Genomic DNA, 57,671 nt, shown 5'->3' on the forward strand with positions numbered 1-57,671 from the left:
TTTTTATTTATTTATATTTGTTTTTATCATTATCTTTATCTCACAATACCCATTCTATAATGTTAATTTTTTGTATTGACTACAACCCAGTAATCTCCCGTTTAAACTTGCATACTAACGATGTTTGGGTATAGAATGCGCCCCAAATTAGCGACTAATTGGTTCTTATGATCTGGGTTGATTACGCCATTATTGGCATCATTGCATTGTCTACCATCATCGGTTTAATACGCGGCTTTGTAAAAGAAGCAATGTCATTAGCGGTATGGGCTGGCGCCTTTATCATCTCTAGCTTATTTTACCAATATTTAGCTTCCTTCCTAACAACCATTTCTGAACCCCTTTTAAGAAATGCTGCGGCCATAGCCATATTATTCTTTGCGACGCTACTGTTAGGCGGTTTACTAAACTACATTTTAGGTGAACTTGTACATCGTACTGGTTTATCGGGTACCGACCGTGTCTTTGGCATAGTGTTTGGTGCTCTACGAGGCGTGTTGGTCGTGAGCGCGTTACTCTTCTTTCTTGATGCTTTTACTGGTGCACCCAATACGCACTGGTGGGGCAATTCTATTTTGATTCCAGAATTTGGCTTTGTTGTTGAATGGTTCTTTTCGTACCTAGAAAACAACTCGAGCTTTTTAAATTCAGTAAACCGTTAATCGGCGAGGATAAATTACATGTGTGGTATCGTTGGAATAGTCGGAACATCCCCTGTTAATCAGGCGATTTATGATGGCTTAACTGTTTTGCAGCACCGTGGTCAAGATGCCGCGGGTATCATTACCATTGAGAATAATACGTTTAGCTTACGCAAAGCAAATGGCTTAGTGAAAGATGCCTTTCACACTCGTCATATGAAACGACTACAAGGTACAATTGGTCTTGGCCATGTGCGCTATCCTACAGCAGGATCTTCAAGCTCATCTGAAGCACAGCCTTTTTATGTTAACTCACCGTTTGGTATAGCACTTGCCCATAATGGCAACCTTACTAATGCAGAAGCTTTAAAAGAGCAGTTATTCTCAGAAGCACGTCGTCACGTTAATACAACATCAGACTCTGAAATTTTACTTAATATCATGGCACATGAATTAAGCAAATCTGATAAGTTGCATTTAGACCCTGAAGATATTTTTACTGCGGTAACCGAAGTAAACAATAAAGTAAGCGGTGGTTATGCAACTATTGCTATGATTATCGGCCACGGCATTGTTGCTTTTCGCGACCCTAATGGTATTCGCCCACTTGTATTTGGTAAACGCGAAACCGAAAAAGGTACTGAGTACATGTTTGCCTCAGAAAGCGTTGCGTTGAAACCGGACGGTTTTGAGTTTGTACGTGATGTAGCCCCTGGTGAAGCTATATATGTTACAGAAGAAGGTGAATTCCATTCACTTAGTTGTGCTGATAAGGCATCTTACTCGCCGTGTATTTTTGAATTTGTTTATTTTGCTCGACCTGACTCAACAATAGACCGTATGTCTGTGTACGCAACACGCGTAAACATGGGGACTAAACTAGGCGAAAAAATTGCACGTGAATGGGCTGACAAAGATATTGATGTAGTTATCCCAATCCCAGAAACTTCATGTGATGTAGCACTGGAAATCGCACGTGTACTTGATTTACCGTATCGCCAAGGTTTTGTTAAAAACCGTTATATTGGTCGTACATTTATCATGCCTGGCCAAGAGATGCGTAAAAAATCAGTGCGTCAAAAGCTAAACGCAATTGATCGCGAGTTTAAAGGTAAAAACGTATTATTGGTTGATGACTCAATTGTTCGTGGTACAACATCAGCACAAATTGTTGAAATGGCCCGAGAGTCTGGCGCTAAAAACGTTTACTTTGCATCAGCGGCACCTGAAATACGCTTCCCTAATGTGTACGGTATTGATATGCCTTCAGCCGCTGAGCTTATTGCTCACGGACGTGAAGTAGAAGATATTAATGCAAGTATTGGTTCTGACGGTTTAATCTTTCAATCGTTAAAAGATTTAATTGCTGCGGTTAGCCAAGAAAATCCTGAAATTACTAAGTTTGAAACTTCAGTATTTGATGGCCAATATATTACTGGCGATATTGATCAAAACTATTTAAATCGTATTGATAAGCTACGTAACGATTCAGCAAAAAGCACCCGAGAAAGTGCGATGTCTTCAGGTTTAGAAATACACAACCAAGACGAAAACGAAGCTGATTAATGATTAGTTAATAAAAAGTCGTTACACAAAAAAAAGGAGCTAATTAGCTCCTTTTTTGCGAAGGAAAGAAAGGGAACATTTCTATCAAACATGACTCTTTTTTTAGGTGAAATTTATTAAGTAAACATTGGGCTAACAATCCCATTAGTCCAAAGCATAGCTGTTACAGCTAAAATAATAACCAGTAATATTAATCCACACGTTACTACCGAGCTGGCGTAAATAAAGCCGCGCTCTTCTGGGATATGCATAAGTATTGGTACGCCGGTATAGAGTAAATAAACCGAGTAAGCCAGTGCAATAATTCCAATACACACTACAAACCAAAGTACAGGCCAAAAAGCGGCGAGTGCCGACATAAACACTGGTGTTGCAGTATATGCTGCAAGTTCAAGTGTTTGTGTAAATGTAGGTTTAGAGCCAAATGTAACCGCCATCCAATGGGCTAAATACGCCAATGCAAAAACACCCGCTATTAAAGCAAAATACATTGCACCTGCAATTAGCAGTGCACTATCGTGCGTTAAAAATACGGGATTGCCTGCACCTATACTCCATCCTAAATAAACAGATGAGTAGTAGCCCATTATTGAAGGAAATAAAGCAATCAGTAAAATATGCGACAAACTATAGGTTAAACTTTCATGGCGATTATCTATTGTTTGCCATTCTTCAAGTGGGTGAGCATAAATGCCCCAGAGGTGATTTAGTATCATAGTACTTACTCCATAAAAGGAACGTATTATTGTTTTGGTTGGTTTATTTTTATACAGTCTATGTACAGTTATGGTTCACTTATTTTGCAAAGTCAAGTTAACTCGTTATTAACATTTAGACGCAGATAAGGGCTTTGATTTATCCCAAGCAAAATTTCGTGTTAAAATAACGGTCTATCAAATTTATTTAGTAATGAGCAGTCAACGTGCCACATAGCCAACTTTTAGAGCCGATTAATAACTTTTTATTGTGTACCACCCCAGAGCAATGGGTGGAGCAAGCAATTAAAAAAGAAAACTTATCAGTCATTTTAATAGATCACTTAATTTGTGAATTAAAAGCAGCTCAAAGTGCGATGTTTTTAATACGTAAATACGCTGTAGATAAAGAGGGTAGTGATGCATTACTCGAGTGGCTAAAGCCATTTGAAACGCTTATTTACAAACGAGAAGGGAATTGGCGCGATCTGGCTGCTAAAAATAAGCTCACTAAATCAATAATTCCTAAATCGAGTTCTCCATACGGGCAAGGTCTAATCGATAAAATGGTTTTGCTGATAAAAGAAGAGCTGCATCACTTTTATCAAGTGCTCGAAATTATGGACGAGTACGGTGTTGAGTATCGAAGTATTACACCATGTCGTTACGCAAAAGGCATGCTCCGTCATGTTAAAACGTTCGAGCCCGATGCATTAGTCGATAAGCTAATAGTAGGCGCTTATATTGAGGCGCGTTCGTGTGAGCGTTTTGCAAAGCTTGCACCGCATGTTGACAAACGTTTAGGTGATTTTTATATTTCGTTGTTACGTTCAGAAGCGCGTCATTACCAAGATTATTTAACTTTAGCGCAAGAAATTGCTGATTTTGATATTACCGAACGCGTAAACTTTTTTGGTGAAAAAGAAAAAGAGCTAATTTCTACAACCGATACTGATTTTAAATTTCACAGCGGTGTTCCAATAGCGCAAAGCTAATTTTCTTTTAAGAAATTAATATACTCTGCTATTTTCTGATTGCTGAAATTATGTTTTTTCATAATTTTAGCAATGCATCCATTTTTAGTTATTATATCAATTCCTCTATTAAATTTTTGTAAGTATTCTTTGGCTCTATAATTTGATTTAGAGACAACTAAATATAGTTTATGAGAAGCAAGATCTGGCGATAAGTACTCAATATTATTATCATCTGAATCTTCGGTTTTAGTGTGTTCAAGCCAATAATTTCCAACCTCTTTAGTACCCGCGACTAAATCAATACGCCCTTGTTGTAGTAAATATAAGCTTGTAGGAAGGCTTTTAGTGGACGTTATTGCCAGCTCCCTATTTCTAGCAAACTCTTGGCTTACAACGGCATTGTCTTCTGTGCCAATACTATAAGGTGTTAATGATTGAACTGTACCATCGAAATTAATAACACTCTCTTTTCGTTTGAAAACTCCTGAGTGAGCAACTGCAAGTGGACGAGAGTAGTAAAAAACTTCATTTCTTTTTAATGAATAAAAAGCACCTAAAATAGCGGTTTTTCTGTTTTTTTCTAATAGCTTTAGGGCGCGGTCCCAGGTCGTAAACTCGGCTTCGCTATTAATACCTTGCGTTTTAAGAGCTGATTCGGCTATTTCATATAGCCAGCCATTACTAGGTAGGTTTTCGCTAAAATAGGGAGGGTAGTTTTCTGTAACAATTTGCCATGTTTGCTTGCTAAATACTTGTGTAGGAATGGCAATTACTACGATGAAAATTAACAGCTTAATCATTCAACCTCTCACTATTATTCATATATATAGATAAATAATAGTCAGAATTTTAAATTATGCGAAAGGCGTGCTAATTAATTCTTGTGATTGAGGGGTAACGACTAAATAAGAGCCTTGGGTATACCAGTCACCTAGCACTGTGCGAGTAAGTGTTTGTTCATTAACTTTATACGTATGAACATTAGGGCGATGAGTATGACCATGAATCATATTCGTAACGTTATGTTTGGCAAAGGTAGCAAGTACAGCCTCATCGACAACGTCTAAAATTTCGATAGGTTTATCAGCTTGGCTTAACTTACTTTTTTCGCGGGCATTACGCGCTATTTTTTTACGATACCAAAGCGGCATTGCAAGCATCAATTTTGGCCACCACCAACCACGGCTCTTTTTACGAAAGTTTTGATATTCAGTGTCTTGAGTGCACATTTCGTCGCCATGTAAAATAACGGTAGGCGTGCCATATAAATCAATGACTGTTTGTTCATCGAGTAATGTCATTGCGGCCATGTCGGCATATTGCTTGCGCATAATGAAATCACGATTGCCATGTATAAAATAAACAGGTGTGCCACCATCATTAACGGCGCTTAAATGTTTTGCTACATCGGCACTCAGTGCAGTAATGTAGTCATCTCCAACCCATACTTCAAAAAAATCACCCAAAATATAAAGTGCATCTACATCTTTATTTAATATATGTGTATTTAAAAAGTCAAAAAATGCAGCGCTAATGTCGGGGCGGTTTTCGCTTAGGTGTAAATCTGCAATAAAGTAAGTTTGGCGAGTCATAGGTCAGTCTATTCTAGTTTTAAAAAAACGGGCATATACTAATAGTATACACCCGCTTATATACTCACATAATATGAGTAAACGTTATTAGTTAACAGTAACGCTTTCGATAATCACATCTTCAAGAGGTACGTCTTGGTGAAAACCAGTACTACCTGTTGCAACTGCTTTAATCTTATTTACTACGTCCATGCCTTCTACTACTTCAGCAAAAACACAATAACCCCAACCTTGCGACGTTTCGCTGCTGTGGTTTAAAAAGTCGTTGTTGTTCACGTTAATAAAAAACTGTGCTGTAGCTGAATGAGGATCAGGTGTACGTGCCATAGCTAAAGTGCCTACTTTATTAGACAGGCCATTATTAGCTTCATTCTGAATTGGGTCGTTTACTTCTTTTTGTTCCATACCTGGAACAAAACCACCGCCTTGAACCATAAAACCATCGATTACGCGATGAAAGATAGTGCCGTTGAAAAAATCAGCATTTGCATACTCTAAAAAGTTTTTAACTGTGTTTGGAGCTTCTTGCTCAAACATTTTAATGGTGATGTCACCAAAATTAGTGTGTAGAACAACCATGTGTTTTCCTATATCCGGTTTAAATATTGGCGCTATTTTATCGTAGTTGGCTAAGATTAACAAAGTAGATGTTTGGTTTGTTATAAAGCGCTAGAGCAGGGGCTTTTCAAGTGGTAACATAACTGTTCAAGTAAATAGTCAAGGACTCAAAGTAAATGGTAAATATATACAACACACTCACGCGACAAAAAGAGCAATTTAAACCTATGGTCGAAGGAAAAATCGACATGTATGTGTGTGGTATCACCATTTATGATTACTGCCATATTGGACACGCTCGTACTTTTGTAGGTTTTGACGTTATTGTGCGCTACTTACGCCATATTGGTTACGATTTGAAATATGTACGTAACATTACAGATATCGACGATAAAATAATTAAACGTGCAAACGAAAATGGTGAGTCAATAAACGACTTAACTGTGCGCATGACTAAAGCGATGCATGAAGATTTTGATAGCCTAAATATGTTACGCCCAGATATTGAACCAACAGTTACAAGCCATATGGATGAAATTATCGTTATGGTTAAGCGCTTGATTGAAAAAGGCCATGCTTATGTTGCAGCTGATGGCGATGTATTATTTGATGTATCAACGTTTGAGCAATACGGTGCACTTTCTCAGCAAGATTTGACTATGTTGCAATCAGGCTCTCGCGTTGAAGTAGCGCAAGATAAAGACGATCCACTTGATTTTGTGTTATGGAAAAAAGCAAAAGCAGGTGAACCATCATGGTCATCACCTTGGGGTGAAGGGCGTCCGGGTTGGCATATTGAATGTTCGGCAATGAGCTCAAAGCACTTAGGTGAGCATTTTGATATTCACGGTGGGGGGTCTGATTTACAGTTTCCACATCATGAAAACGAAATTGCCCAATCGTGCTGTGCAAACAACGGCAAGTATGTAAATACATGGATACATACTGGCATGGTTCAAGTAAACAAAGAAAAAATGTCTAAGTCGTTAGATAACTTCTTTACAGTGCGTGAAGTTTTAAAAGCATACGATCCTGAATCTGTTCGTTACTTTTTAATTTCAGGTCATTACCGCAGCCAACTAAATTACTCACAAGAAAATTTAGACCAAGCGCGTTCATCACTTGAGCGCATTTATACAGCGCTTCGTGATGTCGAACCGGTAGAGTGCGATTTAGAAGGTAATGAGTTTGTTGCTAAATTTAGAAAAGCAATGAATGACGACTTTAATACACCAGAAGCACTACCTGTGTTGTTCGAACTTGCTAAAGAATTAAACCGCGTAAAAGAAAGTGACGCAGTTCAAGCTGGGCAACTTGCGTTTATATTACGCAGTATTGGTAACGTTTTAGGTGTTGCTCAACAAGCACCGGAAGCCTTTTTACAAGGCGGGCAAGATGACGACGAAGTTGCGACAATTGAAGCATTAATTGTAAAACGTAATGAAGCACGTGCGAGTAAAAACTGGGCTGCTGCTGATGAAGCACGTGATGCGCTTAATGCGTTAGGTGTAATACTTGAAGATTCAGCCGGTAAAACAACGTGGCGTAAAGCGTAAGCGTTTAAAGTAATTCACGTTCAACTAAAAAAGGGTTGCCAAATGGCAACCCTTTTTTGATTTTTTAACAGCTTAGCTGTGATATTTCTCACACGCTTCAAGTGTGTTTTCAATTAAGCTCGCGACCGTCATCGGGCCAACGCCACCTGGTACAGGTGTAATAAAATGCGCTTTTTGTTCAGCCACACTGTATTGAACATCACCAACTAATTTACCCGTGTCTAAACGGTTAATGCCTACATCGATGACTATAGCGCCTTCTTTTATCCAATCTCCAGGTATAAATTCAGGTTTACCTACAGCCACAACTAATAAGTCAGCGCGGCGAACATGCGTTTCTAAGTCTTGAGTAAACTTATGGCATACTGTGGTAGTACAACCCGCTAATAAAAGCTCTAGCGACATTGGACGACCAACAATATTTGACGCGCCAACGACAACTGCATGCATCCCTTTATAACGTACACCCGTTGAATCAAGTAATGTAATAATACCTTTAGGGGTACATGGGCGAAGGGCAGGCATACGCTGTGCTAATCGACCAATGTTATATGGATGAAATCCATCAACATCTTTATGTGGGGTAATGCGTTCTAAAATCTTTTCAGCATCAAGACCTTTTGGCAGTGGTAACTGCACTAAAATTCCATCAACTTCGGCATCATTATTTAGCTCGTCAATTAAATCTAAAAGAGTTTGCTCTTGCGTGTCTGCTGGTAAATCAAATGATTTGGAGATAAAACCTACTTCTTCACAGGCTTTACGTTTTGAACCAACATAAACTTGGCTTGCTGGATCAAGTCCTACAAGTACTACTGCAAGTCCTGGTGCACGTAAACCATTTGCTACACGTTCACTTACGCGTTCTGCTACAGCGCTACGTACTTGTTTTGCGATTGCCTTACCATCAATGATGTTTGCCGTCATGGGTGACCTTTAATTGGGGTTAATTAACTAGATACCGATACTCTAAAAACGAATGCATAATAAAATAGGGGTAAAAATGCTAATAAAGAAAACATACTCTTTATTTAACTCGTTTTATAATGTGCCTACTATTTTCGCAGAAAAGCATAGCAGCGCCAAGTTGCTTTTAATGTATATAACATTTGAGTTATTAAATAGTTTAAATTTCAGCCTACTATTGTAATATTTAACCATTGTGCACTAAAAATGAGCACTTGATTGGTTTTATTAAAAAAACGTTTGACCTAACCCCGTCAAATCACTATTATGCACCCCGTTGTCAACGAGGTCACTCGCTAACAATAATAAGTTTCGGCGATTAGCGCAGTTTGGTAGCGCACTTGGTTTGGGTCCAAGGGGTCGCAGGTTCAAATCCTGCATCGCCGACCATTTTTATAATTTATTATAATCGAATAGCTTATTGGTAAACTATGAAGTTTTCGATGCGCCCATAGCTCAGCTGGATAGAGCAACGCCCTTCTAAGGCGTGGGTCGAAGGTTCGAATCCTTCTGGGTGCACCATTTGAAAACATGTAAATATAGCGGTGATTGTAGCTCAGTTGGTAGAGCCCCGGATTGTGATTCCGGTTGTCGTGGGTTCGAGCCCCATCAGTCACCCCATTTACAACGAATATCGGCGATTAGCGCAGTTTGGTAGCGCACTTGGTTTGGGTCCAAGGGGTCGCAGGTTCAAATCCTGCATCGCCGACCATTTTCTTAAAATGGTCTTAAACTCTCAGTTTAAGTGTTCAGTATGAAAAAAGAAGTTAACTCTTCAATGTCGGCGATTAGCGCAGTTTGGTAGCGCACTTGGTTTGGGTCCAAGGGGTCGCAGGTTCAAATCCTGCATCGCCGACCATTTTCTTATCTAATAAGAATAATAAGTAAATTCCTCTAAGTTATAAATCTAAATCTGTTAGCCTATAATTCTATTAAATAATTTCTACTTTAATCCATTCAATGCATAGTTAGCCTGTTTTTTATTCAGTTAGTCTCTATAGTCCCTTATCTAGTCCAAATAATTGCCCCCTATACTCGACTATCATAAATATTAGGTTATAATGCCGCGTCTATTGTTTAACATAGTGCCCGAAGGGCAAAGCAGCAATGGTATCTCATGGTAGCGACGGATGCTTTTAAGTGTGAAAAACCGCTTAAACTTTATCAAGACTCATGCAGATCACTTTGTTTGTAAAGGAAGGCGAACAGTCGCCAAAATTGAATATTGAGGTAAATCATGCAAGTTTCTGTTGAGACGACCCAAGGCCTTGAGCGCCGTATAACTATCACCGTTCCTTCAGAGAACGTTGAGACCGAAGTAAAAAAACGCCTACAACAACTGTCAAAAACACAGCGTATAGATGGTTTCCGTGCTGGTAAAGTTCCAGTATCTGTAATTAACAAGCGTTTTGGCCCTGCAGTTCGTCAAGAAGTTGCTGGCGAAGTAATGCAACGTAATTACATTGAAGCAATCGTTTCTGAAAAAATCAATCCAGCTGGCGCGCCTACATTCGCACCTAAATCACTTGAAGCAGGTAAAGATTTAGAATTCTCAGCAACGTTTGAAGTTTACCCTGAAGTTGAAGTTCAAGGTTTAGATAAAATTACTGTTGAGAAACCAGCGGTAACAGTGACTGACGAAGATTTAGCTAACATGCTAGAAACACTTCGTAAGCAACACGCAGCTTGGGCTGATGTTGATGCAGCTGCTGGCGAAAACGACCGTGTAACAGTTGATTTCGTAGGTACTATCGACGGTGAAGTATTTGAAGGCGGCAAAGCTGAAGACTTCCCATTAGAACTCGGCCAAGGTCGTATGATCCCAGGTTTTGAAGATAACATCGTAGGTAAAAAAGCAGGCGAAGAAGTAGTTGCTGATGTAACTTTCCCTGATGATTACCACGCTGAAAACTTAAAAGGTAAAGCGGCTCAATTCACTATCACAGTGAAAAAAGTTGAAGCGCAAGAATTACCAGAATTAAGCGAAGAGTTTGCAACTAAATTCGGTGTTACCGAAGGCGGCGTAGACGCGCTTAAAGAAGAAGTTAAAAAGAACATGACACGTGAGCTAGACCAAGCGGTTAAAGCAAGCGTTAAAGACCAAGCAATCAAAGGTCTTTTAGCTAACAACGAAATCGAAGTGCCTAAAGCACTTGTTGATCAAGAAGTTGATGCTCTACGTCAGCAAGCAGCTCAACGTTTTGGCGGCGACGCTCAAAACATGCCAGAGCTTCCAGCTGAATTGTTCCACGAGCAAGCTGTAACGCGTGTTAAAACTGGCCTTTTATTAGGTGAAGTGATTAAAGCTAACGAGATTAAAGTTGATGACGCTAAAGTTGAAGCATTAATCGCAACGGTAGCTTCTGCATACGAAGATCCAACTGAAGTAGTAGAATACTACAAAGGTAATGATCAACTTATGCAGCAAATGCGTAATGTAGCAATGGAAGAGCAAGCTGTTGAAGCTATTTTAGCTAAAGCAGTTGTTACTGATGTTGAAAAAGCATTTGATGACATCATGAATCCACAGCAAGGTGCTTAATAAGTCATTGACTTAAGCTCTCGCTAACGATTAAATGGCTCGTGCTACTCTGTTTATACAGCGTGCCCGGGCCATTTTAGTTTTTGGCTCTAAATTTGCGAAAAACGATAACTATGCTTCCTTATAATAAGGATAAGTATAAGCGCATAAGGAATTAAATAAGTATGAATACTGGTATTACAGATCCCCTAAATGCATTGGTCCCAATGGTTGTTGAACAAACACCGAAAGGCGAGCGCTCGTATGATATTTATTCGAGATTATTAAAAGAGCGTATTATCTTTTTAACAGGTCAAGTTGAAGACAACATGGCAAATCTGATTTTAGCGCAAATGCTATTTTTAGAATCAGAAAATCCTGATAAAGATATCTTTTTATACATCAACTCACCAGGTGGTTCAGTAACTGCGGGTATGGCTATTTACGACACAATGAACTTCATCAAACCAGATGTAAGTACAATATGTGTAGGTCAAGCTGCAAGCATGGGTGCTTTTTTACTTACTGCTGGCGCTAAAGGTAAGCGTTTTTGCCTACCAAACTCACGTGTGATGATTCACCAACCATTAGGTGGTTTCCAAGGTCAAGCATCTGACTTTGAAATACATGCTAAAGAAATTCTGTCTATTAAAGATAAGCTTAACCGCTTAATGGCTGAGCATACAGGCCAACCATTAGATATTATCTCTAAAGACACAGATCGTGATAACTTTATGAGTGCCACGCAAGCTGTAGATTACGGCTTGGTAGACTCTGTGTTTACAAATCGCGACAAAAAGTAAGCGCTTGGCGAGCAGGATTGCCTGTTTGCCACTTTGAGTTACTATGCGAAAACCAATAAATTTTGGTATAGTTAAAGCGTATTGAAATAGCCGCCAACAGTTTTGGTGGCCAACGTAATAAAATGAGGTAGCTGAATGTCTGACACTCCTACAGACGGCGACAAAAGTAATAAATTGTTATACTGCTCTTTTTGTGGCAAAAGCCAACATGAAGTGCGTAAATTAATTGCAGGCCCTTCAGTATACGTTTGTGATGAATGTGTAGAGTTGTGTAACGATATTATCAGGGAAGAGATCAAAGACATTGCTCCTAAGCATGATACGTCTGACAAACTACCTGTACCAAAAGAAATTCGTAAACACTTAGACGATTATGTTATTGGTCAAGATCATGCTAAAAAAGTATTGTCTGTTGCCGTTTATAACCATTATAAACGCCTACGTAACCAATCGACTAAGCAAGACATTGAATTAAGTAAAAGTAATATTTTGCTTATCGGCCCAACAGGTAGTGGTAAAACATTACTTGCAGAAACATTAGCGCGTCTACTTGATGTGCCGTTTACTATGGCCGATGCCACTACATTAACCGAAGCAGGTTATGTAGGTGAAGATGTTGAAAACATCATTCAAAAGCTTTTACAAAAGTGCGATTACGATGTTGAAAAAGCACAGCGCGGTATTGTCTACATTGATGAAATTGACAAAATTTCTCGTAAATCAGATAACCCGTCAATTACACGTGATGTATCGGGTGAGGGCGTTCAACAGGCGCTACTTAAACTGATTGAAGGCACCGTTGCTTCTGTTCCACCGCAAGGTGGTCGTAAACATCCACAACAAGAGTTTTTACAAGTAGATACATCTAAAATCTTGTTTATTTGTGGTGGTGCATTTTCAGGCCTAGATAAAGTAATTGAGCAACGTAGCCATAAAAATACCGGTATCGGTTTTGGCGTTAGCGTAAAAGAATCTGCGGCGAGTCGTTCTTTAAGTGAAACATTTAAAGACGTAGAACCAGAAGATTTAGTTAAATACGGCTTAATTCCTGAGTTTATAGGTCGTTTGCCAGTAGTTGCTACGTTAACAGAACTTGACGAAGCTGCTCTTGTGCAAATATTGAGTGAACCTAAAAACGCGATTACTAAACAGTTCTCAGTATTGTTTGGTATGGAAGACGTTGAACTTGAGTTTCGCGATGATGCCTTAGCTGCAATTGCCCACAAAGCAATGGAGCGTAAAACAGGTGCACGTGGTCTTCGTTCAATCGTTGAAGGTGTGTTACTTGATACTATGTACGAACTTCCTTCAATGGATGACGTAAGCAAAGTGGTTATTGATGAAACCGTTATTAAAGGTGAGTCAGACCCAATCTTGATTTATGAAAATAATAAACAAGATAAAGCTGCATCAGAATAGTTTTTAAGCTATTTGAATGAAAAAAGGAGCCTTAGGCTCCTTTTTTTATAATTAATTTAATCGAGTATGGGAAAATTGTTGAACTTTAATTAGGTTATCCCCATATACTTGAGTAATCTTTAAAATAAATGAAGTGCGAAGAGAAACTATAATGACGCTTGAGAGAACCGACCGAGTCGAAATCCCAGTCCTTGCACTGCGCGATGTTGTGGTATACCCGCACATGGTGATCCCGCTTTTTGTTGGCCGTGAAAAATCAATAAAATGCCTAGAAGCGGCAATGGACAAAGACAAACAAATTTTCTTGGTTGCACAAAAAGATGCAACTGTAGATGAACCAGAGCAAGATGATATTTATCGTATCGGTACTATTGCCACTGTACTTCAGTTATTAAAATTACCAGACGGTACAGTTAAAGTTTTAGTTGAAGGTACACAGCGCGCACAAATTGAAGAATTTGTAGATAACGATGACTTTTTTGTTGCTAATGCTCAATTTATTGAATCTGATTTGGTAGACGAGAAAGAACAAGATATTTTTATTCGTAGCGCAATTAGCCAGTTTGAAGGCTATGTAAAGCTAAACAAAAAAATTCCACCTGAAGTACTAACTTCAGTTTCAGGTATTGATGAGCCAGCACGCCTTGCCGATACAATGGCAGCCCATATGCCGCTTAAAGTACCTGAAAAGCAAAAAGTGCTAGAAATTTCAAGCGTTACAGAACGTCTTGAATATTTAATGGCATTAATGGAAGGCGAAATAGACTTACTGCAAGTTGAGAAGAAAATTCGTACCCGCGTTAAAAAGCAGATGGAAAAGTCTCAGCGCGAGTATTACCTCAATGAGCAAATGAAAGCCATTCAAAAAGAGCTGGGTGAGCTTGACGATGTACCTGACGAATTTGAAGCACTTAAAAAACGCATCGAAGAATCGGGTATGCCAGCAGAGGCACAAGACAAAGCGACGACAGAGCTTAATAAGCTTAAGATGATGTCGCCAATGTCTGCAGAAGCGACTGTAGTGCGTTCATACATTGACACATTAATTAATGTGCCATGGAAAAAACGCTCTAAAGTGAAAAAAGACTTAGCGGGCGCGCAAAAAATTCTTGATAGCGATCACCACGGCTTAGATAAAGTAAAAGAACGCATTATTGAGTATCTCGCAGTACAACAGCGTACTAATAAGCTTAAAGGGCCAATTTTATGTTTAGTTGGGCCACCAGGTGTTGGTAAAACATCACTTGGTCAATCTATTGCGCGTTCAACTGGTCGTAAGTATGTTCGTATGGCGCTTGGCGGCGTACGTGATGAAGCTGAGATCCGTGGTCATCGTCGTACATACATTGGTTCAATGCCAGGTAAGCTAATTCAAAACATGACAAAAGTGGGCGTTAAAAATCCATTATTTTTGTTAGATGAAATCGATAAAATGTCATCAGACATGCGTGGCGACCCAGCATCAGCACTATTAGAAGTGCTTGATCCTGAGCAAAATAGCCACTTTGCCGATCATTACCTTGAAGTAGATTACGATTTATCTGATGTCATGTTTGTCGCAACATCAAACAGCTTTAACATTCCGGGCCCATTACTGGACCGTATGGAAGTTATTCGCTTATCGGGTTACACCGAAGATGAAAAGCTAAACATTGCAAAAGAGCACTTAATTACTAAACAAGTAAAACGTAACGGCTTAAAAGAGTCTGAAATAGTTATCGAAGATAGTGCAATTATTGGCATTATTCGTTACTACACACGTGAAGCGGGTGTACGTAACCTAGAGCGCGAAATTTCAAAACTATGCCGTAAAGCAGTTAAAAATATCTTACTTGAAAAAGACACTAAAACAGTGACTATCAATCAAGATAACCTAGAAGACTTTTTAGGTGTGCAACGCTTTGATTATGGTAAAGCTGAAGATGGCGACCGTATTGGTCAAGTTACAGGTTTAGCATGGACAGAAGTTGGCGGTGATTTGCTAACAATCGAATGTGCGGCTGTACCAGGTAAAGGTAAACTTACTTATACCGGTTCACTGGGCGATGTGATGCAAGAGTCGATTCAAGCGGCAATGACGGTAGTACGTAATCGCGCAGATACATTTCGTATTAATAGCGACTTTTACGAAAAACGTGATATTCACGTACACGTACCTGAGGGCGCAACACCAAAAGATGGTCCTAGTGCGGGCGCAGCAATGGTAACAGGTCTTGTATCTAGCTTAACGGGTAACCCTGTACGAGCAGATGTTGCAATGACCGGTGAAATTACGCTACGTGGTGAAGTACTTCCTATTGGTGGCTTAAAAGAGAAATTATTGGCGGCGCATCGTGGTGGAATTAAAACAGTAATCATTCCAAAAATTAACGAACGTGACTTAAAAGAAATTCCAGAGAACGTGCTGGCAGGTCTTGATATTCACCCAGTTACTTGGATTGACGAGGTGTTAAAGCTTGCTTTAGTGCATCCTGTTGAGAGTTTTTCGGTCGAAACACCTAAAAACCAAGAAAAAAGCTAAAAAAAGTGCTTTTTAGGGCTTTTCAAATCTAAACGGTATGATAAGTTAAGCACTGGTTTTCAAGCCTAGCCCTTATGGGGCGTAGGCTTAAGAAAAATATAATCATGTGAGCATTAAAATTTTGCTCTACAATTTTCAAAAAAGTGATGTTAGTTTAAAAAACCATCGCTCTTGATAATAACAATGAAAGAGGATGATATTGTGAATAAATCTCAATTAATCGATCAAATCGCAGCTGATGCTGACATTTCTAAAGCGGCTGCAGGTCGTGCACTAGATTCATTCATCGAATCTGTATCTGGCGCGCTAAAAGAAGGCGACTCAGTTGCACTTGTTGGTTTTGGTACTTTCTCAGTACGTGACCGTGCTGCACGTTCAGGCCGTAACCCGCAAACTGGTGAAACAATCCAAATTGCTGCTGCAACTATTCCTGCTTTTAAAGCCGGTAAAGCGCTTAAAGACGCAGTAAACTAATCACTGTTTTAAACACATTAGTTATGGCGAGTGTAAAGTTACTGATTCACCACAACAGATGAATTAAGTAACTTTACCGCTAGTTACTTCAAGTGAAAAAGCGTATCTGGTAAGATACGCTTTTTTTACATGTGACAAGGTAAAATACCTTGATCAAAAAGAGATAAACAAATGCTTGAGAAAATCAGAGAAGGTTCGCAAGGACCTGTAGCCAAAATAATTTTAGGCGCGGTGATTTTATCTTTTGCCTTAGCAGGGATCGGTAGTTACTTAGGTCAAACCACAGAACAACCCGTTGCTGAAGTAAATGGAATTAAAATTAGTCAAACCGATTTTAACCGTGCTTACCAAAATGAACGTAGCCGTTTAGAGCAACAATTTGGTGAATACTTTACACAAATTGCCGCTGATCCAAATTACATGGCGCAAATTCGCCAAGGTGTAGTTGACCGCTTAGTACAACAAGAATTGCAATCACAGCTAGCGGCTGATTTAGGCCTTCGCGTAAGCGACGAAAGTGTACGTAAAACAATTTTAGAGCTACCGTACTTTCAAATTGGTGAAAAGTTTAATAACGATCGTTACTTACAAGTAATTCGTCAAATGAACTTTCAACCAGATGCTTTTCGTGAATACTTACGTAAAGATATGACACGTAGTCAGGTTGTATCAGCTGTTGCAGGTACAGACTTTGCCCTAGAGAGCGAGCTCAAAAGCGCAATTGCTCTACAGCAGCAAACTCGTAGTATTGACTACTTAGTCATTAATAAAGAAGCGCTTGCCGCGGACGTAGAGGTATCAGAGCAAGAAGTGTCTGACTACTACGAGCTAAACGCATCACAATTTTTATCTCCAGAGCTTATTTCAGTAAGTTATATTGAGCTTAAAGCAGCAGATATTAATGTTGAATCGGTAACCGAGGATGACGTTAAAGCGTATTACGAGCAAAACAAAGCGCAGTACATAGAACCTGAAAAACGTCGCGTATCACATATCTTAATTGATAACAGTGAAGACGATGATGCAGCAAAAGAAAAAGCCAATGCACTTCATGCACAACTAGAGCAAGGTGCAGACTTTGCTGAGTTAGCAGAATCATCATCTGACGATATCGTTAGTGGCGAAATGGGCGGCGACCTTGAATGGATTGAACGTGACGTAATGGACCCTGCATTTGAAGATGCGACTTTCGCACTGCAAAACAAAGGTGACATTTCTGAGGTTGTTGCTTCTGAGTTTGGTTATCACATAATTAAACTTACAGACATTCAACCACAACAAGTTAAAGCGTATGACGATGTTAAAGCTGACTTACGTGCTGAATTAGAACAAGCTGAAAAAGTAGATGCATTTTACGAAAAGCAAACAGAAATGGGCGCACTTGCATTTGAAATTTCAGACCGCTTAGACGACGCTGCAGAAGTTGCTGAAGTTGAAGTTAAATCTACACCTCTTTTAGCACTTAATGCTCTACCAGAGCCTTTAAACAGTCCTGCAGTTGTAACAGCACTAACATCAGTTGATTTACTTGAAGATAAAGTAAACTCTGAAGTTATTGAGCTTGGTGAGGAGCATGCAATTATTGTTCGTATTAACGAGCATAAACCTGCTGCTACTAAACCGCTAGATGAAGTAAGCGAGCAAATTAAAGCGCGTTTAGTTAATGAAAAATCATCGGAGCTTGCTAAAGAAAAAGCGCGTAGCTTATTTGCAGAAGTACAAGCAGGTAAGAGCTTAAATGATGTAGCAAACGAGCAAAGCTTGACGGTTCGTCAAGAAGCGCAATTAACACGTCAAAGCTACACTGTTTCACCTGCTATTGTGACTCAAGCATTTAAAATGGCTCATCCAGCAGATTCTGCGGTAGTTGAGCTTGTTAATTTAAATAATGGTGATGCAGCAATTGTTGCGCTTAAGTCGGTAACAGATGCACAAGTTGCAGCTAATATTGACCCTCAAGCAAAACAAAGCATTACTATGGCGCAAGCTAATAAAAACTACATGGTATTTATTGAAGCGCTTAAAGCAAATGCTGAACTTAACTTACCAACGGCTACACAAACTGTTGAATAATTAATTTTAGCTCATAAAGAAAGGCGCTTTTAAAGCGCCTTTTTTATTGTCTTAAATAAAGTTGGTATATTACCAATTCGCTTAATTAAGTATTATTGCGGATTGGTATTAATTACCTCTGGCAATAAACTCAATCCGATTGCCGCTAGGCTCTCTTATCATCATATGTTGGGTTGGACCTTTACCTAAGTTTTCTGGTGCAAACTCTATAGTAATATTATTTTGCATTTCTAAGTGTGTATGTAGCTCGCTTAACTTTTTGATACTTTCTACACTGAGTGCTAAATGGTGTAAGCCCACATTTTCTGCTCGATTAAACTCCACACGTTTTTCATCATTTTTTACGCGCCATAATGTAATGGTTATTTTATTGTTTGATAAAAAATAAGCGGGGTAGGTTGGATCACTTCCTAGCGTTTTAAAACCAAGTACATCAGTAAAAAATGCTTTGGATGCATTTAAGTTTGATACGGTTAAACCTAAATGATCAACGCCACCAACCCAACTTTTAGAGGTAGAGTTTTCGTCAGCTATTGAGGTTGTTGATAGCAGTAGTAACGCTAATGATGAAATGCCTGTGAGTAATGTTTTTTTTAGCATAGATCCTCTTTATGGTTTTAGTTGTTAAATTACGCATTTAACAAAGACCTTCATAAAGGAGATTACATTACACGCTAGGCTGCGTTTAGCAGCTAAGTAATCGCTGCGTTATTTTTGATTGGGGGTTTTGAAAAACATCTTCAGTAGGGCCATATTCAACCACTTCGCCTTTATCGAGTACAACCACAAAATCACTGATGTGGCGCACTAGGCTTAAATGGTGGGTGATCATTACATATGTTAGGCCTGTGTCGCGCTGCAGCTTAAGTAATAAATTCACTATTTGAGCGCGTATAGAAGGGTCTAAAGACGAAACGGCTTCATCAAGCACAATCACCTTAGGATCTAAAATTAATGCACGAGAAAATGCAACACGCTGTAGTTGCCCCACACTAAACATATGCGGGTAGTAGTGTTTATGATCGATTAACAAACCCACCTTTGAAAGCGTTGCATCAATCTTTTCAGTGCGTTCACTAGCATCAAGCTCAGTATTATATTGCAGGCAATCATCAAGCATTTCGCCAATGGTTAATCCCGGGTTGAGCGATGCAGCTGAATCTTGAAAAATCATACGAATATGGCGACATTGATTATCGCGTACGCCATTATCTTCGATAATATTATTCTCGAGCAAAATTTGCCCGCTATCAGCAGTATCAGCTCCAGAAAGTAGTTTTGCTAATGTACTTTTACCTGCACCTGTTTCACCAATTATGGCAATACTTTCGCCTTTACCGACACAAAACGAAATATTTTTAAGTACTTCAAACTTTTTACGTGAAAAAAGCCCAGCTCGCACATTGAATGTTTTTGATAGTGCTTGTACTTTTAGTAGCGGCTGCATTATTTCATGTCCTTAATTAACGGAAAATGGCACGCATAACTATGACCATGATGCTTAGTAAGGGTGGGAGTTACCACGCAGGCTTTTTGTGCTTGCGGACAACGCGGCCCTAGGCGGCAGCCAATAGGCAAATGTTGCAGAGTAGGGATAGTCCCTTTAAGTGCATAAAAAGGTTCTTTATGCGCTAAACCTTGTTCGTAGTCTGGCAAGCTTTTTAGTAATGCTTGCGTGTATGGATGGCGAGGCTGTTTAAATATTTCATGGGTTGGGCCTGCTTCAACCATTTGCCCGCAATATAAAACATGAATGCCATGCGACCAATGTGCAATCTCTTCAAGTTCATGAGAGATCATCAAAATAGACATGTTTTTAAGTTGGTTTAAGCTTTTTAGTAGTCTAAATACTTGTGCGCGAGTTGTGCTCTCAAGTGCTGTAGTTGGCTCATCAGCGATTAATAACTTAGGCGTGCGAGCAATGGCCATCGCAATCATTACTTTTTGACATACGCCCTCTGAGAGCTCATGAGGGTAACTACTTAGTACCGCTTCGTGGTTTTTAATGCCCACCTTATGAATAAGCGCTTTTACTCTGTCTTTTCTCTCGCGGTTGCGCTTTAAAAAGAAACCTTTAGTTGCGATCTCTGGGAGTGTTTCGGCAATTTGGTCAAATATTTTAGCGGTTGGGTCAAGGCAGCGACTTGGATCTTGATAGATCATCGCTATATCTTGGCTTACTATTTTACGGCGTTTCTCTGGACTTAAACGCATTAAGTCTACGCCGCGCCAATGAATACGGTCGGCAGTAATGTCCCAGCGTTCGTTCAATACACCAATAATCGCTTTTGCTATTAGGCTTTTACCAGAGCCAGACTCGCCCACAAGCGCATGTACTTCGCCTTCTTTTAAGCTAAAACTCACTCTGTCTACGGCTCTAATTACAGTTTCAGAGGTACGTAGTTCAATTGTTAAGTTACGAACATCGAGTAATTGCATTTAATCAGCCTTACGTGCTTTTAGCACTTGTCGCAGGCCATCGCCTACTAAATTAGTAGATAACACGGCTAAAAATAACAGTATACCAGGTAGCGCTACAGTCCACGGTGCTAAATAAATGAGGCCTAGGTTTTCGGCTAATATTGCGCCCCATTCGGTCGTCGGTGGCTGAGCCCCTAATTTTAAAAATCCCAGTGCTGAAATATCTAATATAGCGGTAGAAAGCGCCATCGTGAATATAACCACAATATGCTCATAAATATTAGGAAAAATACCACGCGATATAATATGCCAATTAGACGCACCATCTAGTCTAAACGCAGTAATGTAATCTTTACTTAATTCATCAACAATCAGGTTACGCACTGAGTGAATAAACTGCGGCAGTAATGCTAAAATAATTGCCCATACCGTATTCATTAAACCCGGGCCGAGTATGGCGATTATTATTATTGCCAGTAACAAAGAAGGAATAGAAAGCGTTATATCAAGTAAGTGATTTAAAAAGCTTGAACGCAGCCCTTTACTAATCCCTGCAAAAGTACCCACTAACACACCAAAAATAGTCGTGATTAGGGCGGCTACAACAGAGAGGCCAAACGTATACGTAGCACCATTCATTAAGCGTGAGAGTACATCACGGCCTAAATCATCGGTACCTAAAAGAAAGCGTACATCGCCCATTTCTCGCCACGATGGCGGAATAAGCAGTGCATCAGTGTGTTGTTGGTTTACACCATACGGGGCTAAAAAAGGAGCGGTGGCGGCTAATAGTGCAAACGCCATAAATATCCATAAACCAACCAAAGCAGGGTGGTTATTTTTAAACTTTCGCCAAAATCGCGCCAGTGGCGATTTATTCGACTCTTCAGAAAATAAATTAAACTTTGCCATGGGCCTGATTCCGCGAGAGTGGATCGAATAAAGTGTAAGTAAGCTCAGCTGTAATAGAAGCTAAAATAACAAATAAAGACACTGCCATTAACCCGCCTTGAATTGCAGGAAAGTCACGCTGATAAATACTATCGATTAACCATCGGCCAATACCCGGCCACGAAAAAATAACTTCGGTAATCATCGCAAGCGTTATTAGCGTACTAAATTGCAAACCAATTTGCTTAATTACCGGCAGTAATGCATTACGCAGTGCATGGTGCATGATAAGTTGGCGGCGGTTAAGGCCTTTTGCCCTAGCTGTTTTAATAAAGTTTTGATCCATTACTTTAAGCATAGACTCGCGAGTAAAGCGCACTAATACAGTGGTTGGATACATAGCCAGTACAATAGTCGGAAGTGTTAAATGGCGCAGCGCATCAACAAAGGCCATTCCTTTATATGGAAAGCCAGCCAGTGCAATATCAATTAAAATAAAACCAGTACTGGCGGGTATTTCGTAAAGGAGCCCCATTCTTCCCGACATAGGAAACCAGCCAAGCTTTAATGAAAAAACCATTATTAATAACAATGCGAGCCAAAATACAGGCATTGAATAACCCACCATAGTGGTAGAGTTTATAAGCTTGTCGGGCCAACGTTTATGATAGCCAGAGCCTAAAATGCCAGTCGGTACACCAATAACAACCGATACTATTAATGCGTACACGCTTAGCTCTAAAGTAGCCGGTAGCAAATCAACAATATGGCTAAACACACTATTGCCAGAGGCAAACGAAAGCCCCCAATCACCCTGAAATATTCGCCCTAAAAAGGCAATGTATTGCATAAAGTAATTGCTGTTATATAAATATTTGTCTTCAAGCTCACTATGCTGTGCAAAGTTACTACTTGGTATGCCACTTAAATTACTTAGCGGGTCACCGGGAAATAAATACGCCAGTGAAAACGTAAATACGCTGAGCATCAGTATCATAAAAAAGAATAAACCAAGGCGACGTAAAATATAATCTAAGATCATTATTTTTTCCTCGCATTGGCAAGCGAAATAGCACCAAACGGGCCAAGTGTTATACCTTCCACATCGGCGCTACTCGCTTGAAAGCGCAGGCCATGAGCAATAGGTAACAACGGCAGCTCTTGAATAATTAAGCTTTGTGCGTCTTCGTAGTATTTTTTACGTTTGTTTAAATCAGTGGTGTCTAGCGCTTGAGTGAGCAATAAGTCAAATTGGGGATTACACCAGTTTGCTGGGTTTTTACCACTAAAAGTAGCGGTGCAACTTAGCAGTGGGCTAAAAAAGTTATCAGGGTCGGGTGTATCTGCGGCCCAACCAAGTAATACACTGTCGTGCCTGTGCTCGCCAATACGTTGAATAAACGTGTTCCACTCATATTCTACAATGCTTACATTAACGCCCACTTTGCGTAAATCACTTTGCATAAGCTCAGCCATTTTACGCGCGTTAGGGTTATAAATACGACTCACCGGCATAGCCCATATCGTCATATCAAAGCCATCAGGTAAGCCTGCTTCAATTAGTAACTTTTTAGCAAGTTCTGGATCAAACGTAGGTATATCTTCTTGTGGTTCAAACGCCCAAGAGGTTGGCGGCAAAATAGATTGTGCGCGAGTACCATTACCGTAATAAACCGCCTGCATTATTTTATCTACATCTATTGCATGCGCGAGTGCTCGGCGTACGCGCAAGTCGTCAAACGGGGCACGTTCTGTATTAAACGCCCAATAACCTATGTTTAAGTTCGTTTCTTTTTCAACGTTTATATCATCACGTTGCGCTAAAATACTCAATTGCGCACTACTTGGATGAGCCGTTACATCGCACTCTTTAGTCAGCATTTTTGCTATACGCGTAGTGCCGTTAGGGGTTATGTCGTAAACCAATTGTTCAAGTGCAACGTCGTGCTTCCAATAAAGTGGATTACGGTAAAAGCGTACAAGGTGATCTCGGCGGTATTCTTTATAAATATAGGGACCAGTGCCAATAGGGTACTGATCAAATAAGTTTTCTTCGTTTTTTTTCTTAAGTTCCATGGCGTATTCTTCTGAAAGCACCACGGCAAAGTCAGTGGCCATATTAGCTAAAAAGCTGCTTTCAGGATTAAACAGTTCAAAACGCACTTGGTAGTCAGACACGCGCACAATTTTACGAATGAGTTGATCAATCCCCACACTTTGAAAATACGGGTAATTGGCATCGCCCACAAAGTGATATGGATTGTATACATCGAATAATCGGCTAAAGGTGAATATAACGTCGTCGGCGTTAAAATCCCGCGATGGGGTAAAATAAGAAGTTGTATGAAACTTTACATCTTTACGCAAGGTAAAGGTAACCGATTTACCATCTTTACTAATTTTCCAATCGGTTGCTAACTCACTTTGAAATTCTGCCGTAACAGGGTCAATGCTAATTAAACGGTCGTATAATTGGTTAGCAATTATATCAATAGTTGAACCGGTGGTCGTGACTTGCGGATTAAACGACACAGGGTTAGCTTCAGCGCAATAAACTAAGCCTTGGTTTTTTTCTTCTATGATTTCTTCTTTGCTATCAAGGCAACCAACTAAAGTGGTGGCAAGCAAAACAAGTAATAATTTATGCACCCGCATAACCTCTGACTATTGTTGATCCAACAAGTTGTATTTTTTAAGATAACCACGTAATTGATGATACGTTAAACCAAGTACTTCTGCAGTTTTCTTTTGATTAAATTGGCTATGTTCGAGCGCTTTATTAATCATGTTTATTTCAAAGTCGTTTGAGCGCTCTTTTAAGCTGCACGGAAATTGAATATCGACGGCTATATTACTGCTTACTTGAGCAATCGGCGGCGCAACAACAATAGGCTCGGCATTAACAGTTTGAGCCGCTATAGGTGCTTTAATGCGCGCTTTTGGTCTAAATGGGCTATCGAATGGGTCTAAAATAATCTGGTGAACGGGGATATGTTCACTACCGTGGCGATACAAACTGCGTTCAACCACATTTTTAAGTTCACGAATATTACCAGGCCAATCATAACTAAGCAGTGTTTCTGTTGCGCTTCGGGTAAAACCGCTAAACAGTTCCCACTCTAAATCGCGCGCCATATTCATCGCAAACTGCTCAGCAAGAAGCATAATATCGTCTTGGCGTTCGCGCAGTGGCGGCAGGGTAATTACATCAAAGGCAAGGCGATCGAGTAAGTCACTTCTAAATTCACCTTGCTCAGCTAAATAAGGAAGATCTTCGTTTGTAGCACACACTAAGCGTGTATCTACTTTTACAGTTTGTTTGCCGCCAACACGTTCAAACTCACCGTATTCTATAACTCGCAGCAGTTTTTCTTGTACCATAGCTGAGGTATTAGCTAATTCATCTAAAAACAGTGTGCCGCTGTTAGCGCGTTCAAAACGACCTTCGTGGCGTTTGCTTGCCCCCGTAAAAGCACCGCTTTCGTGGCCAAACAATTCACTTTCGAGTAAGTTTTCGTTAAGCGCTGCACAGTTAAGTTTTACGTAGTTTTGATCCCAACGCTTAGATAAAAAGTGTAAGCGTGCTGCTATTAGCTCTTTACCTGTGCCGCGTTCACCAATAATAAGTACCGGTTTATCTAAATTAGCCAGTTGCGATACCTGATCTAATACAGACAGAAAGCTATCTGATTGGCCGAGTAAATTATCCTGTTGGCGATATTGGCTCATATTTCCTAACTCTTGGTCATTTTTACTAACAGTTAGTGTATTTCATAAGTAGGGATAACTAAAGAAATTTGTATATTTAGTTTAACGTAATGAAAATAAAGTGTATTTTAACTTTTAAAAAGTTGGCAAGCATATTGATACTAGTTATAGCAGACTAACTAAGTTTTAATTACAGAGGTAAATGTTATGGGAATTTTTTCACGTTTTGCAGATATTGTTAATTCTAATATCAACGCCATTTTAGATAAAGCAGAAGACCCAGAAAAAATGGTTCGTCTGATTATTCAAGAAATGGAAGACACGCTTGTTGAAGTACGCTCTACATCAGCTAAAACATTGGCTGAGAAAAAAGAAATTGTACGCCGCTTAGATACGCTTAAAGCACAAGTAAGCGATTGGCAAGATAAAGCCGAACTGGCTTTAAGTAAAGACCGAGACGATTTAGCGCGTTCAGCCCTACTTGAAAAGCAAAAGTCGGCAGATGCCGTTGCTTCAGTCGCTAGTGAACTTGAACATGTAGAGTCTCATATTGAGAAACTACAGCAAGAAGTAACGACACTACAAGAAAAGCTAGCAGATGCGAAATCTCGTCAAAAGGCAATTATACTTCGCCAACGTTCGGCTGAGTCGCGCCTTGAAGTGAAAAAGACACTTGATAGCTCAAAAGTAGAAGACGCACTTAATCGCTTTGAACGTTACGAAACTAAAATTGATGGACTAGAATCTCAAATTGAGTCTTACGATTTAGGTAAAAAGACGTTAGCGGACGAAATTGCTAATCTACAAAAAAATGAAAAGATAGATGATGAGCTAGCCGAACTTAAAAAGAAGTTAGCTGATAAATAATTTATAAAGGGGCACTCAAAGTGCCCCACTGCTTAAAAACATCAAAACGGATTGTCAGGAGAGGATTATGTTTGATTCAGACGTAATAATTGTACCATTTGTTATATTTATGATTTTTGTTGCCCCGCTGTGGTTAATTTTACATTACCGTAGCAAAAAACAAGTAAGCCAAGGTTTAAGTGAACACGAACATCGCCAGTTACTTGAGCTTGCACATAAAGCCGAAAAAATGGCAGACAGGGTTGAAACACTTGAAGCATTACTTGATCAAGAGTCACCACAATGGAGACGCAAAGTATGAGTGCCAAACGCGAATTATTAAGAGACCCACAACGCGGTAAAATAGCCGGAGTATGTGCGGGATTAAGTGACTACTTTAATATGGAGTTATGGTTAGTTCGCATTATATTTGTTAGTGCGGTACTGCTAACGGGTGGCCCATTATTTGTGGTAGCGTATATTGCAGCCTGGTTCATTTTAGATAAAAAAGAGCCCGCAACAGTGCAAACTAAAAGCTCAACTAAAACTGACGATCCGCTAGAAGTAAAATTTAAAGTATGGCAAAAGGGCGAACCACCGCGCCGCGCATTGCAAGATTTAAAAGAGCGTTTAACGCGTGTAGATACTCGCCTTCAAGATATGGAGCGCCATGTAACTTCAAGCGAGTTTACGGTGAGCCGTGAAATTAACAAACTTTAAAGGATTTAATAGCACCTTATTTGCAGCGTGATAAATTACGGCAAATTAGGTGCAAGACACTTTATGAGCCAATCATTTGCAAAAAAGACCTTTAAAAGTATTAAAGGCAAAGCACAAAAAGCCCTTCATCGCAGTTTAGACCAACACGTAAAGCTTGCCGTAACTGGCCTAAGTGGTAGTGGTAAAACAGCCTTTATTACCGCGCTTGTTAAACACTTAACAACCCAAGCGGACGATAAAAACTTACCTTTTTTTGATGTAATGCGCGAGCACCGCCATGTGGCCACTAAAGTTGTGCCGCAAGAGGCGTTAAAAGTCCCTACGTTTAATTATACGCGCGCGCTAAATTCATTATTACCAAGCGATGGGATGCCTACATGGCCTGCATCAACCGAGCGGATTAATACGCTGCGCTTGGCAATAAAGTATCAAAGTAATGCAGGGCTGCGCGGCCACTTTTCGCCGCAATCAACGCTTTATTTAGATATTATTGACTACCCGGGTGAATGGCTCCTTGATTTACCTATGCTTGAGCAAAGCTATGCTCAATGGTGCGAGCAGCAATATCCGTTATTAACTCAGCCTTCGCGCGCAAACACATCAAGTGATTTTTTAATGGCCGTTGAGCAACTTGACTTAAACGCTCCCGTTGATGAAAACGCACTTGCCCATATTGCTCAGCTTTATCAAAGCATGTTAGTCGGGCTTAAAAAAGACACCAAACTTGCCATGTTACAACCTGGGCGCATGCTAATGCCTGGCGACTTACAAGGCGCGCCATTGTTATTGTTTTTTCCGGTATCGGGTAAAGTAAATAGTGACGATGTCGTTGCGGGTTCTAATTTAGCGCATTTAATTAAGCGCTTTAACGCCTATATAAAAGAAGTTGTAAAACCATTTTATAATGAGCACTTTAGGCACTTTGATCGCCAAATCGTACTTGTAGATGTACTTAGTGCGCTAAACGAAGGGCACGAAACACTCCAAGAGCAAAGCAGTGTAATAAACCAATTACTCGCACACTTTAATTACGGTGAGTCGGGCTTTTTTAAACGTTTATTTAAGCCCAACATAGACAAAATATTATTTGCAGCTAATAAATCAGATCATATAAGTGCTAAGCACCATAAAGATTTAGCACTGCTACTTGATTCGCTCGTGCATGAGCAAAGTAATCATTTAAAGTTTGATGGTGTAAAAATAGAAACCATGGCCATGTCTTCAATTACAGCAACGCAACCGCGCCAAATTACCGACAAAGGCCAAACGCTTGACTGTATTTACGGCAAACCATTACACGAGCCTGATTGGCTTACGTATTTACCGCCGCAACCTCCCTCGCGGATGCTTAATAAAAATGAGTGGCCAGCACAGGGATTTGAATTTTTATCGTTTTCTCCAATGCCGAGCCCCGATAAACAACTCAAACATATTCGATTAGATCATGTCATGCAGTACCTGCTAGGAGACAAATTAACATGAGTGAGTCAAACCAACCATTTCAAGCAGGGCGTCGCATAGATACGCAAAGCATTGAGCAAAACGAACCCGTTTTAGCACCTGCAAAAATTATTCAGCACGGACAAAGTGATTACGAAGAACTTGAAGATGAAGCACTAGAGCCAGAAATAGATCTAGAACCTGTGTACAAAAAGTCAAAGTGGCAAACGCTTAAAGGTGTTTTTGCTATTAGTTTTATAGTGCTGGTGCTTTTAGAGTTTGCATACTCGTTATTATTTGCTTTCGAGCAGTCAATTATTTTAGGCAGTGTTTATTTAACCGCGGTTGTAAGTGGCGTGCTGCTAATAGGGCGCTTATTGTGGCGAGAGTACCGAATGCTGCGCAGTTTAAAGCGTAACCAATTGCACCGAGTTGAAGCCGACAGGCTTTTAAACAGCGAGCAAGTAGGCGGTGCATTACCTTGGCTTGAAAAGCTTAATAAACACCAGGAGCTTGATAACTTTGAAACCTTTAAAAACCAAGTAGCGACGCATCACAGTGACAAAGAAATAATGACGCTGTACGCCAATAGTTTATTAATAACCCAAGACACCAAAGCTAAAAAGCTTATAAATCGTTTTGCGACTGAATCTGCACTGCTAGTTGCCCTAAGCCCACTGGCGCTGGTGGATATGATGGCTGTGCTTTGGCGCGGAACTAAGTTAATAGAACAAATTGGTAAAATTTATGGCATTGGTTTTGGCTACGCGAGCCGTATAAAGCTGTACCGTATGCTGATAAAACAAGTAATGTTTGTAGGCAGTGCTGAGCTTGTATCTGACCTTGCTGCAACTGCACTGAGTGCTGAGCTTTTAGGTAAGCTTTCGGGGCGGGCAGCGCAAGGGGTCAGTGCCGGTATTTTTACAGCGCGTATTGGTTACAAAGCAATGGAGCTTAGTCGCCCATTACCACGGCTTGAAAACAAACGCAGCTTACTAAAAGGCACTGTGCAAAGCATCGCAGGTAAAATTATGAGCCGTAAAAAGGCTGAACCAACACACTAGGGTCTGTTGAACTTTCTAGGTTAAATTTGCAGCAGTCTGTTTGGTATTTAGGCAAGGCAGAGCCTATGTAGTGTGGTTATTCCCCATAAATGGGTGATAACGTAGCATTAATGCTAAACAGGCGCTGCCCGTTGGGTTCTTTCTAGGGACGATAAACTCTTTGTTGCCTACATGGATGTAGGTAAGGGGCGTGAGCAGGACGCGGAAGCTTTGCTCGATTTTTACTTAGCCCACTAGGTTACAAACCTCGCGCCGCGATTTAATCGCCCCTAGATTGAACAAATTTCAATCCGCAAAGGTCAACACGCCCTGGTGGCAATATTTGTGTACAAACGTGCGCTGCACGGTTTTTACACAAATAGCCATCTGAGCATCCGGCATGCTTGCTGTTTGTAAGCGCATACGTTTTGATTGTTGAATCGCAAAAACATAATAATCAAAAAATGAGCCTACAATGAGCAAGCATCATATAAACACCCAGTGTATTCACGGACCACAAAAAGCAAACGACCCGCACGGCGCACTCACTTCTCCTTTGTATCAAACCTCTACCTTTCATTTTGAAAATGCCGCACAAGGTGCTGCGCGTTTTGCAGGCGACGAACCTGGCTATATTTATACGCGTTTAGGAAACCCCACAACCACAGAGCTTGAGCAAAAAGTTGCTCAACTAGAGAGTTGTGAAGCAGCTGCTGCAACCGCAACAGGTATGGGGGCTGTATCTGCCTCAGTACTGAGCTTTTTATCGCAGGGAGATCATCTTGTTGCCTCAAGTGCTTTGTATGGTTGTACCTTTGCGTTTTTCTCGCATATGTTGCCGCGCTGGGGAATCGAAGTCACTTTTGTTGATATGACCAACGAGGACGAACTACGCGCTGCCATCAAACCTAATTCAAAAATGATATTTGTAGAAACGCCAATCAACCCCACTATGGCGGTTATTGATTTGGCACTTATTGGCGCAGTTGCTAAAGAGCACAATTTAATTAGTGTGGTCGACAACACCTTTTTAACACCGCTACTGCAATCGCCTAAAAAATACGGTATCGACATTATAATGCACAGTGCGACCAAGTACTTAAACGGCCACGGAGACGTAGTTGCCGGTATTGTATGTGGATCGCTTGAGCACATAACACACATTAAAATGACCGTACTAAAAGACATTGGTGCAACCATAAGCCCGCACGACGCATGGCTAATTAATCGAGGTCTAAAAACACTCGCCATTAGAATAGAGCGCCATTGTCAAAGCGCACAAACGATAGCCGAATATCTAGAAGCGCACCCACAAGTAAGCACCGTATATTACCCGGGGCTTAAATCGCACCCAGGTTATAAGTTTATTGGTAACCAAATGAAAGCCGCTGGTGGTGTTATTGCGTTTGAAATAAAAGGCACGCTACAAGATGGCGCACAATTTATTGATAGTATGAAACTTTGTACACTTGCAGTAAGCCTAGGCGACGCTGAAACACTGATTCAGCATCCTGCATCTATGACTCACTCGCCTTATACGCCAGAGGAGCGAGCCGCCGCTGGAATAAGTGATGGGCTGATCAGACTCTCGGTTGGGCTTGAAGATGTTAACGACATTATTAGTGATTTAAACCAAGCTTTTACTAAAATTGGTTAGGTGTAATTAATTATATACACATAAAAACAAGCTACAGGCCTTTGTTTAAAGGTCTGTATTTTTATTGTGCCACTAGTGTAATTTTAACTTTACGATTGTGGTGATCGCGCCAAATACTGATGTTAGCCTATCTATTAAACTTTTCTTCACTTTTGCATAGTATGGGGTCATTCGATATTCAATAGGTTTGAGTATCACACTGACACCGATTTAGGGCTCACACCCAAGAAGGTACTTATGGCTAAAGCAAGTAAATACACATCCAAAACACCAGACGAAAATGGTGTTATACACTGGAGTGATGAAGAAAATAAAATTTGGTCTGAGCTTGTAGCGCGCCAACTTGCATGCATTGAAGGCAAAGCCTGCAACGAGTACATGCAAGGGTTAAAAAAGATTAACCTGCCGCACGATCGTATTCCGCAGTTAAGCGAACTAAATGAAGTGTTACTAGCCACTACCGGTTGGCAAGTTGCACCAGTACCTGCGCTTATCGACTTTGATGAGTTTTTTAGATTACTGGCAAACAAGCAGTTTCCGGTAGCTACATTTATTCGTAGCCGCGAAGAATTTGACTACCTACAAGAGCCAGATATTTTTCATGAAATATTTGGCCACTGCGCCATGCTAACTAATCCTGACTTTGCCGAGTTTACACACAAGTACGGGCAATTAGGTTACGCAGCGCAGAAAAAGGACCGTGTATACCTTGCGCGTATATACTGGTTTACAGTCGAATTTGGTTTAATGCAAACCGAAGACGGTCTGCGTATTTACGGCGGCGGCATTTTATCAAGCCCAGGTGAAACTCAGTACGTATACTCAAATACGCCAGAAATCAGCCCAATGAATGTGCTTGATGTACTGCGTACGCCGTACCGTATTGATATTATGCAACCACAGTACTACACCATAAATTCGATTCATGATCTGTTTGATATATCGCAAATGGATATTATGACTTTGGTTGAGCGAGCTAAAGAGCTTGGTTTGCACGACCCAAAATTTCCACCAAAAGAAAAATTAGCCAGTTAAATATTAATGCTAAAAAAGCTAAAAGTAAGGATTTAGAATGTCTTCATTAAGTGCACAAAAATGCGAAGCCTGTCATGTAGATGCGCCAAAAGTATCTGACGAAGAGTTAGCGCAATTAATTACTAAAATCCCAGACTGGGTACCAGAAGTACGCGACGGCATTATGCAGCTAGAGCGTGTTTATAAATTTAAAAACTTCAAACAGGCTATCGCGTTTACTAACAAAGTAGGCGACATGGCAGAAGACGAAGGCCATCACCCCGGTTTATTAACCGAGTGGGGCAAAGTAACGGTTACATGGTGGAGCCATTCAATTAAAGGCCTACACAAAAACGATTTTATTTGCGCAGCTAAAACAGACGACGTATTTAACGCGCTGTAAACCACACTAATTGAGCAAACCAACAAAAGCACTTATTTTATAAGTGCTTTTTTGGTTTTGGAGTGGTTATTAGCGTAGGTTGGGTAGAGTGAAACGAAACCCAACGAATCTTTAATGAACTTATTTACCTCGGTGCTTTTTTACCACCAATACTTTCTTTCGACCTAGATTAAAAAATTCCTTTTTTATTTATACGTTTATATTTTTAGTGATATTTTAGAGTTAATAACGAGCTTCAGAGTGAAAATTTAATGATAAAGGTGATCAAGGATGACAAGATTTCTGACTTTAGAGATCTAGTAAATTCCAATTCAAGTTTTGTTTATAAGTCTTATAATAACAAAAATGATAAAAATCAATGGAATATAATTTGTTCTTGTATGGATTGGATCACTGTATCGATTAGGTATTTACAATATCCTCCAGGATTAGAGGAAAATATTGATATGCGTGTTATGCAGATGTTTTCTTTAATTTCTGCGATAGATCTTGTTTCAGAATCAATAACCCAACTACACCGAGTGTTTATAAACCCAAAGACTTTACCTTTCTCTGGTGAAAAAGAATGTTTTACAAATCGTTTATTTGACGAGGATGATAACAGTTATTTCAAATCGATAAGAGCCTCATTTGGCGCGCATCCAGTAAACTTAAATCATACAGATTGTAAAAGATTTGCTAGTTGGCCTTACGATAACCACATGGAGAATGGTGAACTTACTGTTAATTTATATAGTAATAAAGTGGGTGAGAGTGATTTAGTTATGGTTCTTAACTCTAACGAGCTGTTTTGCTTTCTTCTTAGGAGGTATGACTATCTAGATGTTTTATCTCAAGCAATAACAAAATTATTTAACGATTTTAAGCTGAATTTAACTAGGCAACCTATAGAGGCTAAATCATCCAATTTAGAACAGTTATATATTTTAAAAAACGAGTCTGAGATAAGGTTAAACAATGATTATTATAATGATGTTATTGATAATTTAATTATGGTTTACGAAGCAGAACCTTTAGAGACAAATCTAGAAATTAAAGCTACCAATTATAGAAAGTCACTAGAGCCATTAATTGATGAAATAAAAATAAACCTTCAATTAATGAATATTATAGATTTAGATAATGATGGGCTTCTTGAACCCAAGTCAGATCTCAGTCGAAAGCTAAGTTATGAGTTAGGGAAGTTTTACAGTTGGCTGCATGAGAATCGCTATGATCCATTAGCTAATTATTACTTAAAAAGATTTAATAAAGAAACAGACTACATGTATGACTTTAAGATAGAAGATCCAGTTAATACGTTATTTATTAAGACAAAAGTAATGCTACTTGATTGAGAGTTTATTGCCATAAACAAAAAAGCCCTAAGCCAAAGGGCTTAGAGCTTTCTATATACAATTAAAGTTTAGCTAAAACACTTAACTTCAAAGTATCGTTGGGTTTCGTTTCACTCAACCCAACCTACGTGTCACTCATCAATTGAGCGTAGTAGGGCGTTGATGCCTACTTTTTCACGTGTTTGCTTATCTACTTTTTTCACGATAATTGCAGCGTAAAGGCTGTGAGTACCATCTTTTGACGGTAGTGCGCCTGGTACAACTACTGCACCTGCTGGTACGCGGCCGTAGTGAATTTCGCCAGTTTCGCGGTCGTAAATACGGGTGCTTTGGCTGATGTAAACGCCCATTGAAATTACTGCGCCTTCTTCAACAATTACGCCTTCAACAATTTCAGAACGTGCGCCAATAAAGCAGTTGTCTTCAATGATAGTTGGATTAGCTTGTAGAGGCTCTAAAACACCGCCTATGCCTACGCCACCTGATAAATGTACGTTCTTACCAATTTGTGCACATGAGCCTACAGTCGCCCACGTATCAACCATGGTGCCGTCGTCAACGTATGCGCCAATGTTTACGTACGATGGCATAAGTACGACGTTTTTACCTACAAAGCTGCCTTTACGCGCTACAGCGTTTGGTACTACACGCATACCGCCTTGTTGAAATTGCTCTGGCGTATAGTCGCTAAATTTAAGTGGTACTTTGTCGTAAAACTGGTTTACACCGTCGTTCATTGGTTGGTTGTCGCGAATACGAAACGACAGTAATACTGCTTTTTTAAGCCACTGGTGTACAACCCATTCACCCGATATTTTTTCAGCAACGCGTGCTGCGCCGCTATCAAGTAAATCAAGTGCGTCAATAATGGCTTGCTTTACGTCGCTTGATACTGTGCTTGGGCTAATGCTATCGCGGTTGTCCCATGCGTTTTCGATCATCGTTTTTAAATCTGACATGTGTGTCCTCTATTCTGTTTCGGCGTTGAATTTTTTACGTAATGCCTGATGAATTTTTGCTTGCTCTTCATCAGTCAGCGCTTGGTATTCGTTATTAGATACGACAAAGAAATCCTCGGCACGTTCACCTACCGTTGTAATACGGGCAGCGTGAATGTGTAGTAAATGCGCTTGGAAAACTTCGGCTATTTTGGTTAGTAAACCTTGTATATCGACGGCTTGAATTTCTATTAAGCTACGGTCTTTGCGTGCATGTGGGCGCAACACAATTTTAGGTTTAATATTAAAATCTTTAAAGCGTTGAGAGCGGCTTTTTTTAAAGCGAATCTTTTTACGCGGATCGCTTAGTGCTTGCTCAAGCCCACGTTTAATTGATTGCGCTCGACCACTTGCAATAGGGTCGCCACTTACTTCAAGTATTACAAAGCTAAACAAGACGTAGCCGTCTTTTGTGGTCAGTACTTGCGCGTGTTGTATTTGCGCTTTTTTAGAGCCAATCACACTTACTAATCGGGCAAACAGTGGTCCAGAGTAGGGGCTGTATACAAATACTTGTGTGCCACCATGCATAGCTTTGTTAGATACAACAACACTTGGCTGGCTTAAGTCTGTGCTACTTAATAAATGCTCACTTTGCCATGATATTTGCTGTTCGCTAAAGGCGGTAAAGTAGTTGGCTTTAAAGCGGCTCCAAATTAAATCAATTTTTTCCTCTTGATAACCCAGATTTATTAAGCGTTGTTTAGCTTGGTGCTTTTTGTCGCGAATTTGGTCGCGTTGATCCATTGGGTTTTCGAGCCCTAGGCGCAAAGCGCGTTGCGTGTGTAAGTAGAGCTCACGCAGTAGGGTGTTTTTCCAATCGTTCCATAAGTTGTCGTTGGTTGCACGTATGTCGGCAACGGTTAAACAATATAAGTAGTCGAGTTGGCGCTCTGTTTTAACGCGTGTAGCGAAGTCTTTTATTACAGCAGGATCGTTAATGTCTTTACGCTGTGCGGTAACCGACATAAGTAAATGATTACTTACAAGCCATGCAACGAGCTTTGCATCCACCGATGAAAAACCATGTAATTTAGCAAATGCTATTGCGTCAACAGCGCCAAGTTCTGAGTGGTCGCCACCTCGGCCTTTAGCAATGTCGTGAAATATACCGGCTAAATAAAGTAGCTCTGGTTTGTCCATTCGAGTGACTATTTCACTGCAAATAGGAAACTCGCTAATGCCTGTTTTATCAAAATATTCGTAAATGTTTTTGATTAATTTGTGAGTGTGCTCATCTACGGTGTAGGCGTGAAACAAATCAAACTGCATTTGCCCAAATATATTACGCCACTGCGGTAAGTAGGCGGCAAGCATGCCGTGCTTGTGCATGAGCGTAAATGCGCGGCCCATGCCGTTAGGATGTTTAACTAAGCGTAAAAAGGCTTCGCGACAGGCTGCGTAATCTTGCAAATCGCCCAATAAACGACGGCGCACTTGGCGAATAGTACGAATAGTACTTGGGTAAATATGCGTTATTGCTGGGTTATCGGCTATGTGCTCAAACAATACAAAGAGTTGGTCGCGTCTAAAAAATACCGACGGATCTTTTACGCGTATTTGATGACCTACTTGCTCAAAGTTTCTGTCGAGTTCAATTGCTGCCACAGCACTACTTTCGGGCATTATACTTTGTTCAAAGTATGAAAGTAGCATTTGGTTAAGCTCGCGCACGCGGCTCATTATTCTAAATAAGCGTTTCATCATACGCTCAACAGAGGCTTTACCGTCGCTACCAAAACCTAAAATTTCGGCGGCTTGCGGTTGATGATCAAACAATAAGCGGTTTTCAGCCCGACCTGCAGCTAAATGCAGCGCAAAGCGAATATTCCATAGGTTTTCTAAGCACTCTGAAAGCTCTTGAAACTCTTCGTGAGTTAAGTAGCCGTGGCTTATTAACTCTTGCAGGGTTTCGGTTCTAAAATGCTTTTTTGCCACCCAAATAATGGTTTGTAAGTCGCGCAGACCACCGGGGTTTTCTTTAATGTTTGGCTCAAGATTATACGCTGTGCCGTGGCACTTTCTGTGGCGTAAGTTTTGTTCTTGAACTTTGGCAGTAAAAAATTCACCTGAGCGCCATACTGGCGTTTCAAGAATATGCATTTTGAGTTTTTCAAACTCAATGTGGTTACCAAAAATAAGGCGGCTTTCGAGCAAGCTGGTGGCAAAAGTAACGTCTTCACGTTTTTGCTCAATGGCTTGTTCTATTGTACGCACGCTGTGACCAATCTCTAAGTTGAGATCCCATAGCATGGTGACAAACTGGCCTATTTTTTCGCATATTTCTTCGCTTGGCGGTTTAGTTACAAGCAATAAAAAGTCGATGTCGGAGTAGGGATGTAGCTCACCACGTCCGTATCCGCCTACCGCTATTAATGCTAAATCAGGTTCGCGCGCTAAGTCGTAAACATGAAAAAGCTTAATGAGTAGGCGGTCAATAAACTCAGCCCGGGCATTAATTAAATTCCCAACCGGTTGTTTAGAAAATTCGTTATGTAACCATTTATAAAAATAGCTAGAACAATCGCGATAATCACTAAGTTGCTCTGCATCGCTAAGCAACTTTTTTACTTTGTTGGGTAATGCCACGTGGGCTGGCTCCTTGTTGAACCTTTCACACGGATAAGAATTTTCTTATCAAGTGTTTCGGTTTTATTAGTGTTCTATGATCCGCTCGATAGTATCATCTGATCGTAGCGTTAAAATTTCAACACCATTTTCAGTCACTAATAAAGTATGTTCCCACTGTGCAGACAAACTACGGTCGCGTGTTACTACTGTCCAATCATCTTTAAGAAGTTTGCATTGGCGTTTACCCGCATTAACCATAGGTTCAATAGTTAAACACATACCTGCTTTTAAGGCTTCGCCAGTACCGGCTTTACCGTAATGCATTATTTGTGGTTCTTCATGAAATCCTGCGCCGATACCGTGGCCGCAATATTCACGTACAATTGAGTAGTTAAAGCTCTCTGCATATTTTTGAATTGCTGAGCCAATATCACCCAAGCGCACACCTGGTTTTACCATTTTAATAGCAAGGTATAAGCTTTCTTGTGTTACTTCTGCAAGACGCTTAGCTTGAATGTTTGGTGTACCAACGTGGAACATTTTAGATGTGTCGCCGTGGTAACCATCTTTGATGACAGTTACGTCGATATTTACACTGTCGCCTTCTTTTAATGCTTTGTCATTTGGAATTCCGTGACAAATAACATGATTAACTGACGTACAAACTGATTTTGGAAAGCCATGATAATTTAACGGAGCAGGGATTGCTTGTTGCACATTAACAATATAATCATGACAAAGTGTATTTAGCTCATCGGTGGTAACACCTGGCACTACATGAGGGCCGATCATTTCAAGTACATCGGCCGCTAAGCGCCCAGCTACGCGCATTTTCTCTATTTCTTCAGGGGTCTTGATAATAGCGCTCATTGAGGCTCCAAAGTTGAGTTTTTAACATTTATCGTCGAACAAATTTTGCACGCGATGTTGAGTATTTAATTTTAATATGGTATAAAGCGCGCCGTCTTTTTACAAATAAATTCTTAAATGATTTTTTGTATTTAAGGCAAACACAATTTTATTTTAACACACACACGTATCGTCACATACACTTGGGTGCATTTGAAGTTTAATTACTTCGGTGTTGGTGCTATGGGATATGTGGAGGCCTAACCCTAAACAACTATAGAGGATCTATAAAATGGCAAACGTTTCAATGCGCGATATGCTTCAAGCTGGTGTTCACTTTGGTCACCAAGCACGTTACTGGAACCCTAAGATGAAGCCTTTCATCTTTGGCACACGTAACCGTGTACATATCATCAACCTTGAGCAAACTGTACCAATGTTCAACGACGCACTTAAGTTTTTATCAAGTGCTGCAGCAAACAAAGGTAAAGTTCTTTTCGTTGGTACTAAGCGCGCAGCAAGCGACGCAGTTAAATCAGCTGCTTTAGAAAGCGACCAGTTCTTCGTAAATCACCGTTGGTTAGGTGGTATGTTGACTAACTGGAAAACTGTACGTCAATCAATCAAGCGTCTTAAAGACCTTGAAGCACAAAGCCAAGACGGAACTTTCGAGAAATTAACTAAGAAAGAAACGTTAACGCTTAACCGCGAAATGGAAAAGCTTGAAAAGAGCCTTGGTGGTATCAAAAACATGGGCGGTCTTCCAGACGCGCTTTTCGTTATCGATGCTGACCACGAGCACATTGCTATCCGTGAAGCAAACAACCTAGGTATTCCAGTTGTTGCAATCGTAGATACTAACTCTAACCCAGACGGTGTTGATTACATCGTACCTGGTAACGATGATGCTATCCGTGCTGTAAGCCTTTACACTAGCGCTGTTGCAGCTGCTATTACTGAAGGTCGCGAGAATAACATCGTTGCTCAAGCTGAGAAAGACGATTTCGTTGAAGCTGAGTAATTAGCTGTCATCAAGTCTTCATCTTTTTAAGGTGAAGACTTGCTATTCTTGTCGAGCGGGTAACCCGCTTATCTAACCTGATTTCAGATTTGAGGATTTACTAATGGCTGTAACTACTGCCCTAGTTAAAGAATTACGCGAGCGCACAGGCGCTGGCATGATGGATTGTAAAAAAGCGTTAACTGAGACTGATGGCGACATCGAGTTAGCGATTGAAAACATGCGTAAAAGTGGCGCTGCTAAAGCTGCTAAAAAAGCAGGTAACATTGCTGCTGAAGGTACTATCATCATCAAGCAAAACGCGGGTGTTGCAGTACTAGTAGAAGTTAACTGTCAAACAGATTTCGTTGCAAAAGACGTAAGCTTCTTAGCATTTGCTAACAAAGTTGCTGACGCTGCAATTGCTGACACTATCTCTATCGAAGACTTACAAGCTAAGTTTGAAGAAGACCGTGTTGAGCTAGTGACTAAAATTGGCGAAAACATCAATGTACGTCGTTTACAGTACGTAACTGGTGAAAACCTAGTTGAGTACCGTCATGGCGATCGTATCGGTGTTGTTGTTGCGGGTGTTGCTGACGAAGAAACACTTAAGCACGTTGCAATGCACGTTGCTGCATCTAGCCCTGAATACTTAACACCTTCAGATGTACCAGCCGATGTTGTTGCTAAAGAAAAGCAAGTACAAATCGAAATCGCGATGAATGAAGGCAAGCCTGCTGAAATCGCTGAGAAGATGGTTGTTGGCCGCATGAAAAAATTCACTGGTGAGGTTTCTCTTACTGGTCAAGCTTTCATCATGGAGCCTAAGAAAACTGTTGGCGATATTCTTAAAGAGAAAAACGCAACAGTTACTAGCTTCGTACGTGTAGAAGTTGGTGAAGGTATCGAGAAGAAAGAAGAAGATTTTGCTGCTGAAGTTGCTGCTCAAATTGCTGCTGCTAAAGCTAAGTAAGATTACTATTTGTGAAGGATAATGAAATTAGATGCAATTAAAGTACTATTTGGTTTTGCTTCGCAGCTAGAAATTCTTTAAAATAACCGCGCTTTTATGTTTAACATAAGCGCGGTTATTTTTTATCCATAATTCAATAAAAGTTGGCCCCAATACTATGACTATCAATCGCAAACCTATTTTTAGACGTGTTCTTCTCAAATTAAGTGGTGAAGCTTTAATGGGAGACGAAGGCTTCGGCATCGATCCTAAAGTTTTAGACCGTATGGCACAAGAAATTAAAGAGCTAGTAGAGCTCGACGTAGAAGTGGGTTTAGTTATTGGTGGAGGTAACTTTTTACGCGGTGGATCACTTGCAGAAGCAGGTATGAATCGCGTAGTAGGCGATCACATGGGTATGCTTGCAACGGTTATGAACGGCCTTGCAATGCGTGATGCGCTACACCGTGCATTTGTAAATTGTCGTCTTATGTCGGCTATTCCGCTTAATGGTGTATGTGACGCTTATAACTGGGCTGAAGCAATTAGTTTATTGAAAACTGGTCGCGTAGTCATTTTTGCAGCGGGTACTGGTAACCCATTTTTTACTACCGATTCTGCAGCATGTTTACGCGGTATCGAAATTGAAGCGGATACAGTAATTAAAGCGACTAAGGTTGATGGCGTATACAGTGATGACCCTGTTAAAAACCCAGATGCGACGCTTTATACCCACTTAAGCTACAATGAAATCATTGAAAAAGAATTAAAAGTTATGGATTTAGCGGCATTTACTCTAGCCCGCGATCACAATATGCCATTGAGCGTATTTAACATGAATAAATCAGGCGCGCTAAAACGCGTAATTATGGGTGAAGAAGAAGGTACACTTATTTCTTCACAAGCCTCAGATGAAATAATCAAATAATTAGGATTAAACCGTGATTAACGATATTCAAAAAGACGCGCAAGCGCGCATGCAAAAAAGTGTAACTGCACTAGGTAGCCAATTATCTAAAATTCGTACTGGCCGTGCACATCCTGCAATCCTAGATGGCATTATGGTGTCGTACTACGGTGCTCCAACGCCTTTAAACCAAGTTGCTAACGTAACAATTGAAGATTCTCGTACACTTGCTATTGGTGTATTTGATAAGTCTTTAGCGCAAGCTGTTGAAAAAGCAATTATGGCGTCTGACTTAGGTTTAAACCCTATGTCGGCAGGTACTGTTATTCGCGTACCACTTCCTCCACTTACAGAAGAGCGTCGTAAAGACCTAATCAAAATTGTACGTGGCGAAGTTGAAGGCGGTCGTGTTGCTATTCGTAACATTCGTCGTGATGCTAATGGCGATGTAAAGGGTTTATTAAAAGATAAAGACATATCTGAAGATGAAGCGCGTCAATCAGATGATGCGATTCAAAAGCTTACTGATAAGTTTATTAAAGAAATGGATACTTTATTAGCTGCCAAAGAAACAGAATTGATGGAAATCTAAGCAACTAAAATTATTAGTTTTGAAACGCCGTCTAGGGTATACTAGGCGGCGTTTTTTTATGGAATACTCGATATTTATGGTTCTAGATGCTGACACAATTTCACAGCAATGTTTACCCAAACATGTTGCTATCATCATGGATGGGAACGGACGTTGGGCGCAAGCTAGAAATAGACCTCGTGTGTATGGGCATAAAAAAGGCGTAGACGCAGTTCGTCAATCTGTTCAGTTTTGTACTAAATTAGGGATACAATCGTTAACCTTATTTGCTTTTAGTAGTGAAAACTGGCGCCGCCCTGAAGACGAAGTAAACACTTTAATGGAGCTTTTCTTATTTGTTTTAACAAAGGAAGTTAAAAAGCTTCATAAAAACAATGTAAAACTGACCATTATTGGAGACTTATCACGATTTTCTGAAGGATTACGTAGCAAGGTAGACGCTGCGCATAAGCTGACTGAAAATAACACCGGGTTGCGTTTAAATGTTGCAGCTAATTACGGTGGTCGTTGGGATGTTGCCAATGCGGCAAAACAACTTGCTTTGCAAGTTGCGCAGGGCACACTAAACGCAGAAGATATTACAGAAGAGCGCTTAGCACAGCATATGAGCATGGCAGATCAGGCTGAACCTGATTTACTTATTCGCACTGGTGGCGATGTTCGTATTAGTAATTTTTTACTATGGCAAGTTGCTTATGCAGAACTTTACTTTACCGAGACACTTTGGCCAGATTTTAATGAAGCAGCATTTGCTGAGGCCATTGCGTGTTACGTTGCCAGAGAGCGACGTTTTGGTTGTACGGGCGAACAAATAAAACAATTACTCGCTCAAACCTAAATAGAATAAGGGTCACATTTTGTTAAAACAACGAATTTTAACCTCTCTAGTGCTAGCTCCATTAGCATTGGCTTTGGTTTTTTATACACCGCTTACGTTATTTAGTTACTTTGCTGGTGCAATTGTATTATTAGGCGCATGGGAATGGTCTGCATTTATGGGACTTTGCGACAAGCTTAAACGTGCTGCCTTTGTTGTGTTTATTGGCGCTTTACTTGCCTTGCTTAATTTACATTGGCCTATTGAATCATTATGGGAAAATGGCAAGCTAGTCGGTGATGCAAATTACGTATTTACGCTTTCGTTTGCTTGGTGGATTGTTGCTAGCTATTTAATTTGGCGCTACCCAGAAATGGCTAAAGCGTGGAATGAAGGCCTAGTTATGCGCGGCATTGCAGGATTATTAACGCTTGTGCCGTTATGGCTTGCACTAAATACACTACGTAGCGCGCAATATGCTGAATCAACTCATTTTGGTTCGGTGCTAATTTTAGTGGTACTCGGTATTGTATGGAGCGCAGATGTGGGTGCTTACTTTACGGGTAAAAGTTTTGGTAAACATAAGTTAATGCCTAAAGTAAGCCCTAATAAAACAATTGAAGGGTTAGCAGGCGGTGTAGTCGCTTCTATTATTTTTGTATTAGCATTTTGTCACTTTACCGATGTTGATTTAGTTGTATGGCCTGTGTACGCGATAATGACAGCATTTATTGCGTTGTTTTCTGCGGTAGGTGATTTACTGGAAAGCATGTTTAAACGTGAAGCTGGTTTAAAAGATAGCGGTCGATGTTTACCAGGACACGGCGGTATTTTAGATAGAATTGACAGCTTAACGGCTGCTGCTCCAATGTTTGTTATGTGCTATGCGTGGACTCTTAGTTTATGAGCCAAAAGCAATTGCTGGTTATTTTAGGCGCAACAGGCTCAATTGGTTTAAGTACACTTGATGTTGTGTCGCGCAATAAAGAGTTATTTGATGTTTTTGTTTTGGCTGCAGGACAAAATGCAAAGAAAATGGCGGAGTTGTGTATTGAACATGAACCGCTTTATGCGATTATGGCTAACCAGCAGGCCGCAGAGCAATTATCTGCGTATTTAGCTAATACTCAGTGCCAAACTCTTGTTATGCACGGTGAGCAAGCAATGAGTGACTTATGTGCTCATCCTGATGTTGACATTGTAATGTCGGCAATTGTAGGTGCAGCTGGTTTACTACCTACATTAAGTGCTGTTGAAGCGGGTAAAAAAGTACTACTAGCTAATAAAGAGTCTTTAGTTATGTCAGGTCAGTTGTTTATTGATAAAGTTAAACAACATAAAGCCACTTTGCTGCCAATAGATAGCGAACATAATGCAATTTTTCAATGCCTACCGTCTTCGTTACAAAATGCCAAAGGCGATCAAAAACTACAGCAACATGGCGTAAGTAAAATTTTGCTTACCGGCTCTGGTGGCCCATTTTTAACGCGTGATATAAATACGTTAAAAGATGTAACCGTAAGTGAAGCCGTTGCACACCCTAACTGGTCGATGGGTCAAAAAATATCAGTAGATTCCGCAACTATGATGAACAAAGGCTTAGAGTTTATTGAAGCTAAGTGGTTATTCAATTGTGATGCTAGTGATATTGATGTGGTTATTCATCCACAAAGTATCATTCATTCAATGGTACAGTACCACGATGGTTCTATTTTAGCGCAAATGGGTAACCCTGATATGCGCACGCCAATTGCCCATGCACTTGCGTATCCTGAGCGAATTAATGCGGGTGTTAAACCGTTAAACTTCTCTGACATTTGTGAATTTTCGTTTACTAAACCTGATTTTTCTCGTTATCCAAATTTACAATTAGCGATTGATGCGTGTAGTGCAGGGCAGGGCGCGACAACAACGGTTAACGCAGCAAATGAAATAGCAGTGGGCGCCTTCTTAAACGGTAAAATTGGTTTTACTGATATATACAAAATAAATGCACAGACGCTAGAAGCTGCAACTTACACCAATGTGCAAAGCCTAGATGAAATTTTAGAGTGTGATAAATTAGCGCGTATTAGCGCTTCAGAATTTATAACAAAAGTGGCGCATTAATATGTTTGATTTTTTTTGGAATCTTGGCTCATTTATTTTAGCGCTTGGTATTTTAGTGGCCATACATGAATATGGCCATTTTTGGGTTGCACGAAAAATGGGCGTTAAAGTGCTGCGTTTTTCAATTGGTTTTGGTAAGCCACTGTTAAAATGGCATGACAAATATAATACCGAATACGTGATTGCCGCTATTCCATTAGGTGGTTATGTAAAAATGCTTGATGAGCGAGTTGATGACGTACCAGCAAATCAACGACACTTGTCGTTTAACTCTAAATCTGTACAAGCGCGTATTGCTATTGTTGCTGCGGGACCAATGGCTAACTTTTTGTTTGCCATTTTTGCTCTTGCGGTGATGTATATGGTAGGAGTGCAATCGGTTAAGCCTGTTGTTGGCAGCATAACCGAAGGCAGTCGTGCAGAGCAGGCGGGCATTATGCCTTCTCAACGTATTATAAAAATTGGTGATGATGACATAACGACATGGCAAGATGCCACGTTTGCGCTTATGTCTAACTTAGGCGAGCAAAGCGTTGAAGTTATTGTTCGTGATAAAAACCTTCAACCACGCGTTAAAACGCTTAATTTAGAGGGGTGGAAGCTTGATCAGCGAGACGTACCACCACTGAGTTCGTTAGGTATTGTGCCATTTAGACCTCAAGCAACTTTAACAATTGCCGCCGTAACTAAAGACTCAGCCGCAGAACACGCTAATTTACAAGTTAACGACACAATTTTGGCTGTAAACGGTGAAACAATAAGCAATTGGCAGCAATTAGTTAATCTTATTACGCAATCAGCTAACAAATCTTTACAATTTAGTGTAAAAAGACAAGATACTATACAAGCCATTACAGTTACCCCTAAAGGGCGCATTGATAATAACGGTATTGAGCAAGGCTTTTTAGGTGTTGCTCCTGTTGTACAGCAATGGCCTGATGGCTATGTAGAGACAAGGCATTACGGCCCGCTCGATAGTATTGTGCGAGGCACAAAAGAAACGTGGCGCTTAATTACACTCAGTTTCGACATGATTGGTAATTTAATTACAGGCCAGGTTTCGGTTAAAAATTTAAGTGGCCCTGTGGGCATTGCAGTAGGCGCTGGAACTAGCGTAAGCTATGGGTTAGTGGCCTTTTTAAGCTTTTTAGCCTTAATAAGCGTTAACTTGGGTGTATTTAATTTATTACCCTTACCAGTGCTTGATGGCGGACACTTAATGTATTACATAATTGAACTTTTTCGTAAAAAGCCGGTCTCTGAAAAGACACAAGAGTTTGGTTTTAAAGTGGGTGCCTTGTTGCTCATTTTTCTAACATGTTTCGCTTTGTTCAATGATGTATCGCGTTTGTAGTTACAGCGTGGCAAATTACTAATTAGAACACGATTGTAAAGCACCACTAGTAAGGTGTTATGCGGTAATACAGTTGTAAAGGATAAAGATAATAAAATGGCTATAAAAAAACATTTGGCAATAACAAGTTTATTGGGTGCAAGTTTTGCAGCCCTAGGCCAAAACTCCTTTATTGTTGAAGACCTGAAAGTTGAAGGTTTGCAGCGCGTAGCACTTGGTGCAGCGCTAACACATATTCCTATTAACGTAGGCGATAATGTTGATGACTATACGATTTCAAAAACAATAAAGTCACTTTATCGTTCTGGGCACTTTGATAACATAAAAGCACTTCGTGATGGCAACAACGTTATTTTTAAAGTAACGGAACGTCCTACCATCAGCTTTATTGAGTTTGAAGGCAATAAAGACATTAAAGACGAGCAGCTTAATGAGTCTCTTGATCAGCAAGATATTCGCCAAGGTGAACCACTTGATAAAACCGTTATCGATAGTATCGAAAAAGGCTTAGTTGAGTTTTTCCACAGCATTGGTAAATACAACGCTAAAGTAGATATCAGTATTACTAAGCTGCCACGTAACCGCGTTAAACTTAAGTTAGAGTTTGATGAAGGTGATGCTGCTTCTATCCGCCAAATTAACTTAGTGGGTAATGAACTTTTTTCTAATGAAGAGCTTCTTAAACTTGCTGAATCGCAGCAAGATTTACCTTGGTGGCAGTTTATGGGTAGCGACCGTTACCAAAAGCAAACCATTGAAGGCGATTTAGAAAAAATTCGTAGTTATTATTTAGACCGTGGTTACCTACGTTTTAATATCGACTCAACGCAAGTTTCAGTGAGCCCTGAACGTGAATCAGTTTACGTTACAGCTAACTTAACTGAAGGCGTAAAATATAAAGTTAAAGGTTTTGACTTTATTGGTGACTTGCTTGGCCGTGAAGACTTAATTAAAAGTGTTATCCCACTTAGAGCGGGTGAGCTTTATAACGGTTCTGTAGTTACTTCATCTGAAGAGTTTATTAAAAGCTACTTAGCACGTTTTGGTTACGCTAATGCTGAAGTGCGTACAATTCCAGAAATTGACGACGAAAAGCAAGAAGTACAATTAACACTATCGGTTAATCCAGGTAAGCGTGTATACGTTCGTCGTATTATTGTTGGCGGTAACCAAAATACGGCAGATGAAGTACTTCGTCGTGAAATGACACAACTTGAAGGCGCATGGTTATCTAATCAAAACCTTGAGCGTTCAAAACTGCAAATTCAACGTCTACCTTACATGGAAACTGTTGATTTTAACGTAGTGCCTGTACCGGGTGTGGATGACCAAGTAGATGTAGACTTTACTGTAAAAGAGCAATCTGCAGGTAGCTTTAATGCTGGTCTTGCTTATGGTTCTTACTTAGGTCTGCAGTTTAATATTGGTGTAACAGAATCTAACTTTTTAGGCACAGGTAACCAAATTGGTTTAAACCTTAATACGTCTACAGGTTCTGAAAGCTTAAGCTTATCGTACACAGACCCATACTTTACGCCAGATGGTGTATCGCAAGGCAGTAGCATCTTTTACAGAAACTACGATGCAAGTAAATTTAGCCTTGTTGAATATAAATCGAAAAGTTATGGTTTAGGCACAAATATTGGTTTTCCAATTGATGCTGTAAATCGTGTTAACTTTGGCGCCCGTTGGATTAAAGAAGAGCTTTCGGATATTGCAGAGTACGAGCAAACGCGTGTACTTCGTGAAACATTCTTAGATCCAGATAACCCAGATGCAGGCTTTGACTTTACTAAGTATGAGCTGAGTGTTGGTTGGTCGCGTATCACCGTTAACCGTGGTTTATTCCCAACAGCGGGTTCGCGTCAAACTCTAAACTTAACAGCAACAACGCCTAACTCAGATCTTCAGTACTTTAAACTGAATTACGATTCGCGTTTTTACTGGCCTATATCAAATGACCACCGTTGGGTATTCTCGACGCGTGCAGCACTTGGTTATGGTAATGGTTATGGTTCTACAAACGGGTATGAGCAAACACTTCCATTCCAAGAGTACTTCCGTATAACGGAAATGGAACTACGTGGCTTTGACCGTAATACAATATTACCACGTGCTGTGTCGCGTATACCGCAGTCTATTCCGGGTACGCCAGGTGCAGACGGTACTACAACCGGTAGCATTGGTGGTGCATCAGAATTTGATATTCTAGTGCCACAAGGTCGTATTGGTGGTAATGCTAAAGCAGTGGCAGGTATGGAGCTAATTGTTCCTACACCATTCTTAGATGAAGAAAATACCAGCTCTGTACGTACTAGCTTCTTTGTTGATGCTGCAAACGTATGGGATACTGAGTTTAACGTAGACCGCTATCAAAACTTAGGCGTTGATGAACGTGCTAAATTAGATGACTATTCAGACCCAATGCGTTTTAGGGTTTCAACCGGTCTTTCATTACAATGGATCTCTCCAATGGGTCCAATGCTGATCAGTTTTGCGTATCCATTGCAAAAAGAAGAAGATGACGATACGAAAACCATCAGCTTTAACATTAGTAACACTTTCTAAAGGAGTTTTTTGTGAAAAAATTATTTAAATCAACAGCTGTAGCAGTTTTAGCAACGTTAATGATGGGTACTTCTGTGAATGCATTTGCACACAAAGTAGGTATTGTTGATATGCAGGAAATCTACAAGCAAATTCCTCAAATGGCTAAAATTGAACAGTCTTTACAAACTGAGTTTGCTGAACGTCGTCAAGAGCTTGAAAAGTTACAAGGCGATATTCGTTTTGAAGCTGAAAAATTTAAACGTGAAAGTACAACGATGAGCCAAGCTCAAAAAGATACTCTGCGTGAAAAAATTCAAGGCATGCAAAAAAATCTTGCTGAACAAGGTCGCCCTTTAGAGCAAGAAATTAAAGCGCGTCAAAACCAAGAGCTTGCTAAAGTTCAAGGTGTAATCATCAAAACAATTGAAGAGATTGCTAAAGACGGCGACTTCGACGAAGTTAAAGTAAAAGACACTACTATTTACTTTAACCCTAAAGAAGTGACTGATCTTTCATCTAAAGTTGTAGCCGCTGTTAGTAAGAAATAATCACTCTATGCAAAATTATACGCTTTCGCAAATTGCGGAACTTCTAGGCGCCGAACTTCAGGGTGATGGCGCTTTAGAAATAAAAAAAATAGCGACACTTGCAAATGCCCATTCTGGGCATATTGCATTTTTAGCGAACTCAAAATATCGATCGCAACTTGAGACTACTCAAGCTAGTGCTGTAATAGTAAGCCAAGCCGATGCAGAGTACTTCAGTGGTAGCAAAATTATTGTTGCTAATCCGTATGTAAGTTACGCAAAATTAGCGCAATTTATGGATACAACACCACGCTCAGCCTCGACCGGTATTCATCCAAGTGCAACTGTTCATTCAACAGCGATTGTTAGTGATAGCGCCGCTATTGGTGCTAACGCAGTCATTGAAGCTCATGCAGTGATAGGTGACAACGCGCAAATTGGTCCGAACAGTTTTATCGGGGAACGTGTTAAAATAGGTTCTGGCACTAAGCTTTGGCCTAGTGTGACTATTTATCACGATGTTGAAATTGGTTCAGATTGTTTGTTTCAAGCAAATAGTGTTGTAGGTAGTGATGGGTTTGGCTATGCAAATGAGCGCGGGCAGTGGGTTAAGATACCTCAGCTTGGTTCAGTGATCATAGGCAACAAAGTTGAAATTGGTGCAAGTACGACAATTGATCGTGGTGCACTGGACAATACCATCATTCATAGCAATGTTATTATCGATAATCAGTGTCAAATAGCGCACAACGTTGAAGTTAATTCAGGCACCGCAATAGCGGGCTGCACTGTACTTGCAGGAAGCGTTACCATTGGCAAGAACTGTCAAATTGGTGGCATGGTTGCAATTAATGGTCACATGTCTGTATGTGATGGTGTTATAATTACCGGCATGAGTATGGTGACAAAATCAATCACCGAACCAGGTATTTACTCATCTGGTATGCCCCATACAACAAACAAAGAATGGCGTAAATCAATAGCTCACTTGCGTAACCTTTCAGACATGAAATCTCGTCTTAAAGCGCTTGAAGCATTGGCTAAGTCATAACGTTGAACACTAATAAGGATGCTATTTTGGCAAACGAATTAAATAGCCTTGATATTCAAGAAATTTTAAGTTTATTACCGCACCGTTACCCGATGCTATTAATTGATCGTGTTATTGATTTTACACCTGGCAAGTCTTTACATGCTATTAAAAATGTTTCTATAAATGAACCAATTTTTACTGGGCACTTTCCAAATCAGCCAATTTTTCCTGGTGTGCTAATATTAGAATCAATGGCGCAAGCAACGGGTTTATTAGGTTTTAAAACAGTAGAAAATCGTAGCGAAAACGAATTGTATTTGTTTGCTGCTGTTGATAACGCACGCTTTAAACAACCTGTAATTCCTGGTGATACAATGCATCTTCATGTTGAGTTTTTAAAAGAACGTCGCAACATTTGGAAGTTTGCTGCAGAAGCTAGAGTCGACGGCAAAATAGTGTGTAGTGCCGAAATTATGTGTGCGAGAAGAGAGTTTTAATAGTGATCCATTCTACAGCAATAATCGAACCTGGCGCTAAACTAGGCAACAATGTCTCAGTTGGTCCGTATAGTTATATTGGCAATGATGTTGTTATCGGTGATAACTGTATTATTGAGTCTCACGTTGTTGTTAAAGGGCCGTCAACTATTGGCTCTGGCAATCATATTTTTCAGTTTGCATCTGTGGGTGAAGCCTGCCAAGACAAAAAATACAACAACGAGCCAACCACTTTAATAATGGGTGATAACAACGTTATCCGTGAATGTGCCACTATTCACCGTGGTACGATTCAAGACCAAGGTGTTACTAAAATTGGTAGTAATAATTTGTTTATGGCTTATACACACGTTGCACATGATGCGGTAATTGGCGATAACGTAATTTTTGCTAACAACGCAAGTGTGGCCGGCCATGTACATGTAGGCGATTGGGTTATCCTTGGTGGTAATTCGGGTGTTCATCAGTTTTGTAAAATTGGTGCACATGCCTTTATTGGTATGTATTCAGGTGTTAACAAAGATGTACCACCATTTGTTACTACCATTGGTATGCCAGCAGGTCCTGCAGCTATCAATAAAGAAGGCATGAAGCGTCGTGGTTTCGAAAGTGATGAAATTATGGCTGTACGCCGTGCATACAAAGCATTTTATCGTAAAAGCTTAGGTGCTGAAGAAGCTATTGAGTCGCTTAGTGAAGATGCCGCAAAGTATCCTGCTGTGAAATTGATGGTCGACTTTGTTAAAAACTCAGAGCGCGGCATCGTAAGATAATTCGCGGGTTTGCTTTAAGCATTAAAAAACCACCCTAGATGATAAATCGAAGGTGGTTTTTTATTGCTCTGCTTTAAGCTAATTCAGTTAATACTCAGGGTAATTGAGTTAGTATGCGGGTAATTTATATAATAAAAGCCGTCCTATGCGTTTACCTAAGTTAGTTGTCACTCTTTTTATTACTTCAGTTTTAGCCGCTTGTAGTAGCCAGCCTATTGTTAAATCATCTGCTGGAGAAATCACTCAAGTTGGGAAAGCATCTTTTTATGCTGATAAATACCACGGAAGAACAACCGCCAACGGAGAGCGCTTTAGCCAACAAGCCGCCACGGCAGCCCATTTAGAATTCGATTTTGGTACTAAGGTGGTTGTTACTAATCTAGCCAATAACAAATCAGTCACGGTAAGAATTAACGATAGAGGCCCGTATGTGCGAGGTCGTATTATTGATTTATCAAAAAGTATGTTTAAAAAGATAGCCGACCCTAAGGTCGGCGTTATTGATGTATCAGTAAAGGTTTTAAAACCGGGTAGTTAGCGCAACATAACCAGGATAAGCCCCACTGAGCTCTTTATGAGAGCCTTGTGCGACTACTTTACCGCCTTCCAACCATACAACATTATCCATTTGAGCAAGTAGAGCGGGATCGTGCGTAATTGTGAGCACGCTCGCGTTATTCATAACATGCATTATTGCTTGCATTACCCCTTGCTTAGACTGATTATCAAGACCTTCTGTTGGTTCATCAAGAACTAAAATAGCTGGGCTTTTAAGTAATGCTTGTGCAATGGCTATACGTCTAGACTGACCTTGCGACACATTACGCCCGCCAGTGCCTAATCGTGTTTTTAAACCTTCTTTTAGCTCATTAAACCACGGGCTTAATTGCGCTAACGAGAGGGCTTCAATCATTTGCTCTTTAGTTGCATTTGGCGCGGCATAACGTAAATTTTCACTCAGTGTGCCATCAAAAATATGGTGTTGCTGGGCTAATATATTTATCACACTTGCGCGTATCTCATTATTTAACGAATGTAAGTTAACAACGCTATTTTGATTATTTAGCGTTATGCTGCCTTGTTGTAAAGGCCATAAACCAGTCAGTAAATTTACAAGCGTTGTTTTACCGCTTCCGCTTCTACCTACAATCGCTACTTTTTGCTGGGGCATTAGCTCAAAACTGATATTAGTAAGCGCTGTTTGCTCACCATATTGGTAGCTAATATTGTTAAGTGCTAACGTGTGGTTTTGCGCGCTAAAGTTTTCATCAACGTCTACATGTGCATCTTTAGCTTGTGAGTTAGCGGCTTTATCTTCAAGTGTAAACAACCGCTCTGCTGCTTTTAATACACTAGGAAGCTCTATAAACGCATTGGGTAGTAGCAATACGCTTTCAAAGCTTGCCAGTACAAATAAACTTAACATAGCAAGTTCTACATTTACCATACTGCTTGCGTAAACCAGTGGGACAATGGTTACTATGCTAGCAAGCATCGCTAATTGAACAACCAACAAGCTTAACCCATCTGAGTTTGCTAGTGCTTTGTGGCGAATAAATAATTGCTGATTGTACTGCTCGCTTAATTCGTCGCACTTATTAAGTTGCTGCGAACGGGCTTGATAAATACTAAGCTCTCTAAGGCCTGTGAGTGTATCTGAAAGCTCAGAGCGAAGTTGTGCACTAAGTTGTGTTTCTTTATGGCTGTTTTTAGTGAGCTTTGCGCTGAGTAGGGCAGGTATAACCACACCAATAAGTATAATGCCAGTAAAGCAAATAAGGGCGACGTTGCCATTATAGGCCGACATAAACAGCATGATGATTGGCACACTTAAAAGAGCGACCAGCATAGGAAGTAAAACGTTTAAATAAAACTTGTCGAGTGCGTCTACATCGTTTTGTAATCGGTTAACTAGATCAGCGCTGCGGCTCATTGCTAAATCAACATTGTTAAGCTTACTTAACGTTGCAAAGACATTGGTACGTATTTCACTTAGTAATAAAAACGTGGCGTTATGAGTAACTAGGCGTTCGCCATAGCGCGATGCAGTTCGTACAATTGCTAAAAACCGAATCGTTCCTGCTGGAGTAAAGTAGTTCATTTGCACGCCCGCAATACCAGCAGCGGCCATTGATGCTAAAAACCAGCCAGAAATAGCCAACAAGCCCACATTAGCTAATACCGTAATCGTTGCTAAAAATGTACCCAATAGCATCGCTTTATAATGAGGAGCACAAAGCTTTAATAAGCGAATAAAATTATGCATGCGCAACCCCTTGTTTGGCCGTTTTTAATAAATCAGCAAATGCACCATTTTGCGCTGCAAGTGTTTCAAAGTGACCTTGCTCAGCTATTTTCCCATCGTGCATAACAATGATATTGCTGGCATGTTTAACGGTATTTAGTCGATGAGCAATGACTAATACTAAGTTATTTTTAGCATATTCATTAATAGCATCTTGAATAAGCTGCTCTGTTTGGCTATCAAGGTGCGCTGTAGGCTCATCAAGCACTAAAACTGGTGCTTGTTTTATGAATGCACGAGCCAGTGCGATACGTTGCTTTTGCCCGCCAGAAAGTCCTTCCCCTTGCTCACCTATCAGTGTGTTAAAACCATCGGGTAGGGTATTTATAAATTCAAGCACACCAGCTTGCTTTGCTGCATGTTCAAGCTCTTGCTGTGTGGCAGTTGGTTTGGCCAATTTAATGTTGGCAGCAATGGTGTCGTAAAACAGCGTCGCTTTTTGTGGTATCCATGCAATGTTATTTTGCAGGTAAGTAATATCGGTTGTGCTTAAACTCTGATCATTAATAGATAGGTGGTTTATCACCTCAGGGTGAAACCCTAATAAGCAATCAAACAACGTACTTTTACCTGAGCCACTACTGCCCACAACGGCAATTAAGCCTTTATTTGGCAGTGTTAAATTTATATTTTTAATCCCTTCGTTACTATCTGGGTATATAAAATTAAGGTCGGTAATACTTATGGAGTTAATTGTATTTAAAGTTAAATTGTTTTCAGGCGTGTTTGTAGTCGCTGACGCATTTTCGTCACTTGGCAGTGGTGCATTTAAAATCGCAACCATATCGGCAGCGGCACTAATGCCTTGTAAGCGTGCATGGTAATGGCTACCTAGCTGGCGCAGTGGTAAATAAAATTCAGGCGCTAAAAGTAGCACCACAAAGCCAGTAGCAAAATCAAGAGTGCCAAAAAACAGTCTAAAACCAATAATTACTGCGACTAATGCCACGCTAATGGTGGCTAAAAACTCAAGTGCAAATGATGATAAAAACGCGATCTTTAAAACATCGAGTGTAGCGTGTCTAAAATCATCTGAAATTTTAGCTATTTGTTTAAGCTCGGTACGTGTTGCATTAAATAGCTTGAGTTGAGTTAAACCTTGTACGCGGTCAAAAAAGTAATTGCCCAGTACAGCAAGTTGCTTCCAGCGTTTTTGGTTTAAAGCTTCGGCTTTTGAGCCTACCAAAATCATGAAAAAAGGAATGAGCGGGGCGGTTAATAAAAATATCAACCCAGCTTTATAATCTGTCGGAAAAATAACAACCAATATTGCCAGCGGAATAAGCGCGCTGTAAGCAGCACCGGGTAGGTATTTAGCATAATAGTCGTGGAGTGCTTCTACGCCATTATGTAGGGTATTTAATGTAGCGCCTTGGCCGTGTTGTTCTATATAGCTTGGGCCAAGTAAGCTGAGCTTATTTAGAAGTGTTTGGCGCATAGCCGATTTTATTTTAAGTGCAGCATATGCACTCAAGCGTTCGCTTAATGCTAAAAACACCGCGCGCAATAAAATAATGCCTGCTAAGGGCCATAATAAATGAGTAACTTGGGCTAAATTATTACCTTCAAACATAACGTTGTGAATAGTTTGCGCAAGTAAATAAGCACCTGCAATCATCAGTAATGCGTTAAAAGTACCCAGTGCAATGCTTAACTTTAACCACACTGCAGCGGGTTTACTTTGACGCTTTAAAAAAGCGCGCAGTGATTGCTGCTGCGCGCGATCTGGTCGGGGGTTAGTCGTCATCTTTTGTGTTGTTAGCATCGTTTAATAAATCGTGCATGGCTTGTTCATCATCAGCAATGCTGTTTTTATTTTGATGAAATTCGTACCACATTACATTTATTACACCTAAGGTACAGGCCAAAAGTACACCTAAAATCCAAGCGAAATACCACATAGTTTAGTCTCCTTAGTAGCTACCGTGAGTGTTGTTTTCAATTTCTTCAACCGTTACTCTGCGCCACATTTTTACATAACACCAGGTGGTGTAAGTTAAAATAAGTGGGACAAAAATACACACTGCAACAAACATTACATTGAGCGTTTTATGGCTCGATACCGCATCCCAAATTGTTAAGCTAATATTTGGATTGTTGCTTGATGGCATAATAAATGGGAACAGTGAAACACCGGCCGTCATAATCACGCCAATTAACATTAAGCTTGTTGAAATAAGTCCAAGTGCTGGTTTGTTCAATTTAGAAAAAAATAGCGCACTTAGTGCCATTGCAAACGCTAAAATAGGAAAGGTCATAGTCCATGGACGTTCACTGTAATTGCTAAGCCACGCGCCTTGGGCTGTTGTTACTACTTTAGCTAATGGATCTGCATGGCTTTGTGTATCAGGCATAGATACAATTTGGTAACCCGTTAAATTAGCAACCCAAAAACCAGCGCCTGCAAACAGTATAATAAACACAATCAGTGAATAACGACCATATTGCCCTGAGCGATCTGCTACTGCATCAGCTGTACGAAGCTGTAACCACATCCCCGCATGAGCAATTAGCATAGTGATACTCACTAAACCAGCAAGCAAACCAAACGGGTTAAGTAAACCAAAAAATGAACCTTGGTAGCTAACACGCATTAAGTTATCAATATTAAATGGTACGCCTAAAAATAAGTTACCAAAAGCAACACCAAAAACTAATGCTGGAATTGCGCTGCCTGCAAGCAAGCCCCAATCCCAGTTATTACGCCAGCGTTTTGAGTCTACTTTACTGCGGTAATCAAACCCTAGTGGTCTAAAAAATAGAGCAAAGAGTACTAGCATCATGGCAAAGTAAAAGCCCGAAAATGCAGCTGCATAAACCATAGGCCACGCTGCAAATAACGCGCCGCCTGCGGTAATAAACCATACTTGGTTACCATCCCAGTGTGGACCAATGGTATTAATTACCGTACGGCGCTCTGAATCTGTTTTACCAACTAGGCGAAGCAACATAGCAACGCCCATATCCATGCCATCGGTAATAGCAAAGCCAATAAGCAGCACACCAATGATCAACCACCAAAGCATTTTTAATGTTTCATAATCAAAAATCATGATTGCTCTCCTTCAGTTTGATCAGTTTTATTTGGCAATTCAAAATGATATTTACCAGTATGTAGCGAGCTTGGTCCTTGCTTAACAAAGCGGATCATCAACCAACCTTCAACAATGGCTAAACCAGTATAGAAAACAATAAATCCAGTTAAGCTAATTAAAATATCGTTTACTGTTAGTGACGACGTGGCTAAAAAGGTCGGCAGTATTTCAGATATAGCCCAAGGTTGACGGCCATACTCAGCAACTATCCAGCCAAATTCAATAGCTATCCAAGGTAGTGGAATGCTCAATACGGCAGCCCATAACAACCAGCGTTTTTGCTCAATAACGCGATGTGCGTTGTAGTAAAATGCCAATATAAATACACCCAGCATGGCTACACCACAGGCAACCATAATCCTAAATGACCAAAACATAGGGCCTACTTTAGGGAAAGAGTCTTTAACCGCTTTTTGAATGTGCTCTTCGGTAGCATCTACAACATCAGGTGTGTAGCGCTTAAGTAGCAAGCCATAACCTAAATCATCTTTTAGGGTATTAAATTTGGCAATATTATCTGGCGTATCTTCACCGTTTCTGAGTTTTGTAAGGTATTCATAAGCAATCATACCGTTGCGAATACGTACTTCGTGTTGTTTTTCTAGGTCGTTAATACCCGTTACTTGCTCATCAAGTGAACGTGTAGCAATTAACCCAAGTGCGTAAGGTATTTTAACCGCAGCATGTGTTACTTGCTCTTCTGAATCAGGAAAACCAAATGCGGTAAACGCAGCCGGAGCCTCTTCTGTGTGCCATTCAGCTTCAATCGTGGCAAGTTTTACTTTTTGAACTTCGCCTACTTCGTAACCTGATTCGTCACCGAGTAAAATTACACATAGAATTGATGCTAAACCAAAGCCCGATGCGACCGAAAAAGAACGTTTAGCAAACGCTAAA

At 40.3% G+C, this 57,671-nt stretch carries 53 protein-coding genes and 5 tRNA genes (1 of these 58 running past the window's edge); 38 read left to right on the forward strand and 20 right to left on the reverse strand.

Annotated elements, in window-relative coordinates; all coding sequences use genetic code 11:
- The first annotated feature begins 167 nt into the window (after positions 1-167).
- Positions 168-662 carry a CvpA family protein gene (locus tag P20429_RS15965; RefSeq protein ID WP_007376853.1) on the forward strand — a complete coding sequence of 165 codons (495 nt, stop codon included), beginning with the start codon at positions 168-170 and terminating at the stop codon, positions 660-662.
- Between the two features lie 18 nt (positions 663-680).
- The gene (gene purF, locus P20429_RS15960) at positions 681-2,207 is read left to right on the forward strand and encodes an amidophosphoribosyltransferase (protein WP_007580920.1); all 1,527 of its coding nucleotides are present in this window, start codon (positions 681-683) and stop codon (positions 2,205-2,207) included.
- 116 nt (positions 2,208-2,323) lie between these two features.
- Here the strand turns inward: purF and P20429_RS15955 are convergent, their stop codons facing one another.
- A complete protein-coding gene (locus tag P20429_RS15955) occupies positions 2,324-2,923 on the reverse strand; it encodes a Yip1 family protein (protein WP_007580923.1) in 600 nt (199 codons plus the stop codon).
- Between the two features lie 206 nt (positions 2,924-3,129).
- Between P20429_RS15955 and miaE the strand changes: the two genes are divergently transcribed.
- The gene (gene miaE / locus P20429_RS15950; RefSeq protein ID WP_007580925.1) at positions 3,130-3,897 is read left to right on the forward strand and encodes a tRNA isopentenyl-2-thiomethyl-A-37 hydroxylase MiaE; all 768 of its coding nucleotides are present in this window, start codon (positions 3,130-3,132) and stop codon (positions 3,895-3,897) included.
- Here the strand turns inward: miaE and P20429_RS15945 are convergent.
- The 3 genes from P20429_RS15945 to P20429_RS15935 form a co-directional block, all read right to left on the reverse strand.
- Complete coding sequence (locus tag P20429_RS15945) at positions 3,894-4,679, reverse strand: transporter substrate-binding domain-containing protein (RefSeq protein WP_007580927.1); 786 nt, start codon at positions 4,677-4,679, stop codon at positions 3,894-3,896. The genes miaE and P20429_RS15945 overlap by 4 nt on opposite strands.
- 54 nt (positions 4,680-4,733) lie before the next feature.
- Complete coding sequence (locus P20429_RS15940; protein WP_007580929.1) at positions 4,734-5,471, reverse strand: UDP-2,3-diacylglucosamine diphosphatase; 738 nt, start codon at positions 5,469-5,471, stop codon at positions 4,734-4,736.
- Between the two features lie 87 nt (positions 5,472-5,558).
- On the reverse strand, positions 5,559-6,050 hold the full coding sequence (locus tag P20429_RS15935; protein WP_007580931.1) for a peptidylprolyl isomerase: 492 nt from the start codon (positions 6,048-6,050) through the stop codon (positions 5,559-5,561).
- A gap of 155 nt (positions 6,051-6,205) precedes the next feature.
- On the opposite strand from P20429_RS15935, the gene cysS reads away from it, so the two are divergent.
- Positions 6,206-7,585 carry a cysteine--tRNA ligase gene (gene cysS / locus P20429_RS15930; protein ID WP_007580933.1) on the forward strand — a complete coding sequence of 460 codons (1,380 nt, stop codon included), beginning with the start codon at positions 6,206-6,208 and terminating at the stop codon, positions 7,583-7,585.
- A gap of 72 nt (positions 7,586-7,657) precedes the next feature.
- Here the strand turns inward: cysS and folD are convergent, their stop codons facing one another.
- Positions 7,658-8,512, reverse strand: coding sequence for a bifunctional methylenetetrahydrofolate dehydrogenase/methenyltetrahydrofolate cyclohydrolase FolD (gene folD / locus P20429_RS15925; RefSeq protein ID WP_002958348.1), 855 nt, complete (start codon positions 8,510-8,512; stop codon positions 7,658-7,660).
- A gap of 352 nt (positions 8,513-8,864) precedes the next feature.
- Here folD and P20429_RS15920 point away from each other — a divergent pair.
- The 11 genes from P20429_RS15920 to P20429_RS15870 all read left to right on the forward strand — a co-directional run bounded on the left by P20429_RS15920 (position 8,865) and on the right by P20429_RS15870 (position 18,362).
- Positions 8,865-8,941, forward strand: a tRNA-Pro gene (locus P20429_RS15920).
- A gap of 55 nt (positions 8,942-8,996) precedes the next feature.
- Positions 8,997-9,073: transfer RNA gene (locus P20429_RS15915), tRNA-Arg, on the forward strand.
- Between the two features lie 23 nt (positions 9,074-9,096).
- Positions 9,097-9,172: transfer RNA gene (locus P20429_RS15910), tRNA-His, on the forward strand.
- Positions 9,173-9,186: 14 nt separating this feature from the next.
- Positions 9,187-9,263, forward strand: a tRNA-Pro gene (locus P20429_RS15905).
- A 70-nt stretch (positions 9,264-9,333) separates the two neighbouring features.
- Positions 9,334-9,410 (forward strand) — tRNA-Pro (locus P20429_RS15900).
- 378 nt (positions 9,411-9,788) lie between these two features.
- Positions 9,789-11,093: a trigger factor gene (gene tig / locus P20429_RS15895; RefSeq protein WP_007580935.1), complete on the forward strand. Its 1,305-nt coding sequence runs from the start codon at positions 9,789-9,791 to the stop codon at positions 11,091-11,093.
- 164 nt (positions 11,094-11,257) lie between these two features.
- Positions 11,258-11,875 (forward strand): ATP-dependent Clp endopeptidase proteolytic subunit ClpP, encoded by a 618-nt coding sequence (gene clpP / locus P20429_RS15890; RefSeq protein WP_007580937.1) that lies wholly within the window; start codon positions 11,258-11,260, stop codon positions 11,873-11,875.
- 135 nt (positions 11,876-12,010) lie between these two features.
- Positions 12,011-13,294 carry an ATP-dependent protease ATP-binding subunit ClpX gene (clpX, locus tag P20429_RS15885; protein WP_002958344.1) on the forward strand — a complete coding sequence of 428 codons (1,284 nt, stop codon included), beginning with the start codon at positions 12,011-12,013 and terminating at the stop codon, positions 13,292-13,294.
- A gap of 151 nt (positions 13,295-13,445) precedes the next feature.
- Complete coding sequence (gene lon, locus P20429_RS15880) at positions 13,446-15,815, forward strand: endopeptidase La (protein ID WP_007580942.1); 2,370 nt, start codon at positions 13,446-13,448, stop codon at positions 15,813-15,815.
- 183 nt (positions 15,816-15,998) lie between these two features.
- On the forward strand, positions 15,999-16,289 hold the full coding sequence (locus P20429_RS15875; protein ID WP_157823336.1) for an HU family DNA-binding protein: 291 nt from the start codon (positions 15,999-16,001) through the stop codon (positions 16,287-16,289).
- A gap of 171 nt (positions 16,290-16,460) precedes the next feature.
- Positions 16,461-18,362 (forward strand): SurA N-terminal domain-containing protein, encoded by a 1,902-nt coding sequence (locus P20429_RS15870; protein ID WP_007580946.1) that lies wholly within the window; start codon positions 16,461-16,463, stop codon positions 18,360-18,362.
- A gap of 108 nt (positions 18,363-18,470) precedes the next feature.
- Here the strand turns inward: P20429_RS15870 and P20429_RS15865 are convergent, their stop codons facing one another.
- The 7 genes from P20429_RS15865 to pspF all read right to left on the reverse strand — a co-directional run bounded on the left by P20429_RS15865 (position 18,471) and on the right by pspF (position 25,403).
- On the reverse strand, positions 18,471-18,962 hold the full coding sequence (locus P20429_RS15865) for a VOC family protein (RefSeq protein WP_007580948.1): 492 nt from the start codon (positions 18,960-18,962) through the stop codon (positions 18,471-18,473).
- Positions 18,963-19,047: 85 nt separating this feature from the next.
- Positions 19,048-19,809 carry an ATP-binding cassette domain-containing protein gene (locus P20429_RS15860; protein WP_007580950.1) on the reverse strand — a complete coding sequence of 254 codons (762 nt, stop codon included), beginning with the start codon at positions 19,807-19,809 and terminating at the stop codon, positions 19,048-19,050.
- The gene (locus P20429_RS15855; protein WP_007580952.1) at positions 19,809-20,801 is read right to left on the reverse strand and encodes an oligopeptide/dipeptide ABC transporter ATP-binding protein; all 993 of its coding nucleotides are present in this window, start codon (positions 20,799-20,801) and stop codon (positions 19,809-19,811) included. The genes P20429_RS15860 and P20429_RS15855 overlap by 1 nt, the downstream gene beginning before the upstream one ends.
- On the reverse strand, positions 20,802-21,695 hold the full coding sequence (locus P20429_RS15850) for an ABC transporter permease subunit (protein WP_007580954.1): 894 nt from the start codon (positions 21,693-21,695) through the stop codon (positions 20,802-20,804).
- Entirely contained in the window at positions 21,682-22,716 is a 1,035-nt protein-coding gene (locus P20429_RS15845) for an ABC transporter permease subunit (RefSeq protein ID WP_007580956.1), read from the reverse strand. Before P20429_RS15845 ends, P20429_RS15850 begins: the two co-directional genes overlap by 14 nt.
- Positions 22,716-24,323 (reverse strand): ABC transporter substrate-binding protein, encoded by a 1,608-nt coding sequence (locus P20429_RS15840; RefSeq protein WP_007580958.1) that lies wholly within the window; start codon positions 24,321-24,323, stop codon positions 22,716-22,718. The genes P20429_RS15845 and P20429_RS15840 overlap by 1 nt, the downstream gene beginning before the upstream one ends.
- Positions 24,324-24,338: 15 nt before the next feature.
- Entirely contained in the window at positions 24,339-25,403 is a 1,065-nt protein-coding gene (gene pspF / locus P20429_RS15835; RefSeq protein ID WP_007580960.1) for a phage shock protein operon transcriptional activator, read from the reverse strand.
- 186 nt (positions 25,404-25,589) lie between these two features.
- On the opposite strand from pspF, the gene pspA reads away from it, so the two are divergent.
- The 9 genes from pspA to P20429_RS15790 all read left to right on the forward strand — a co-directional run bounded on the left by pspA (position 25,590) and on the right by P20429_RS15790 (position 33,842).
- On the forward strand, positions 25,590-26,249 hold the full coding sequence (gene pspA / locus P20429_RS15830) for a phage shock protein PspA (RefSeq protein ID WP_002958333.1): 660 nt from the start codon (positions 25,590-25,592) through the stop codon (positions 26,247-26,249).
- A gap of 67 nt (positions 26,250-26,316) precedes the next feature.
- Positions 26,317-26,550, forward strand: a complete 234-nt coding sequence (gene pspB, locus P20429_RS15825; protein WP_002958332.1) for an envelope stress response membrane protein PspB — start codon at positions 26,317-26,319, stop codon at positions 26,548-26,550.
- A complete protein-coding gene (gene pspC / locus P20429_RS15820; RefSeq protein ID WP_007580963.1) occupies positions 26,547-26,948 on the forward strand; it encodes an envelope stress response membrane protein PspC in 402 nt (133 codons plus the stop codon). The genes pspB and pspC overlap by 4 nt, the downstream gene beginning before the upstream one ends.
- A 63-nt stretch (positions 26,949-27,011) precedes the next feature.
- On the forward strand, positions 27,012-28,430 hold the full coding sequence (locus P20429_RS15815; RefSeq protein WP_007580964.1) for a YcjX family protein: 1,419 nt from the start codon (positions 27,012-27,014) through the stop codon (positions 28,428-28,430).
- Positions 28,427-29,452, forward strand: coding sequence for a TIGR01620 family protein (locus P20429_RS15810; protein ID WP_007580966.1), 1,026 nt, complete (start codon positions 28,427-28,429; stop codon positions 29,450-29,452). The genes P20429_RS15815 and P20429_RS15810 overlap by 4 nt, the downstream gene beginning before the upstream one ends.
- A gap of 454 nt (positions 29,453-29,906) precedes the next feature.
- Positions 29,907-31,088 (forward strand): methionine gamma-lyase, encoded by a 1,182-nt coding sequence (gene megL / locus P20429_RS15805; RefSeq protein ID WP_007580969.1) that lies wholly within the window; start codon positions 29,907-29,909, stop codon positions 31,086-31,088.
- Between the two features lie 237 nt (positions 31,089-31,325).
- The gene (gene phhA / locus P20429_RS15800; protein WP_002958327.1) at positions 31,326-32,123 is read left to right on the forward strand and encodes a phenylalanine 4-monooxygenase; all 798 of its coding nucleotides are present in this window, start codon (positions 31,326-31,328) and stop codon (positions 32,121-32,123) included.
- Positions 32,124-32,160: 37 nt separating this feature from the next.
- Positions 32,161-32,505 carry a 4a-hydroxytetrahydrobiopterin dehydratase gene (locus P20429_RS15795; RefSeq protein ID WP_002958326.1) on the forward strand — a complete coding sequence of 115 codons (345 nt, stop codon included), beginning with the start codon at positions 32,161-32,163 and terminating at the stop codon, positions 32,503-32,505.
- Positions 32,506-32,756: 251 nt separating this feature from the next.
- On the forward strand, positions 32,757-33,842 hold the full coding sequence (locus P20429_RS15790) for a hypothetical protein (protein WP_007580972.1): 1,086 nt from the start codon (positions 32,757-32,759) through the stop codon (positions 33,840-33,842).
- Positions 33,843-33,973: 131 nt separating this feature from the next.
- On the opposite strand, the gene dapD is transcribed toward P20429_RS15790, so the two are convergent.
- From dapD to map, 3 genes are all read right to left on the reverse strand, one after another.
- Positions 33,974-34,801, reverse strand: coding sequence for a 2,3,4,5-tetrahydropyridine-2,6-dicarboxylate N-succinyltransferase (gene dapD, locus P20429_RS15785; protein ID WP_002958324.1), 828 nt, complete (start codon positions 34,799-34,801; stop codon positions 33,974-33,976).
- Between the two features lie 9 nt (positions 34,802-34,810).
- A complete protein-coding gene (gene glnD / locus P20429_RS15780; protein ID WP_007580974.1) occupies positions 34,811-37,429 on the reverse strand; it encodes a [protein-PII] uridylyltransferase in 2,619 nt (872 codons plus the stop codon).
- 66 nt (positions 37,430-37,495) lie between these two features.
- On the reverse strand, positions 37,496-38,281 hold the full coding sequence (map, locus tag P20429_RS15775; protein WP_007580976.1) for a type I methionyl aminopeptidase: 786 nt from the start codon (positions 38,279-38,281) through the stop codon (positions 37,496-37,498).
- Between the two features lie 271 nt (positions 38,282-38,552).
- Here map and rpsB point away from each other — a divergent pair, with 271 nt between their 5' ends.
- From rpsB to P20429_RS15705, 14 genes are all read left to right on the forward strand, one after another.
- Positions 38,553-39,281: a 30S ribosomal protein S2 gene (gene rpsB, locus P20429_RS15770; RefSeq protein WP_007580978.1), complete on the forward strand. Its 729-nt coding sequence runs from the start codon at positions 38,553-38,555 to the stop codon at positions 39,279-39,281.
- 103 nt (positions 39,282-39,384) lie between these two features.
- The gene (gene tsf / locus P20429_RS15765; RefSeq protein WP_007580981.1) at positions 39,385-40,236 is read left to right on the forward strand and encodes a translation elongation factor Ts; all 852 of its coding nucleotides are present in this window, start codon (positions 39,385-39,387) and stop codon (positions 40,234-40,236) included.
- Positions 40,237-40,393: 157 nt separating this feature from the next.
- Positions 40,394-41,143, forward strand: coding sequence for a UMP kinase (pyrH, locus tag P20429_RS15760; protein ID WP_007580982.1), 750 nt, complete (start codon positions 40,394-40,396; stop codon positions 41,141-41,143).
- 49 nt (positions 41,144-41,192) lie between these two features.
- Positions 41,193-41,714, forward strand: a complete 522-nt coding sequence (frr, locus tag P20429_RS15755; RefSeq protein WP_206008562.1) for a ribosome recycling factor — start codon at positions 41,193-41,195, stop codon at positions 41,712-41,714.
- Positions 41,715-41,772: 58 nt separating this feature from the next.
- Complete coding sequence (locus P20429_RS15750) at positions 41,773-42,552, forward strand: isoprenyl transferase (protein WP_007580985.1); 780 nt, start codon at positions 41,773-41,775, stop codon at positions 42,550-42,552.
- Positions 42,553-42,571: 19 nt separating this feature from the next.
- Entirely contained in the window at positions 42,572-43,438 is an 867-nt protein-coding gene (locus P20429_RS15745) for a phosphatidate cytidylyltransferase (protein WP_007580986.1), read from the forward strand.
- On the forward strand, positions 43,435-44,640 hold the full coding sequence (gene ispC, locus P20429_RS15740) for a 1-deoxy-D-xylulose-5-phosphate reductoisomerase (protein ID WP_007580988.1): 1,206 nt from the start codon (positions 43,435-43,437) through the stop codon (positions 44,638-44,640). Before P20429_RS15745 ends, ispC begins: the two co-directional genes overlap by 4 nt.
- Before the next feature lies 1 nt (position 44,641).
- Entirely contained in the window at positions 44,642-45,994 is a 1,353-nt protein-coding gene (rseP, locus tag P20429_RS15735; RefSeq protein WP_007580990.1) for a sigma E protease regulator RseP, read from the forward strand.
- Positions 45,995-46,090: 96 nt separating this feature from the next.
- Positions 46,091-48,562 (forward strand): outer membrane protein assembly factor BamA, encoded by a 2,472-nt coding sequence (gene bamA / locus P20429_RS15730; protein WP_007580991.1) that lies wholly within the window; start codon positions 46,091-46,093, stop codon positions 48,560-48,562.
- 11 nt (positions 48,563-48,573) lie between these two features.
- On the forward strand, positions 48,574-49,092 hold the full coding sequence (locus P20429_RS15725; protein WP_007580993.1) for an OmpH family outer membrane protein: 519 nt from the start codon (positions 48,574-48,576) through the stop codon (positions 49,090-49,092).
- Positions 49,093-49,099: 7 nt separating this feature from the next.
- On the forward strand, positions 49,100-50,122 hold the full coding sequence (gene lpxD / locus P20429_RS15720; RefSeq protein WP_007580995.1) for a UDP-3-O-(3-hydroxymyristoyl)glucosamine N-acyltransferase: 1,023 nt from the start codon (positions 49,100-49,102) through the stop codon (positions 50,120-50,122).
- Positions 50,123-50,148: 26 nt separating this feature from the next.
- Entirely contained in the window at positions 50,149-50,601 is a 453-nt protein-coding gene (fabZ, locus tag P20429_RS15715) for a 3-hydroxyacyl-ACP dehydratase FabZ (protein ID WP_007580997.1), read from the forward strand.
- A 2-nt stretch (positions 50,602-50,603) separates the two neighbouring features.
- Positions 50,604-51,374 (forward strand): acyl-ACP--UDP-N-acetylglucosamine O-acyltransferase, encoded by a 771-nt coding sequence (lpxA, locus tag P20429_RS15710; RefSeq protein WP_007580998.1) that lies wholly within the window; start codon positions 50,604-50,606, stop codon positions 51,372-51,374.
- Positions 51,375-51,519: 145 nt separating this feature from the next.
- On the forward strand, positions 51,520-51,912 hold the full coding sequence (locus P20429_RS15705) for a septal ring lytic transglycosylase RlpA family protein (RefSeq protein ID WP_007581000.1): 393 nt from the start codon (positions 51,520-51,522) through the stop codon (positions 51,910-51,912).
- Here P20429_RS15705 and cydC read toward each other — a convergent pair.
- The 5 genes in view from cydC to P20429_RS15680 are tightly spaced (at most 12 nt apart) and all read right to left on the reverse strand, a layout consistent with a single transcriptional unit that may run on beyond the window.
- Positions 51,895-53,640 carry a thiol reductant ABC exporter subunit CydC gene (gene cydC, locus P20429_RS15700; protein WP_007581003.1) on the reverse strand — a complete coding sequence of 582 codons (1,746 nt, stop codon included), beginning with the start codon at positions 53,638-53,640 and terminating at the stop codon, positions 51,895-51,897. The two genes, P20429_RS15705 and cydC, sit on opposite strands and share 18 nt — an antisense overlap.
- Positions 53,633-55,426 (reverse strand): thiol reductant ABC exporter subunit CydD, encoded by a 1,794-nt coding sequence (gene cydD / locus P20429_RS15695; protein WP_007581004.1) that lies wholly within the window; start codon positions 55,424-55,426, stop codon positions 53,633-53,635. Before cydD ends, cydC begins: the two co-directional genes overlap by 8 nt.
- On the reverse strand, positions 55,416-55,580 hold the full coding sequence (cydX, locus tag P20429_RS15690; RefSeq protein ID WP_002958303.1) for a cytochrome bd-I oxidase subunit CydX: 165 nt from the start codon (positions 55,578-55,580) through the stop codon (positions 55,416-55,418). Before cydX ends, cydD begins: the two co-directional genes overlap by 11 nt.
- A gap of 12 nt (positions 55,581-55,592) precedes the next feature.
- Positions 55,593-56,732 carry a cytochrome d ubiquinol oxidase subunit II gene (gene cydB / locus P20429_RS15685; protein WP_007581007.1) on the reverse strand — a complete coding sequence of 380 codons (1,140 nt, stop codon included), beginning with the start codon at positions 56,730-56,732 and terminating at the stop codon, positions 55,593-55,595.
- On the reverse strand, positions 56,729-57,671 hold the 3' portion of the coding sequence (locus tag P20429_RS15680) for a cytochrome ubiquinol oxidase subunit I (protein WP_007581009.1). Its footprint extends 641 nt past the window's final position; the window shows 943 of its 1,584 coding nt (coding positions 642-1,584); its start codon lies beyond the right edge, outside the window — the gene reads right to left on this strand; it ends in the stop codon at positions 56,729-56,731. The genes cydB and P20429_RS15680 overlap by 4 nt, the downstream gene beginning before the upstream one ends.

It is taken from the genome of Pseudoalteromonas sp. BSi20429, from assembly GCF_000238895.1.
GTDB classification, from domain to species: domain Bacteria; phylum Pseudomonadota; class Gammaproteobacteria; order Enterobacterales; family Alteromonadaceae; genus Pseudoalteromonas; species Pseudoalteromonas arctica.

Coding starts and splice junctions, on each gene's coding strand:
- P20429_RS15750 (WP_007580985.1), top strand. CDS start 41,773: ATGGAATACTCGATATTTATGGTTCTAGATGCTGACACAATTTCACAG.
- P20429_RS15865 (WP_007580948.1), bottom strand. CDS start 18,962: ATGCTAAAAAAAACATTACTCACAGGCATTTCATCATTAGCGTTACTA.
- P20429_RS15940 (WP_007580929.1), bottom strand. CDS start 5,471: ATGACTCGCCAAACTTACTTTATTGCAGATTTACACCTAAGCGAAAAC.
- dapD (WP_002958324.1), bottom strand. CDS start 34,801: ATGTCAGATTTAAAAACGATGATCGAAAACGCATGGGACAACCGCGAT.
- megL (WP_007580969.1), top strand. CDS start 29,907: ATGAGCAAGCATCATATAAACACCCAGTGTATTCACGGACCACAAAAA.
- lpxD (WP_007580995.1), top strand. CDS start 49,100: ATGCAAAATTATACGCTTTCGCAAATTGCGGAACTTCTAGGCGCCGAA.
- P20429_RS15945 (WP_007580927.1), bottom strand. CDS start 4,679: ATGATTAAGCTGTTAATTTTCATCGTAGTAATTGCCATTCCTACACAA.
- rpsB (WP_007580978.1), top strand. CDS start 38,553: ATGGCAAACGTTTCAATGCGCGATATGCTTCAAGCTGGTGTTCACTTT.
- cydC (WP_007581003.1), bottom strand. CDS start 53,640: ATGCATAATTTTATTCGCTTATTAAAGCTTTGTGCTCCTCATTATAAA.
- P20429_RS15795 (WP_002958326.1), top strand. CDS start 32,161: ATGTCTTCATTAAGTGCACAAAAATGCGAAGCCTGTCATGTAGATGCG.
- P20429_RS15965 (WP_007376853.1), top strand. CDS start 168: ATGATCTGGGTTGATTACGCCATTATTGGCATCATTGCATTGTCTACC.
- frr (WP_206008562.1), top strand. CDS start 41,193: ATGCAAAAAAGTGTAACTGCACTAGGTAGCCAATTATCTAAAATTCGT.
- map (WP_007580976.1), bottom strand. CDS start 38,281: ATGAGCGCTATTATCAAGACCCCTGAAGAAATAGAGAAAATGCGCGTA.
- pspC (WP_007580963.1), top strand. CDS start 26,547: ATGAGTGCCAAACGCGAATTATTAAGAGACCCACAACGCGGTAAAATA.
- P20429_RS15855 (WP_007580952.1), bottom strand. CDS start 20,801: ATGCAATTACTCGATGTTCGTAACTTAACAATTGAACTACGTACCTCT.
- P20429_RS15875 (WP_157823336.1), top strand. CDS start 15,999: ATGAAAGAGGATGATATTGTGAATAAATCTCAATTAATCGATCAAATC.
- cydX (WP_002958303.1), bottom strand. CDS start 55,580: ATGTGGTATTTCGCTTGGATTTTAGGTGTACTTTTGGCCTGTACCTTA.
- pspB (WP_002958332.1), top strand. CDS start 26,317: ATGTTTGATTCAGACGTAATAATTGTACCATTTGTTATATTTATGATT.
- tsf (WP_007580981.1), top strand. CDS start 39,385: ATGGCTGTAACTACTGCCCTAGTTAAAGAATTACGCGAGCGCACAGGC.
- cydD (WP_007581004.1), bottom strand. CDS start 55,426: ATGACGACTAACCCCCGACCAGATCGCGCGCAGCAGCAATCACTGCGC.
- cysS (WP_007580933.1), top strand. CDS start 6,206: ATGGTAAATATATACAACACACTCACGCGACAAAAAGAGCAATTTAAA.
- bamA (WP_007580991.1), top strand. CDS start 46,091: ATGGCTATAAAAAAACATTTGGCAATAACAAGTTTATTGGGTGCAAGT.
- pspF (WP_007580960.1), bottom strand. CDS start 25,403: ATGAGCCAATATCGCCAACAGGATAATTTACTCGGCCAATCAGATAGC.
- purF (WP_007580920.1), top strand. CDS start 681: ATGTGTGGTATCGTTGGAATAGTCGGAACATCCCCTGTTAATCAGGCG.
- P20429_RS15815 (WP_007580964.1), top strand. CDS start 27,012: ATGAGCCAATCATTTGCAAAAAAGACCTTTAAAAGTATTAAAGGCAAA.
- tig (WP_007580935.1), top strand. CDS start 9,789: ATGCAAGTTTCTGTTGAGACGACCCAAGGCCTTGAGCGCCGTATAACT.
- rseP (WP_007580990.1), top strand. CDS start 44,642: ATGTTTGATTTTTTTTGGAATCTTGGCTCATTTATTTTAGCGCTTGGT.
- P20429_RS15850 (WP_007580954.1), bottom strand. CDS start 21,695: ATGGCAAAGTTTAATTTATTTTCTGAAGAGTCGAATAAATCGCCACTG.
- pspA (WP_002958333.1), top strand. CDS start 25,590: ATGGGAATTTTTTCACGTTTTGCAGATATTGTTAATTCTAATATCAAC.
- pyrH (WP_007580982.1), top strand. CDS start 40,394: ATGACTATCAATCGCAAACCTATTTTTAGACGTGTTCTTCTCAAATTA.
- P20429_RS15845 (WP_007580956.1), bottom strand. CDS start 22,716: ATGATCTTAGATTATATTTTACGTCGCCTTGGTTTATTCTTTTTTATG.
- clpP (WP_007580937.1), top strand. CDS start 11,258: ATGAATACTGGTATTACAGATCCCCTAAATGCATTGGTCCCAATGGTT.
- P20429_RS15955 (WP_007580923.1), bottom strand. CDS start 2,923: ATGATACTAAATCACCTCTGGGGCATTTATGCTCACCCACTTGAAGAA.
- phhA (WP_002958327.1), top strand. CDS start 31,326: ATGGCTAAAGCAAGTAAATACACATCCAAAACACCAGACGAAAATGGT.
- P20429_RS15705 (WP_007581000.1), top strand. CDS start 51,520: ATGCGTTTACCTAAGTTAGTTGTCACTCTTTTTATTACTTCAGTTTTA.
- P20429_RS15935 (WP_007580931.1), bottom strand. CDS start 6,050: ATGGTTGTTCTACACACTAATTTTGGTGACATCACCATTAAAATGTTT.
- cydB (WP_007581007.1), bottom strand. CDS start 56,732: ATGATTTTTGATTATGAAACATTAAAAATGCTTTGGTGGTTGATCATT.
- lon (WP_007580942.1), top strand. CDS start 13,446: ATGACGCTTGAGAGAACCGACCGAGTCGAAATCCCAGTCCTTGCACTG.
- clpX (WP_002958344.1), top strand. CDS start 12,011: ATGTCTGACACTCCTACAGACGGCGACAAAAGTAATAAATTGTTATAC.
- P20429_RS15860 (WP_007580950.1), bottom strand. CDS start 19,809: ATGCAGCCGCTACTAAAAGTACAAGCACTATCAAAAACATTCAATGTG.
- folD (WP_002958348.1), bottom strand. CDS start 8,512: ATGACGGCAAACATCATTGATGGTAAGGCAATCGCAAAACAAGTACGT.
- P20429_RS15810 (WP_007580966.1), top strand. CDS start 28,427: ATGAGTGAGTCAAACCAACCATTTCAAGCAGGGCGTCGCATAGATACG.
- ispC (WP_007580988.1), top strand. CDS start 43,435: ATGAGCCAAAAGCAATTGCTGGTTATTTTAGGCGCAACAGGCTCAATT.
- P20429_RS15790 (WP_007580972.1), top strand. CDS start 32,757: ATGATAAAGGTGATCAAGGATGACAAGATTTCTGACTTTAGAGATCTA.
- P20429_RS15870 (WP_007580946.1), top strand. CDS start 16,461: ATGCTTGAGAAAATCAGAGAAGGTTCGCAAGGACCTGTAGCCAAAATA.